Annotated in this window: 33 protein-coding genes and 1 tRNA gene; 11 read left to right on the top strand and 23 right to left on the bottom strand. The window is 61.2% G+C overall.

All coding sequences use genetic code 11. The features are described 5' to 3' along the window. Window positions 1-909, top strand: a 909-nt coding sequence (locus K8U03_14655; GenBank protein MCE9606134.1) for a lysine N(6)-hydroxylase/L-ornithine N(5)-oxygenase family protein, incomplete at its 5' end; no start/stop codon positions are given. Window positions 910-1,013: 104 nt separating this feature from the next. Here K8U03_14655 and K8U03_14650 read toward each other — a convergent pair. Genes K8U03_14650 through K8U03_14640 form a run of 3 tightly spaced genes read right to left on the bottom strand, consistent with a single transcriptional unit; the run spans window position 1,014 to window position 3,995 of the window. Further along, window positions 1,014-1,841, bottom strand: a complete 828-nt coding sequence (locus K8U03_14650; GenBank protein ID MCE9606133.1) for an AAA family ATPase — start codon at window positions 1,839-1,841, stop codon at window positions 1,014-1,016. Between the two features lie 49 nt (window positions 1,842-1,890). After that, complete coding sequence (locus tag K8U03_14645; protein MCE9606132.1) at window positions 1,891-2,982, bottom strand: hypothetical protein; 1,092 nt, start codon at window positions 2,980-2,982, stop codon at window positions 1,891-1,893. Further along, window positions 2,982-3,995 (bottom strand): hypothetical protein, encoded by a 1,014-nt coding sequence (locus tag K8U03_14640; protein ID MCE9606131.1) that lies wholly within the window; start codon window positions 3,993-3,995, stop codon window positions 2,982-2,984. The genes K8U03_14645 and K8U03_14640 overlap by 1 nt, the downstream gene beginning before the upstream one ends. Before the next feature lie 253 nt (window positions 3,996-4,248). On the opposite strand from K8U03_14640, the gene metH reads away from it, so the two are divergent. Together metH and K8U03_14630 are read left to right on the top strand one after the other, a co-directional pair. After that, entirely contained in the window at window positions 4,249-7,971 is a 3,723-nt protein-coding gene (gene metH / locus K8U03_14635) for a methionine synthase (GenBank protein MCE9606130.1), read from the top strand. Window positions 7,972-8,052: 81 nt separating this feature from the next. Then, on the top strand, window positions 8,053-8,286 hold the full coding sequence (locus tag K8U03_14630) for an addiction module protein (GenBank protein ID MCE9606129.1): 234 nt from the start codon (window positions 8,053-8,055) through the stop codon (window positions 8,284-8,286). A gap of 95 nt (window positions 8,287-8,381) precedes the next feature. Here K8U03_14630 and K8U03_14625 read toward each other — a convergent pair whose 3' ends face one another. Then, window positions 8,382-8,738 (bottom strand): aspartate 1-decarboxylase, encoded by a 357-nt coding sequence (locus tag K8U03_14625; protein MCE9606128.1) that lies wholly within the window; start codon window positions 8,736-8,738, stop codon window positions 8,382-8,384. 355 nt (window positions 8,739-9,093) lie between these two features. Here K8U03_14625 and K8U03_14620 point away from each other — a divergent pair, with 355 nt between their 5' ends. The 3 genes from K8U03_14620 (at window position 9,094) to K8U03_14610 (ending at window position 13,378) form a co-directional block, all read left to right on the top strand. Further along, the gene (locus K8U03_14620) at window positions 9,094-10,503 is read left to right on the top strand and encodes a redoxin domain-containing protein (GenBank protein ID MCE9606127.1); all 1,410 of its coding nucleotides are present in this window, start codon (window positions 9,094-9,096) and stop codon (window positions 10,501-10,503) included. A 92-nt stretch (window positions 10,504-10,595) separates the two neighbouring features. Beyond that, window positions 10,596-11,975: a cytochrome c gene (locus K8U03_14615; protein ID MCE9606126.1), complete on the top strand. Its 1,380-nt coding sequence runs from the start codon at window positions 10,596-10,598 to the stop codon at window positions 11,973-11,975. 44 nt (window positions 11,976-12,019) lie between these two features. Further along, entirely contained in the window at window positions 12,020-13,378 is a 1,359-nt protein-coding gene (locus K8U03_14610) for an MFS transporter (GenBank protein MCE9606125.1), read from the top strand. Between the two features lie 111 nt (window positions 13,379-13,489). Here K8U03_14610 and K8U03_14605 read toward each other — a convergent pair whose 3' ends face one another. The 4 genes from K8U03_14605 to K8U03_14590 all read right to left on the bottom strand — a co-directional run bounded on the left by K8U03_14605 (window position 13,490) and on the right by K8U03_14590 (window position 16,842). Then, window positions 13,490-14,032 (bottom strand): hypothetical protein, encoded by a 543-nt coding sequence (locus tag K8U03_14605; GenBank protein ID MCE9606124.1) that lies wholly within the window; start codon window positions 14,030-14,032, stop codon window positions 13,490-13,492. Between the two features lie 45 nt (window positions 14,033-14,077). Then, complete coding sequence (locus K8U03_14600) at window positions 14,078-15,613, bottom strand: FAD-dependent oxidoreductase (protein ID MCE9606123.1); 1,536 nt, start codon at window positions 15,611-15,613, stop codon at window positions 14,078-14,080. A gap of 55 nt (window positions 15,614-15,668) precedes the next feature. Continuing rightward, window positions 15,669-15,878 (bottom strand): hypothetical protein, encoded by a 210-nt coding sequence (locus K8U03_14595; GenBank protein ID MCE9606122.1) that lies wholly within the window; start codon window positions 15,876-15,878, stop codon window positions 15,669-15,671. Window positions 15,879-16,023: 145 nt separating this feature from the next. Then, complete coding sequence (locus tag K8U03_14590) at window positions 16,024-16,842, bottom strand: PRC-barrel domain-containing protein (GenBank protein ID MCE9606121.1); 819 nt, start codon at window positions 16,840-16,842, stop codon at window positions 16,024-16,026. Between the two features lie 506 nt (window positions 16,843-17,348). On the opposite strand from K8U03_14590, the gene K8U03_14585 reads away from it, so the two are divergent. After that, window positions 17,349-18,443, top strand: a complete 1,095-nt coding sequence (locus K8U03_14585) for a DNA topoisomerase IB (GenBank protein MCE9606120.1) — start codon at window positions 17,349-17,351, stop codon at window positions 18,441-18,443. A gap of 99 nt (window positions 18,444-18,542) precedes the next feature. On the opposite strand, the gene K8U03_14580 is transcribed toward K8U03_14585, so the two are convergent. Then, the gene (locus K8U03_14580) at window positions 18,543-18,887 is read right to left on the bottom strand and encodes a metalloregulator ArsR/SmtB family transcription factor (GenBank protein MCE9606119.1); all 345 of its coding nucleotides are present in this window, start codon (window positions 18,885-18,887) and stop codon (window positions 18,543-18,545) included. Window positions 18,888-19,067: 180 nt separating this feature from the next. After that, complete coding sequence (locus tag K8U03_14575) at window positions 19,068-20,126, bottom strand: hypothetical protein (GenBank protein MCE9606118.1); 1,059 nt, start codon at window positions 20,124-20,126, stop codon at window positions 19,068-19,070. A gap of 250 nt (window positions 20,127-20,376) precedes the next feature. Here K8U03_14575 and K8U03_14570 point away from each other — a divergent pair, with 250 nt between their 5' ends. Further along, complete coding sequence (locus K8U03_14570; protein MCE9606117.1) at window positions 20,377-21,078, top strand: winged helix-turn-helix domain-containing protein; 702 nt, start codon at window positions 20,377-20,379, stop codon at window positions 21,076-21,078. Between the two features lie 25 nt (window positions 21,079-21,103). On the opposite strand, the gene K8U03_14565 is transcribed toward K8U03_14570, so the two are convergent. Then, window positions 21,104-24,247, bottom strand: coding sequence for a c-type cytochrome (locus K8U03_14565; protein ID MCE9606116.1), 3,144 nt, complete (start codon window positions 24,245-24,247; stop codon window positions 21,104-21,106). A gap of 291 nt (window positions 24,248-24,538) precedes the next feature. Between K8U03_14565 and K8U03_14560 the strand changes: the two genes are divergently transcribed. Further along, complete coding sequence (locus tag K8U03_14560) at window positions 24,539-26,059, top strand: PAS domain S-box protein (protein MCE9606115.1); 1,521 nt, start codon at window positions 24,539-24,541, stop codon at window positions 26,057-26,059. Window positions 26,060-26,087: 28 nt separating this feature from the next. Here K8U03_14560 and K8U03_14555 read toward each other — a convergent pair whose 3' ends face one another. The 6 genes from K8U03_14555 to K8U03_14530 all read right to left on the bottom strand — a co-directional run bounded on the left by K8U03_14555 (window position 26,088) and on the right by K8U03_14530 (window position 33,644). Beyond that, entirely contained in the window at window positions 26,088-26,537 is a 450-nt protein-coding gene (locus tag K8U03_14555; GenBank protein MCE9606114.1) for a type II toxin-antitoxin system VapC family toxin, read from the bottom strand. Continuing rightward, window positions 26,534-26,713 (bottom strand): hypothetical protein, encoded by a 180-nt coding sequence (locus K8U03_14550; GenBank protein MCE9606113.1) that lies wholly within the window; start codon window positions 26,711-26,713, stop codon window positions 26,534-26,536. The genes K8U03_14555 and K8U03_14550 overlap by 4 nt, the downstream gene beginning before the upstream one ends. A gap of 123 nt (window positions 26,714-26,836) precedes the next feature. Next, window positions 26,837-27,064 carry a CPXCG motif-containing cysteine-rich protein gene (locus K8U03_14545; protein MCE9606112.1) on the bottom strand — a complete coding sequence of 76 codons (228 nt, stop codon included), beginning with the start codon at window positions 27,062-27,064 and terminating at the stop codon, window positions 26,837-26,839. Window positions 27,065-27,068: 4 nt separating this feature from the next. Beyond that, entirely contained in the window at window positions 27,069-29,108 is a 2,040-nt protein-coding gene (gene tkt, locus K8U03_14540; protein MCE9606111.1) for a transketolase, read from the bottom strand. A 472-nt stretch (window positions 29,109-29,580) separates the two neighbouring features. Continuing rightward, window positions 29,581-31,941, bottom strand: a complete 2,361-nt coding sequence (locus K8U03_14535; protein MCE9606110.1) for a HEAT repeat domain-containing protein — start codon at window positions 31,939-31,941, stop codon at window positions 29,581-29,583. Window positions 31,942-32,192: 251 nt separating this feature from the next. Continuing rightward, entirely contained in the window at window positions 32,193-33,644 is a 1,452-nt protein-coding gene (locus K8U03_14530; protein ID MCE9606109.1) for a hypothetical protein, read from the bottom strand. 409 nt (window positions 33,645-34,053) lie between these two features. Between K8U03_14530 and K8U03_14525 the strand changes: the two genes are divergently transcribed. Next, a complete protein-coding gene (locus tag K8U03_14525; protein ID MCE9606108.1) occupies window positions 34,054-35,235 on the top strand; it encodes an acyl-CoA dehydrogenase family protein in 1,182 nt (393 codons plus the stop codon). 68 nt (window positions 35,236-35,303) lie between these two features. On the opposite strand, the gene K8U03_14520 is transcribed toward K8U03_14525, so the two are convergent. From K8U03_14520 to K8U03_14510, 3 genes are all read right to left on the bottom strand, one after another. Continuing rightward, window positions 35,304-35,756 (bottom strand): SRPBCC family protein, encoded by a 453-nt coding sequence (locus K8U03_14520; protein MCE9606107.1) that lies wholly within the window; start codon window positions 35,754-35,756, stop codon window positions 35,304-35,306. A 116-nt stretch (window positions 35,757-35,872) separates the two neighbouring features. Continuing rightward, a complete protein-coding gene (locus K8U03_14515) occupies window positions 35,873-37,138 on the bottom strand; it encodes a tetratricopeptide repeat protein (GenBank protein MCE9606106.1) in 1,266 nt (421 codons plus the stop codon). After that, the gene (locus K8U03_14510) at window positions 37,135-38,484 is read right to left on the bottom strand and encodes an ATP-binding protein (protein ID MCE9606105.1); all 1,350 of its coding nucleotides are present in this window, start codon (window positions 38,482-38,484) and stop codon (window positions 37,135-37,137) included. The genes K8U03_14515 and K8U03_14510 overlap by 4 nt, the downstream gene beginning before the upstream one ends. Before the next feature lie 365 nt (window positions 38,485-38,849). Between K8U03_14510 and K8U03_14505 the strand changes: the two genes are divergently transcribed. Beyond that, window positions 38,850-38,932, top strand: a tRNA-Ser gene (locus K8U03_14505). 13 nt (window positions 38,933-38,945) lie between these two features. Here the strand turns inward: K8U03_14505 and K8U03_14500 are convergent. From K8U03_14500 to K8U03_14490, 3 genes are all read right to left on the bottom strand, one after another. Continuing rightward, a complete protein-coding gene (locus K8U03_14500) occupies window positions 38,946-39,362 on the bottom strand; it encodes a hypothetical protein (protein ID MCE9606104.1) in 417 nt (138 codons plus the stop codon). A 391-nt stretch (window positions 39,363-39,753) separates the two neighbouring features. Beyond that, window positions 39,754-40,854, bottom strand: a complete 1,101-nt coding sequence (locus tag K8U03_14495; protein ID MCE9606103.1) for a hypothetical protein — start codon at window positions 40,852-40,854, stop codon at window positions 39,754-39,756. Next, window positions 40,802-42,106 carry a hypothetical protein gene (locus K8U03_14490; protein MCE9606102.1) on the bottom strand — a complete coding sequence of 435 codons (1,305 nt, stop codon included), beginning with the start codon at window positions 42,104-42,106 and terminating at the stop codon, window positions 40,802-40,804. The genes K8U03_14495 and K8U03_14490 overlap by 53 nt, the downstream gene beginning before the upstream one ends. Between the last annotated feature and the right edge of the window lie 139 nt (window positions 42,107-42,245).

The raw sequence follows: 42,245 nt of genomic DNA, 5'->3' as shown, positions 1-42,245 counted from the left end.
GAAGGCTTGTTGAAGGGCGACTTCTACGAAGACGAGCGGCGGATCGATGTTCCGTTTCGTTTGCTTGTGCGCGATGCCGACGGCACGGAGCGGATCGAGTATGCCGATGTCGTGTTCGACTGCTCCGGCACGAGCACCCTTCCCAACCCACTCGGCAACGCCGGCATTCCCGCGCGCGGCGAAGCAGACGCTTCGGAATACATCGAATACCGTGTGCCCGACGTCTTAGGCGAAGATCGCGAGACCTATGCGGGCCTGCATACGCTGGTCGTCGGCGGAGGATATTCCGCTGCAACGACCGTCGTCGATCTGGCGTCGCTCGTCTCCGAAGATTCGGACACGCGCACGACCTGGGTGACGCGCCGTGAGTATTCCCCCGCGCAACTCGGCCCGATCGCGCAATCGGCCGACGATGCACTCCCCGAGCCGGATGCCTTGGCGCAACGCGCGAACCTGCTCGCGCTCGAATCGAAAGACGCCTTCCAGCACTTCCCGGCTACCTATATCGAAGCGGTCGAATGGGACGAAGCGGCGCAAAATTTCTCGGTCGAGCTCAGCGGCCGGCATGCCGGCTTCTACACGTTCGATCGGGTTGTCGCGAATGTCGGCTTCGCGCCCGACATGGAACTCTACTCGCAGCTGCAAGTCGTCCATTGCCCGACGACCGATGCTCCCGCGCCGCTGGCGCAGTTGCTCCGTCGGCAAACGGCGACCGGCGTGAAAGCAACGACGGCCGAACTTGCACAAGCATTGCTGAATCCGGAGCCCGATTTTTACGTGCTCGGCAGCAAGAGCTACGGTCGCCGGAGCGATTTCTTACTCGCCGCCGGCCACGATCAGATCCGCGCTCTTTTCACGATCATCGGCGACCGCGAGACGCTCGATCTCTATAAGACGCACCCGGTGTGAAACGGTGGCGCACGGCACGCAGGTCCGCGAAACCGCAAGCGATGTACGGTGTCGTCCGAGATGTTCGCTCTTCTGGTTTCTAGCTTCTGGTTTTTGCTTTTCTGTCAGTCTGCTCCGACGTTTACCAGTTCCGACGCGACGGCGTGGATTCTTTCCGGCGCGATCGTCGTCTCGCCGTCGGCGAAAGCCGTGAGCAAGGCGAGGTCGGCGATCCGATTGACGTCGCGCGGCGTTCCTTGCGTGATCGCGTGGAGTGCTTCGAGTGCTTCGATCTCGAAGATCCGCTCGTCGCCGGCGCCGGCCGTTTGTAAGCGGTGTTGCACGTAAGCATGGGTTTCATCGGAGCCGAGCGGGCGCAGCAGACATTTCACCGCGAACCGCTGTTCCCATTGCGGCAGCCGCTCGAAGATGGGCATCAGCGCCGGCTTGCCGATGAAGATCATCGTCGCGACCGGGGAACCGTCGAATTCGATATTAGAGAGCAACCGCAACGCTTCGAACGTCTGCGTGCTTTCGATCAGATGCGCTTCATCGATGATGATCACGGCATGCTTGCCGGTTCGCGCGTTGGCCGTCAGGAGTTGTTGCAAGGCCCACACCGCTTCATCGATCGACGGCACCTGCGCTCCGCCGTTGTGCTCGGCTTGGAGCTCGCGCGCCAGATAGGCGAGCAGATTCGCGGCGGGCATTTGCGGGAACGTGAGATGGACGAGCGGCGCGCATTCGAGCGGCAGGCGTTCGGCAAGTAAACGCCCGATGAGCGTCTTGCCGGTGCCCGACTCGCCGATGACGAGCGCGGCCGCATGTTTGCTTTCGACCGCGAAGCGCAATTTCAGCAGCGTTCCTTGATGCGCGTCGCTCGGGTAATAGAACCGCGAGTCGCAGCCGCTGCCGAAGGGGCGCCGCTCCAAGGACCAATGATTTTCGTACATCGCCGCCTCTGTGCTGCTGGCCCCTGACCTCCGACCCCTGACCCCTTCCTCAATACCCTTGCAGCTCCGTGAAGTTTTCCGCGATGTCGCAATGATGGACTCCCAGCACCGCGAGCCGACGACAAACGGCTTGCACATCTTTCGGGCTCGTCGTGCGACGATCGCGGACGACGATCGCATCGTCGAGCTTGCAGCCGGTCAGCGCGGCAGCCAAGTCGATCGTGTCTTGATCGTCGGGGAGCGGCCCGACGTCGAGAATCACGGCATCGTAGTTTTGTTTCAGTTGTTCGATGATTCCGGCAAACGTCTTGTTGCCGGCCAGCGCACGAGGATTGGAAAATCCGCTTCGCATCGGCAGCAGCGTGACACGATCGGCGAGCGATTCGATGAGCGCGTCGGTCAGAGAGAGCCGCTCGGCGTAAACGTCGTCCCAACCGAGCTCGGGCCGGATCCCCAATAGCTCGGCCAGTTGTGGTTGCCGCAGATCGGCATCGACGACGACCGCGCGCAAGTTGCGGTTCGCCAGCAAGCGAGCCAGCGCTAAGACGAGCGTCGAGCGCCCTTCGCTCCGGCCGATACCGGTGACGACCAACGTCTGCCGGCCGGCCCCGATGCGCTCTTCCAACTCGGCGGTGAATTGAGCGAACTCGTTTCCCGTCGCGGCGATCAGCACCTCGACGTTGCGCGGCCAATGAAAGCGCTCGGTCTCGAACGCCGGGCAAAACGGAACCGCGATCTCTTCGACGACGGCGGATTCACGTCGGCCCGATTCATACGGGTTGCCTTCCAGCGTGCTCGTCGTCTCTTGGGCGAGAGTCGCTTCGGCATAAGCATCCGAGTCGTAGCCGGCGCGGCGCTCGATCGGTGCCTGTGCCGGTGCCGATGGTTGCGGCGAAGTCGTCGCGCGGAAATGCGGTGCCGCGGTCGAGCCGTGTGCGGAGTCGACGTAGTGTCGCGAGCGGGCGCTTCGCGCAGGGGAAGCAGTTGCCGCGGCGGTCGCGAGTTCGGGTGCAGCAGTCGCTACGGAAGGATGCGACGACGGCCGCGGCGCGGCGTCGACTGCCGCTCCGGTCGGCTGCGCTGCCGGCGTGCTTCGTCCTGCTTGATAGGCCCGAATGAAGGCTTGATCCAACGTGCTCATTACTTAGCTCCGCCGTTCGGTTTTCGTTGGATGGTTCCCATGAGCTTGGCCTTGCCGCCGCTGGTTTGTACGACGTTGGTCGTGCCGCTGGTCGAAGCGTTTCCTACTTCGGGCCGCGCCACGGCGTTCACTTCGGAGCCGAGCGACGAAGTGTTGTTCGCCGAAGTCGAGTTCGGAGTCGCATTCGAAGTTGCGTTCGTCGGGCCGCGGAAGATGGGAGCGGCCGTCGGTGTCGAAACCGTTTCATTGCGAACCGGAGCGGCCGACGGCGGCGGCAACTGCGCGGAAGGGGCTTGCCACGGCGGCACATCCTTCGCATCGGCACCGGCCAGCGATTGCGGCGCGGGCAACAACGACGGACCGATGAACGGCTGACCGTTGCTGTGCTGCGCGTTCAGCGGCGTGCGGATCGGGCCGTGGCGATGGTCGGCATGTTGTTCGTGAGGGGTCGTCGTCGGAACGACGCTCTGCGATTGAGCGATGTTCATGTTGCCGGTCGGAGCCGGAGTCGGCGCAGGGGTGCTTTTGTCGGTCGTCGTCGCTCCGCCGCCGAGCATCGCCAGTACAGCCGCAAGCTGCATCGCGACGGCCACGACCGCCCCGAGCAAGACTTTGGGTTGTTGCAACAAGACGACGAGTTGCCCCACCGATCCGGCGTTCAGCTTTCCGGCAGCCAGAGGGGGCAGCCATTTATTGAGAGGCACGCGCAGCAAGTTCAGCAGCGGGCTCGCCGCAGGAGCCTCTTCGCTATCGTGCGATTTTTTCGCATCGCGCGAGCGACCCGAGCGGCCGGACGTCGGCTCGACGCCGTGCGCGGCATCGATGCGGCGGCGCGAAGTCGGTCGGGCCGGGCCCAAGGCAACCGTTTGCAGCGCATCGAGATCGGGCAAATGCAGCACGACCCGCGGCGTCGGCATCTCTTGAGAGCCGCGCGACGTAATCAATTGACGTCGCACGACCCGAACCGGAGGCTCGCGTCCGACGTCGTTAGAGTACGAGTTTAAGGGAGCCATATAAGAGTCGTCCTTGACTCGCCCAAGAGCAACCGCGCAAGCAGGCGGTGGAAACACTCCGAGTTACCTCAGCACTATCGGGTCGGGAATGTAGCGATCTTGAGGAAGAGTTCGATTTTAGAGGCAAGGGAAATAAGCGAACGGCTGCCGATTGTCGAGGCTGCATGCGCGGCGGCAAACCTTGCTCCCTCTTGTCGCTAACGGGGTGCTTCGCCATACTTACAAGCTTGGCGACTGAAGTTGTTACTAGGCAATGGTTTTGGTCCGGAGCGATAGCGTGGCAGGTGCATCTCATCCGCAGTCGGAAGCGATTCTTCGCGAGCTTTTGAAGTCGAAAGTTCTCGTGCTCGACGGCGCGATGGGAACCATGGTGCATGCCCTGAAATTCGAGGAAGTCGACTATCGGGGGGGGCAGTTCGACAACACCCCGAAGGATCTCAAGAACTTCATCGATATCCTCTGCATCACTCAGCCGGACGCGATTCGGAACATCCACAGCCAGTATCTCGAAGCCGGCGCCGATATCATCGAGACGAACACGTTCGGAGCGACGAACGTCGCAATGGCCGACTTCGGGCTCGAGCACCGAGTGCGCGATTTGAACCTTGCCGGCGCTCTGCTGGCGCGCGAGGCGGTCGACGAATGGAACCGCCGGACGCCCGACAAGCCGCGGTTCGTCGCCGGCTCGATGGGGCCGACGAATCGGCAGCTTTCGATCTCGGGCAACGTCAACGATCCCGGCCATCGCTCGACCACGTTCGATGAGATGGTCGCGGCGTATTACGAACAGACCGCGGCGCTCGTCGAAGGCGGGGTCGATATTCTCTTGCCCGAGACGGCGTTCGATACGCTCGTGCTCAAGGCGGCGCTGTTCGCGATCGAGAAATACTTCGACGACCACAATGTCCGCCTTCCGGTCATGGCTTCGGTCACGATCTTTCAAGGAGGCCGCACCCTTTCGGGTCAAACGGTCGAAGCGTTTTGGACATCGCTCTCGCATGCCGATCTGCTGAGCGTCGGGTTCAACTGCGCGCTCGGGCCGTCGCACATGCGCCCCTACGTCGAAGAGTTGCAGAAGATCGCGCCGGTGTATTTCAGTTGCTATCCGAATGCCGGCTTGCCGAACGCCTTCGGCGGCTTCGACGAGACGCCCGGCATGATGGCCGAGACGCTCGGTGCTTACGCCGAAGACGGCTGGCTGAATATCGTCGGTGGTTGCTGCGGCACGACTCCACCGCACATCAAGGCGATCGCCGATGCCGTGAAAGGTAAGCCCGCTCGCAAGCCGGCGCAGCGCGACACGCTGCTGCGGCTCAGCGGTTTGGAGCCTTTGGTGATTCGACCGGAAACCAATTTTCTCAACATCGGCGAACGTACGAACGTTACCGGCTCGAAGAAGTTCGCCAAGCTCGTGCTCGACGGCAAGCACGAAGAATCGATCGGCGTGGCGCGCGAGCAGGTCGAGGCAGGCGCGAACGTGATTGATGTGAACATGGACGAAGGGATGCTCAACGGCGAAGAAGCGATGACCCGCTTCTTGAACCTCGTTTCGAGCGAGCCCGAGGTATGCCGCGTGCCGACGATGGTCGACAGCTCAAAATGGACCGTGATCGAAGCCGGCTTGAAATGCACGCACGGGACAGGAATCGTCAATTCGATCAGCCTGAAAGACGGCGAAGAGTTGTTTCTTGCGCGGGCCAAGCTGCTGCGCCGCTACGGGGCGGCGGTCGTCGTCATGGCGTTCGACGAGCAGGGCCAAGCCGTCACGATCGACGAGAAGGTGCGGATCTGCAAACGGGCCTACGACCTGCTGACCGAGAAGATCGGCTTCCCTCCGCAAGATATCATCTTCGATCCGAATATCCTCACCGTCGCGACGGGCATGGAGGAACACAACCGCTACGCGATCAACTTCAACGAAGCGACCCGGAAGATCAAGCAAGTCTGTCCGCATGCGAAGATCTCCGGCGGCGTGAGCAACATTTCGTTTTCGTTTCGCGGCAACGAGCCGGTGCGGCAAGCGATGCACTCCGCGTTTCTCTATCATGCCGTGCGGGCCGGCATGGACATGGGGATCGTCAACGCGGGGCAGTTGCCGTCGTACGACGACATTCCGAAGGAGTTGCTCGAGCGCGTCGAAGACGTGCTGTTCGATCGTCGTCCGGACGCGACGGAGCGCTTGATTCAGCTGGCCGAGTCGGTGAAGAACCAAGGCCAGAAGAACCCGGTCGCGGAACTCGCGTGGCGTCAAGGAACCGTCGAAGAGCGGCTCTCGCACGCGCTCATGCGCGGGATCGTCGAATATATCGAGGCCGACACGCAGGAGGCTCGCGACACGTATCCCTCGTGTCTTTCGATCATCGAGGGGCCGCTGATGGACGGCATGAAGACCGTCGGCGACTTGTTCGGTGCGGGAAAGATGTTTCTCCCGCAGGTCGTGAAGAGCGCGCGGGTGATGAAGAAGTCGGTCGCGTATTTGCTGCCGTTTATGGAAGAAGAAAAGAAGAAGAGCGGCGCGGTGGATAAGCCGCGCGGCAAGATCTTGCTGGCGACGGTCAAGGGAGACGTCCACGACATCGGCAAGAACATCGTCGGTGTCGTGTTGGCTTGCAATAACTACCAGATCATCGATCTCGGCGTGATGGTGCCGTGCGACAAGATCTTGGAGACGGCGCGCACCGAAGGAGTGAACGTCATCGGGCTAAGCGGGTTGATCACGCCGAGTCTCGACGAGATGGTCTACGTCGCCAAGGAAATGCAGCGACAAGAGATCGACGTGCCGCTCTTGATCGGCGGGGCGACGACCAGCGCCAAGCATACGGCGGTGAAAATCGCGCCGCAGTACGCCAGGTCGACGGTCCACGTTCTCGACGCTTCGCGCAGCGTCGGCATCGTCGAGAAGCTGTTGAATCCGAAATCGACCGCCGACTTCGACGTCGCCAACCGCCAGAGCCAAGCGGAGATGGTCAAAGCGTATCAAGAACGGCAGCAAGTCCATCTGGTCGACTACAAAGAGGCGTGTGCGAATAAGTTCGCGACCGATTGGGCGACCATCGACGTCGCCCGGCCGGAGTTCGTCGGGCGGCGCGTGTTGCGCGATTTCCCGTTGGAAGAATTGGTGCCGTACATCGATTGGTCGCCGTTCTTCATGACCTGGGAGCTCATCGGCAAGTATCCGCGCATCTTTCAAGATCCTGAAGTGGGGGAAACGGCGCAGAAACTCTACGACGATGCGCGCGCGCTATTGAAGAAGATCGTCGACGAGAAGCTGCTCCGTGCGCATGCCGTGTACGGATTTTGGCCCGCTGCGTCGGCGGGAGACGACATTATCGTCTACACGGACGAGTCGCGCAGCGTCGAGGCTTGCCGCTTCTTCACGTTGCGGCAACAGTGGGAACGGAAAGGGCAAAAAGCGTTTCACGCCTTGGCCGATTTCATTGCGCCGGTCGAAGCCGGCCGAGCCGACCACCTCGGCGCTTTCGCCGTGACGACCGGCGACGGTTGCGATGCGCTCGTCGCGAAGTTCGATGCCGACCACGACGACTATAACTCGATCATGACCAAGGCGCTGGCCGACCGCTTTGCCGAAGCTTTCGCCGAATATCTGCATGTGCGTGCCCGGCGCGAGTGGGGATACGGTCGCGACGAAAAGCTTTCGCAGGAAGAGCTCGTCGACGAACAGTATCGCGGCATCCGACCGGCGCCGGGTTATCCTGCGTGTCCCGACCATACGGAGAAGCGAACGCTGTTCGATCTGCTGCAAGCCGAAGAGGCGACCGGCATCATGCTCACGGAGTCGTATGCCATGCATCCGGCGGCGGCTGTAAGCGGACTCTACTTCGCGCATCCGGACTCGAAGTACTTCGCCGTCGATCGAATCACGCGCGACCAAGCCGAGGCATACGCAAAGCGAAAAGGAATTCCGGTCGCGGAAGTCGAACGCTGGCTGGCGCCGAACTTGGGATATGATCCGTAAGAACGACGGGCCGTAGTTTTAGTAGGCAACCTCCTCTTATTTCGATTACGATATAGTTGTCGAAAAATAGGGAGTACGCCGATGTCGCCCGACGTTCAATCGATCCTACAGCAAGCGTTGTCTCTTCCTCCGCAAGAGCAATGGGCCTTAATCGATGCGCTGCAAACCGCGGCCGTCGAGAGCGGTGGGCGACCGTATGATGAATCCTGGGACGAAGTCGTGCGGCAGCGTTCCGCGGACTTCGATGCGGGTCAGGCTCAGACTTACACTTGGGAAGAAGTCCAAGCCGAGCTACGGCGACGAGAGCAAGCGTGAAGCCGGTAGTTTTTCTCGCGGGCTCGTTGAACGAGCTGAGCGAAGCACGCCGCTGAAAACGGCGAGATCACTGACGCTCGTCGATCGACATCTTTCTACTTCTTTTCCGTCTGACGATTCTTCTCATCCACGAAAATCACGCTCGGCTTATGCCGGCGGGCTTCTTCGTCCGTGAGGTCGACGAACGTCGCGACGATGATGATGTCGCCCGGCTTGATGAGATGGGCCCCTGCCCCGTTGACGCACATCATGCCCGAGTTTCGTTCGCCGGCGATGGCGTAGGTCGTGAGCCGCACGCCGTTCGTTACGTCCCAGACGTGGACCGCTTCGTTCGGCAAAATGTCGGCGGCCTCCAAGAGGGCCGAGTCGATCGTCAGGCTTCCCTCATAATTGAGATCGGCGCCCGTGACCACGGCGCGATGGATCTTGCTTTTAAACATCCGACGAAACATGGCGGCGGCATCTCGTACGAAGAAACGCGAAACTCACGTCGAAATGCACGCCGGCGTGCTTCGACTTCGCAAGATTATATCCTCCGAGGGGCGGCGAAGGACAGACCATCGCCGGCCTCTTCGCCGAGCGACGAACCGCTTTCGACTCGTTCTCGCCACCAACTGTCCGCCTCGTTTCCCACTCGTGGGCACGGCACGCGAGCGGCGTTCGTCTTGTCGCTCCGTCCCGTCCTCGGTAGTCTAACTCCGGTGGTTTCGACGTGCAGGATCGCCGTGCGCCTCCCCGACGATGTGCGGCAACGCATGCGGTGATGCGTGCGACAATGTGTTTATTCGATTTTTAGGAAACTTCGCCATGAATCGCTTCCTCGTTCTTGTTTCGATCGCGGCCCTTTGGTTGACCGGCGTCGGCTGCAACCAGGAAAGCAGCACGAAAGCCGAAGCTCAAAAGGCCGAAGTTCAAAAGGTAGAGGAGAAGAAGACGGCAGAGAATAAAGTCGTAGAAAATAAGGTCGAGCCGAAGAAGGCCGAAGAACCGAAGTCGGACGAGAAGAAAACGGAAGATAAGAAAACCGACGAGAAGAAGCCCGAGCCGAGTTCGGCAAAGGTCGCTCCCGAGGCCGAGAAAGTCCTGACCGCTTGGTACGCGGCCATCGCCGCGACGAAGACGTTGCAGTGCGATACCCAAGCGGCCTTCACCGTGACGCAAAACGGCATGCCCGTGCAAGCCGATTCCGAAAGTTATTCGTTTGCCGCCGAGCGGCCGAACAAACTGGCGCTGAAGTCGAAGAAAGCCGACGGCTCGACTCTCATCAGCAATGGCGAGAAGCTCTACCGGCTCGACGCGAAGAAAGGGATGTACACGCTGGGTGCCGCACCCGCTTCGTTCTCCGAACTCGACAAATCCTTGGTCTTGGTCAGCTTCAATCAACAGCAAGGGCTATCTATCGTCGGCGATGCATTGGCCGGGACCGCGCTCGAGAAGATTCTCGCCAACTACGGCGGGATCGAATACGTCGGTGCGGAAGAGGTCGAAGGGGCGAAGCGGCATCATCTGCGGGTCGTCGACGACGGCGTGCATACCGATTGGTGGTTCTCGACCGACCCGGCCCCGCACTTGCTCTCGGTCGTGCCGAACGTTTCGGAGATCGCCGCGAAAAACGGACGCAAGCTCCCGCCGGGTATCGAGCTGAGCCTCAAGGTGTCGTTCGACCATTGGGCGTACGGCGCAGCGGCCTCGGCCGATACGTTTAAGATCGATCCGCCGTCGGATGCCACGCTCGTCGACGATCTTGAAGCTCCCGCCGCGATGACGCTGGTCGGCAAGCCGGCCCCGGCGTTCGAAGGGAAGAACCTGAAAGGCGAGACGGTAAAGCTCGCCGACTTGGCTGGCAAGATCGTCGTCGTCGATTTCTGGGCCACTTGGTGCCCGCCGTGCGTCGCCGGACTTCCGAAGCTCGCCGAGATGACGGCCAAGCACAAGGCCGATGGTGTCGTATTCGTCGCGGTCAACCTGCAAGAAGAAGAATCGATCGTGAAGGAGTTCCTGGCGCTGAAGAAGCTCGACCTCAACGTCGTGCTCGACACCGACAATAAGATCATGCAGAAATACAAAGTCGAGCCGGTTCCGCAAACCGTCTTCATCGATCGCAAGGGAGTCGTGCAGGTCGTGCATATCGGCATCGGCGACATCGAAGAAATCCCGAAACAGCTCGAAGAGTTGATCGCGGGCAAGGATCTCGCAACCGCCGGGAAAAAGAAGTAGTCGAGCCGTTCATGTTCGACCGTGGAAGATCCGCTGCGCGAAGATGTTCCGACTCCGTTCGTGGGCGTTGCCGCCGGTTCGCGGCCTTCGTTTTGATTTCGATCGCGGCGGTAGCTGCGTCACGTGCGGCGGCTGCCGACGGCGGGGCTACGGAAGCAAAGCCCGCAGCGCAGGCCGAAACGCCGGCGGAGCGAGGGTTTCGTTTACTCACGACGAAGCCGTATCTCACGCAAGACTTCGATCAAGCTGTGTTCGATGCGCTGTATACCGTCTGGGAGCGCGAAGCTCGCTTGCGCGCCGAGAGCGCCTCGCCCGAAGAACGCCGCAAGCTGACGCTCGAGCGTTACGGGCTCACCGAACATCCCGCCGGATCGCAGCGTACGGCGTTGCAATATACGCCGAGCCCCGGCGATGGTTGGACGATGAATTGTCTCGCGTGCCACACCGGTAAGGTGGCGGGCAAGGTCGTCTACGGCGCACCCAACTCGCTCTACGATCTGCAAACGCTCACCGAAGACGTGCGCGCCGTGAAGTATGCGCAAGGCAAACGCTTCACGCACATGGACAACGGCTCGCTGCTGTATCCGCTCGGCGGCAGCATCGGCACGACCAACGCGGTGATGTTCGGTCAGATCTTGCTTTCGTATCGCGATCCCGACCTGACCTTTCATCGCGATCGGACGCTCCCTAAGCTGACGCACCACGATCTCGACGCGATTCCGTGGTGGCATTACAAACGAAAATCGCGACTCTATGTCGACGGCTTCGCGCCGCGCAGCCCGCGAGCTCTCATGCAGTTCTTGTTGATCCCGCGCAACGGGCCCGACAAGTTCACGGAATGGGAAGCCGACTATCGCGACATCGAAGCTTGGATTCTTTCGCTGGAAGCGCCGAAGTATCCCTTTCCGATCGATGCGCAACTCGCGTCGACCGGCAAGATGATCTTCAATAACCACTGCGCGACTTGCCACGGCCGCTACGACGACAAGAGTCCCGTAGCCGGCTGGCCGGAGAAGATCATTCCGATCGATGAAGTAGGAACCGACCGGGTGCGGCTCGAAGCGCTCACGGTAGACGGTCGCAAGATGTACGGCGCGTCGTGGTTCGCGCGAGGAACGCCGCTGGAGATCATCGCCGATCCCGGCGGCTATATCGCTCCGCCGCTCGACGGCGTCTGGGCCTCGGCTCCTTATTTGCACAACGGCTCCGTGCCGACGCTCCGGGATCTCATGCACCCTGCGACGCGGCCCACGGTTTGGAAGCGGAGCGACGACGGATACGACCGGGAGAAAGTAGGGCTCGAAGTCACGCGGATGGAAGAGTTGCCGAAGAAAGATCAAAGCGATCATCGCCTAGTGCGGCGTTATTTCGATACGCGACTGCGGGGCAAGAGCGCCGCGGGACATACGTTTCCCGAGGCCTTGAGCGAGCCTGAGAAGCAAGCCGTGCTCGAGTATCTCAAGACTTTATAATTCTTTCGCAAGTGCGGCTCAGTTTGCGGCAGTCGAACTTCGTCATGGCAAAGCAAGGGGCACTTCGTGCGTTATCGCATCGCAATTTTAGGCTCTTCTTCGCCGGCCAAGGAATTTCGCTGACCGGCACTTGGATGCAGCAAGTCGCGATGGCGTGGGTCGTGTTCACGCTCACGCGCAATCAAGCGACCGACTTGCAGGACGCCTCGGCTTATTGGCTCGGGCTGGTCGGGTTCGCAGGACAGATCCCGGCATTTTTCCTTGCGCCGGTTGCCGGCGTGTTGGCCGACCATGTGAATCGCCACCGGCTGATTATGCTTACGCAAACGCTGGCGATGGCTCAAGCGTTTCTCCTCACCGGGCTGATGTTCAGCGGCGAGATCACCGTCGCTTGGATTCTCGTTCTCTCCGTCATGCTCGGGCTCATCAACGCCTTCGATATGCCGGCGCGGCAAGCGTTCCTTTCGGAGATGATTGACGATAAGGAACATCTGTCGAACGCCATCTCGCTGAATTCGTCGATGTTCAACGGAGCCCGACTGGTCGGCCCTGCTCTGGCTGCGGTGCTGCTCGACGCCGTCGGGCCGGCGATCTGTTTCTTGCTCAACGCGCTGAGCTATATCGCCGTGTTGTTTGCACTGCGTGCGATGCGTGTCGTCCCGCGACAACGACCGACGAACGTGGTCGGCGTCTCGCGGAAACTTTACGACGGGTTTCTTTACGTCGCGCGCTTCGCGCCGATTCGGGCCATCTTGTTGCTCGTCGCGCTCGTCAGCATGGCCGGAACATCTTATAGCGTGCTGCTGCCGCTGATCGCCGTGCAAACGCTCGGCGGCGCCGAAGGAACGTTCGGCATGCTCACGATCGCTTCGGGCCTCGGAGCGCTGTGCGGCGCCGTGTTTCTCGCTACGCGAACGACCGTCGTCGGGCTCGGACGCTGGATCGCCGTTGCACCGTTGTTGCTAGCCGCCGGGCTTGCGGTGTTGGCCTTTTCGAGCGTGCTGTGGCAATCGCTGGCGGCGCTCGTCGTCGTCGGTTTCGGGATGATGGTGCAAATGGGAGCGTCGAACATTCTCGTGCAAACACTCGTCGATGAAGACAAGCGAGGACGCGTGATGAGCTTCTACACGATGGCGTTCGTCGGCCTCGCGCCGATCGGCAGCCTAGCGGCAGGAACGATCGCGAGCCGCTACGGACTCTCGACGGCGCTCTTCATCGCAGCGATCAGTTGCGGCACTGGGGCGCTCGTCTTCGGCTCGCAGTTGCGGCGGCTGCGCGAGATCGTGCGGCCGCATTATATTCGGCTCGGAATCTTGCCGGAGATCGGCTCGGCCGTGCATCCGACAGTGACTCCGATCGTGCCCCCGACGTCGCCCGCCGTCGATCCGAAGAAACGAAGTTGAAGCGTTCGGCAACGCAAACCGGACGTCTCGTTTTCAATGAGCCGCCTTCGAAGTGCCGGCCGGCGATTGCGATGCGGGACAAGACCCATGATCGCGAAGCCGTCGCCGAGATTAGCCTTCGGGCAACGCCAACGGCTCGGCGCCGGCATCGTGGAGAATCTTTTCCGCTTTCGCGAGCGACGAGGCCGCATCGGCTTCGTGCGACTCCACAGCGACGAGAATCTTGTTATCGGTCAGCGCTTGCGAGTAGAGTTCGGCGGCCGACTTCTCGATGCCGCGCGTCATCATCGCCGCGACCAACCCGCCGACAATTCCACCGCTCCAGAACGCGAGTCCCCCGGTTGCAAGTAGCGCCGGGTTCCCGAAACCGGCACCGACCGCCGCCAAGGCGAATCCGCCGATCGCACCGATGGTTCCCCCGGCAGCCACGGCCAGCGGCGTATGCGAGCCGGCCGGTTCTTCGGTAGTGATGCCGTCGTAGTGGGCGCGTATCGTTTCATCGGAGCAGACGATGCTGAGGTTATCGCGCGAGAAGCCCGCTTGCAGGAGCCGAGCCACGGCTTCGTCGGCATGTGGGACATCGGAAAACACGCCGACACGCACCGGGCGTTCTTGTTTCTCCGCGATCGTTTCGGATGTCGTGATCGTTGCCATGCTGGAATCCTTCTCCGTTGAACGGCGAGCGGTGCTCGTCGTGAGTTAGTGTTTGTCCGCGGATGTCGCGTGAATTTCTTGTTTCGCAAGGGGCGTTTCGGCAGGGCCGGCGATGATGCCGCCGTCGCAACGAAAGCGCGAGCCGTGGCAGGGGCAGTCCCAGGTTTTTTCCGCGCCGTTCCAATGCACAAGGCAGCCGAGATGCGTGCAGCTTGCCGAGACGGCCGAAAGCTCTCCCTGGTCGTCGCGAGAAACGGCAACGGGGTGCCCTTCGATACGGACGATCTTTCCTTCGCCGGGCCGCACATCCTCGATCGAGCTTGCGTCGGCCCCGCGAATGCGATCGCGGATCAGATAGTACGGATAGTCGGAGTTTTCTTTGAGGTAGTCCCAGGTGCCGCCGCGGAGGCCGGTTCGATGCGGGTCGAAGAGCTCGCTCCAAGGATTCGTACGGCCGAGCACGGAGTCGCGGATCATCATGGCCGAGAGCGTGCCGAGGGTCATGCCGTTGCCGCCGAAGCCGGTCGCAATGTACTGCCCCTTCGCAAACTCGCCGATGTACGGCATCGCATCGCTGGTTTCGATCACTTGGCCCGACCAGCGGTGCGTTACCTCGGCTCGCGGCAAGATCGAGCGCAGCAATTGTTCGAGCTTGCGATACTGATCGGCGGTCTCGCGCACTTGTCCGGTCTTATGGTCTTCGCCGCCGAAGATGACGTAGTCGTGATCGTCGCGCCGATCGACGCGTAGGTAATAGTAGGGATCCGAAATGTCCCAAAACATCGCTTCGGGGAGGCTATCGAGCGGGAGCCGAGCGCCGATCGCGTAGCTGCTATAGAGGGCGAGCTTGGTTTGCAAAAAGCTCGCTTGCATCAGTCCGGCGATTCCCATCAGCGGGACATGCGTCGCGACGACTACCTTGCCGCAATGCACCTGACGCTCGCCGCACTTCAGCCGCAACGGCTCGTCTTTGATTTCCGTCACTTCCGCGCGCTCGAAGACATAGCTGCCGTCGCCGGCGATTCGCGCGACGAGGCCGGCGAGATACTTCAACGGATGAAACTTCGCTTGGTTCGCGAACCGAACTCCGGCGCTGTTCGCAAGCGGAACGACATCCACGAAGGTCGCATGGAAGCCGAATTCCTCAGCCAGCGCGGCGTCTTCGGAAAGCGAGGTCTTGTGCGACGTGTTGGCGAGCTGCCAAGGTTCGTGCAAATAAGCGGGAGCCCAACCGAAATCGCAGGCGATCGCTTCCGCTTCGACGAGATCGTCGATCTGGAGCAGCGCCGCTTCGCCCGCTTCCCAGAAGGCGCGGGCATGATCACGGCCGAGCGAGCTTACGAGATCTGGCAATCGCTCATCGGTGACATAGGTCAGATGTGCGGTCGTATGTCCGGTTTCCGCTTGGGCGATCGTACCCTTCTCGAGCAGCGCCACGGTCAGGCCGGCTTGCTTCAAGAGATAGGCGGTCGTGATTCCGGTAATACCTCCGCCGACGATCGCAACATCGATAGTGACGTCTTCCGACATTTCGGAAAACTTCGGTAGTTTTCGATCTTCAGCCCAAAATGAATTCGGCATCGGCGGGATCCTTGATTGAAATTTCGCTTTAGGGAAGAGCCGCCGTTGGAGTTCATTAGCCGTTCGTGAGGCGTTGATCTAAGCGATGGTCGAGCACGCCGTCGACGAGCCAGATTTGGCGCAGGTAAGCCGATTTCAAACGACGATGTTGTTCGTTGGAGTCCCATTCGTTGCGGATTTCGCTCGTCAATTGAGCGATCGCAGCGGGAGTCGGGAGATCGGCTTCTTGAAGATGACGGGGATGATTCTTTACGGCGACGACCATGACTACTACTCCTGCAAAATAAAAAAAGACTGAGCTTAAAAGTTCAACGAGTCCGTTCTGCTGCGATCTTCGTGATTCAAACGTTCTCGCGCCGGCCGATGGATCCGAAGTATTCCTCGGCCGGCGGAGAACTTGTTTTCCAAAGCTATTGCTTCGGAGTCCGGTTACCGTATGCGGCGTCGATGTCGCGGGCCCAGTTCGGGTCGGCGAAGTTCGGCCAGCTGTTCTTGTCGAAGCTCGGGGCTTTTTCGAGTGTCGCCTTGTCGATGTTCAAGACGAGGTGGTACGAGTTCCCGTCTTTCGCCGAATCCAAAGCTTGGAACGGCACGGCGAACAACTTCTCGCCGACTCCGAGGAACCCACCGAACGACACGGCGACGTAGCCGATCTGCCCCTTGCTGATATCGAAGACGACGTCTTTCACTTCGCCCAGGTTTTCACCTTGCGAGTTCTTGACGTTCATGCCGACCAGCGCGGAAGCACGGGCCGTGGCACGCGGAGCCGGTTGAGCTTCGGTGCCGACCGCCGCAGGATAGAACTTATCCACATCGGCAGACCACTTGGCATCGCCGACGTTCGGCCAATGGGCGGTATCGAAGCCCGGGGCATCCTTCAACGATTCCTTATCGGCGTTCATCCGAATATGGTGCTTGTTGTTTACCGTATCGAGCTCGGGCTTCAAAGCATGCCACGGTACGGCGAACATCTTGTCGCCGACTCCGAGGAAACCACCGAACGAAACGGCGGCATAGGTGATTCGGCCGCTGTCGGTGTCGTAGACGATGTCTTCGATCTCGCCGAGTTTTTCGTTCTTCTGATTGTCGACATTTAGATCTTTCAAATCGCCGAAGCGGTAGATGACGGGACCGCTTGGAGCGGCTTTGTCTTCGGCGGAAACGAGGTTCGGCCCGACGAGGCCGAGGGCCAATAATGCGGCCAGCATCGATAAGCGAGTCATGTTCATAAGTGAATCTCCTGAGAATGAAACTGCCGGATTCGGCGAAACGAGAAATGGGCGTGCGACCGAGATCGCGATGACTTCCGATTAAGCAAGAAGTGTGCCGTTACGATCGCTACGCTTTTCCCTCTCGCGCCACCATACGGTTTTCGCCCTCGTTCGAGAGCGTCGCAAATGCCGTTAATGAGCGCGAAACCGACGTAAAAGAGAGACGCATCAAAAATCAGTAACCTTCGAAAGTGCCGGCCTAAACAGGCCCTACTGCTGAGGCTTGGCAGCAGACCGTCCAACCTGCTTTGCCGCCAACCGGTCGCCAGCTATCGCACTTGCCGGCCGATCGGCCACCAGGGCTCCGTCGCTCCTACGACATATGTTGATCGTGTTGCGAGACGTTCCATACTTCGTCGAAGCACGTCTTGCCGTGCGGCATAAGACTTGCCTTAGCTTTGTGCGGTTTCGACGGTTCGTTTGTTTCCGTGTCGGAGCCACCCACGAATTGAGAAAGATGAATCATGTCGAAGGGACATCGACGAGCACTCGATCCGGCGGTCGCAGCCGCCCACGATGCGTCGTTGCGCTATGCGAGCGATGACAAGCAAGGCATCACGCGCCACAGGGCCGGCAATGGCTTTCGCTATCTCGGCCCCACCGGCCGAACGCTCCGCAACGCGGAGACTCTCGCGCGGATTCGGGCTCTAGTTATCCCTCCGGCGTGGAAAGACGTGTGGATTTGTCCTTGGCCCAACGGCCATCTGCAAGCGACCGGGCGCGATGCCCGGGGGAGAAAGCAATATCGCTACCATGAGCGCTGGCGGACGTTTCGCGACGAAGAAAAATACGGACGAATGCTCCTCTTCGCTGCAACGCTGCCGCGCATTCGCCGCCGCGTGGCGCATGATCTTGCGCGGCGCGGCATTCCGCGCGAGCGCGTCTTGGCGACCATCGTGCGCTTGCTCGAAACAAGCCGCATCCGGGTCGGCAACGAAGAATATGCCCAAGAGAACGATTCCTACGGGCTCACGACGTTTCGCGATCGGCACGCCTCGGTTCGCGGTGACCGGATCCAATTCGAGTTTCGCGGCAAGAGCGGCGTAATGCATTCGATCGAGGTCGAAGATCGGCGACTCGCGAAAATCGTGAAGCGCTGCCGCGACTTACCCGGCTACGAGCTTTTCCAGTATCTCGATGAGCAGGTAGAGCGGCGCTCGATCGACTCAAGCGATGTGAACGATTACCTGCGCGAGATTTCCGGGCAAGACTTCACGGCGAAAGACTTCCGAACATGGAGCGGCTCGTTGCTCGCAGCCGCGGCCTTGACACGGCAGGCAACGCCTCCCTCCAAGACCGGTGTTCGTCGCGCTCTGGCGGCCGCGGTGAAGGAAGTTGCGGAGAGTTTGGGAAACACGCCGAGCGTTTGCCGCAAATGTTACATTCATCCGGCCGTAATCGAAGCGTATGAAGACGGCTCGCTCTTGCCTCTTCTGCGTCCGAAGTCGAAGGCGAAAAATGGAGCTTCGCGCGCCGGTTTGCGCCAAGACGAGAAGCGGCTGATCCATCTCCTGCAACTCTCGCTTCGTCCTGCGAAGAATAGATCGCAAGCCGGCTAAAGCGAAGACCGTATCGTGGGAACGATTGAAGGAGAGGAGAGCCGAGCAACACGAACGGGAAGTGCAGTATTCCCAATCGAAGTAGCCTGCGGCTGCGCTCTATTTCGGCAACTCGATCTGCACGGGGCGCTCGACCGGCAGCCCGAGCCGGCAACAGCCGAGATCAAGAAAGCTTTCGCTATCGGTCTCGTTGCGAACGACGAACACTTCGGGATGCAGCGAATATTCGACGAAGCGTCCTTGCTTAGTCGCCAGGACGAGGCCGGAATGCCTTAAGACGCCGAGATGGTGCGAAACCTTAACAACCGAATCCTTCAACTCTTCGGCCAACGCACCGACATGCTTAGGGCCCGACAAGAGCTTGGCGACGATTCGCAACCGCTCCGGGTCGGCGAGCGCCTTCAAGCGATCGGCGCACCACTGAAACTCTTCCGGCTCTTTCATCGTGTTCGGCGACCGTTGGCGAGAGGCTAATGGGAGCGTCGAGAATCGTCAGGACGATATTCAATTACGCAGCTTCACGATTGTAATTAAATTCCCCTCGTTTGACGACCTCGATTCACCCCGTTCTCGGCACGCAGCGGGTATTGTTTCCGCGAAATAAAGCAAGTCTTCGCGAGAAAATCAACGTCTCGCCCGACGACCGACGCTCCCCTCGGCGACGTGCAGCGGCAGTACGATCGCCGGCTCGCCGGCCGAGTTTTCTTCCGTCGCGAGAGACTCTCGGGGTTGCAGCGTTTGAAGCTCGCGAAGAATGGCGCCGTTGAGCACCGTCTCCATCGCCGCCAAGGCTCGCGCCACGACCGCGCCGTCGACGACACGATGGTCGTATACCAGTCGGACGTCGATGTCGCCGTTGGGTTGCATCACGCCGTAGCTGACTAAATAAGTAAGCGGGCAGAGAGGATGGAGCGATTCGGCCCCGAGCCCGGAGTAGACGCTGACGCCGAAGGTGCCGAAGTGGCGTGTCCGAAACTTGCCGACGCCGTTGAGAGCGAACCACCACATGCAATAACGGAGTGGCCACCACAGCCGCGCGACGAGCAAGCCCGTCCGCGCGATCAGCGAATTTCTGCGCGACGACCGCGAGAACATCTTCAAATGCCGATCCAGCGCGTGCAAGCTACGCTCGTCGGGCCGGTGCAGTTTGGCGAACGCCACGCACGACTCGCTTCCCTGTTGCTGTTCGACGGCCACCGAAGCGACGCTGACGTTCGATTGATACAAGAGGGGCCAAGGGCACTGGATATACGCACGCCGAAGTTCCGGACGCTCCGCCGCCGTCAGGGCGAATGCCTTCGTAAAGATCGCGCACCAGCCCGGCCGGCGCTTCGCGGCCTCGCGCGCATCGCGCACGGCGGCAAGGTTGATGCGTCGCTGGACGGGAATCGTCGGCAACTTGCGGGCGAAGTGCAGCAGATCGCAGATCAGAATCCGTTGCGGGCTCAGCGCCACCCACGACCCGCGGATCGCCGTGACCCTTTTCCAGAATCGGGCCCAACGGGTCATCCGTTTCGGGGCCACGGCCTGCGGCGTCTCGACAACCTCACCGTTTCTCGGCTGCATAAACTCAGGGCGAGCGGTAAAGAGGGATGGAGGAGGACGAGGGGGCAGTGGGTGGATGGGCACCCATTGCATTTGCGGTGCCGCAGCGAGTCGCAGTTTCGTAGCGACTACTATCATCCGTATTCCGACGAATTACGCTAGCTGCCGTTATATTTCACGGGAAATTTCCGTGATATGCAACGGCTTTTCCGCTCCGGGAGATACCGATCGACCGCGATCGCTCTCGCAAAGCCTTAAAACGGCCGAATTGCTCCCACTTGAAGACACGCTGCAAGTTCGGCATGCCAATCGCAAGACGACTTCATCGAACGGAAGGGATGTCGCTCATTTTGGTTCGTCGCTTTGTTTCGAGTGAAAGGAAACAGTCGTGAGCTCGGTCACTACGGATTCATTACCGTCGCATAGCGCGGCAAGTTTTCGATTGAAGCGAGCCGAAGATTTTCCGCCTGTTCCTTGTGCCGTACCGTTCTCGAACCATCGCGCGACCCAACCGGCGACCGATCACGGTTCGTTACCGATCGTCGAACAACCGATCATCATCCTCGTCAACACCGCACCCAACACCGACGCAGCGCTGACGGCTGCCATGGAGCGCGGGTCCGTATCGATGCCGGCGATCGGCTGGAGCCGCACGATACCCGAGGCCGCGCTTCCCGCAGTCCGCGAAATTTATACGCTACTGCGCAATCAATGCGGCTTCGGCGGCTCTTTCACGGCGCTGGCCGTCGAGAAGCGACATGCCGAAGACTCGCGGGATGCGCGCGGGCTGACGAGCTTGGAGTTTCGCGAGCTTTCCATCGATCCGGCTCGGCGCGAAGTGTGGGTCGAAGGTTCGCTCATCGGACTCACCAAGAGCGAGTTCGATTTGCTCTACGTCTTGGCGCAGCGGCCGGGTGTCGTGTTCTCGCGGCGCCAGATCGTGCTCGCATATAAAGGGGCCGACTATCCGGTCGACGACCGTTCGATCGACGTGCAGATGTTCAATCTGCGCCGAAAGATTCGCTCGGCCGGTTCCGTGCTGCAAACCATTCGCGGCGTCGGTTATCGCTTTGCCGGTCAATCTGCGTAAAAGCCGGCCGATCACTTAGCGCCGGTTATTTAGCGCCGGCGGCTTTGTTCCCGGGCGTTCCTTCGATCGCGGAGGTCGATGTCGTTGTCGGCGCAGCGCCGGCTTCCGGCGGCAGCGGAGCTTGGACTTCGCTCATCAGATAAGCCAGGAGGTTGCGAATCTGCACCGCACTCAAAGGCTGCAGCGCTCCTTCCGGCATGAGCGACTGTTTCGACAAAGCCCGCTCGTCGATATCGCTCTTGAGCAACGTCAGCTTCGCTTGCGCCGATTGCACGACTAGAGTTTCTTCGTTCTCGCTCGTCACGATGCCGCTCACGACACGGCCGTCGTTGAGCGTGAACATCGTCATCAAGAAGTCTTTATTCACGACGGCGCTCGGATCGACGATGTTTTCCAGTAGATAATCGAGATTCTTCCGATTCGCGCCGGTGAGGTCGGGCCCGATCTGCCCGCCGGAGCCGAACAGCCGGTGGCAAGAAGCGCAGCTCTTCACGAACAACGCGCGGCCTGCGCTCACCTCGGCCGAAGCGAGAGTGACGGGCGTGAGTTCGGTTTTCAGTTTCGCAATGAGTTGACGTTTGTCGTCGGGTGAGTCGCGCAACTCGCCCCAAACGTCGGAGAGTTGCTTCGACAGTTTGGGGTCGTTGAAGCCTCGAATTTGTCGGGCCTGGAACGGGCTTAGCTCATTGCGCGGGATCGTGCCCGAGGCGACTTGCTCTAAGAGATACCCGGCGAAACTCGGCCGCGACACCAAGGCCTCGACGACCGCCGAACGCTCCGAGACATGGAACGACCGATAGTTCGCGGCGAGTTGCTTGCCGATCGTCGGGTCGTCGAAGCGGGTGAGCCCGGCCAAAGCCGTCGTGTTAAGAAAACGAACTTTCAAGAGCGACTCGCAGACTTGGCGCAAGTCGTCGGGCTTGGCCTCGATCAACGATTCCAATGCCGCACGACGTTGCTCGATGCCGGCCTTGCCGTCGAGCGCCAGTCGCCGAACTTCGTCGAGCGCGCGGCCGTCGCCGAAGACCACGCCGATCGTCCGGAGCGCTTCCTGCACGTCGGCTGGAGCCGCGGTCATCGCCGAGGCGTAGGCGTTCCAATCCGCGGGTGCTTTCGCTTTGCGATGCCCGGCGAGCCCTTGCAGAACTCCGCGAACGACGTCGTATCGCACTTCCGCCGGCTTCTCTTTCGTCGCCGCGAGCAAGGCTGCGATCGCCGCCGGATTCTTCGCGAGAACTTCCGTCGAGCGTCGCGCGATCCATTGACGCACGCGCGGAATCTTCCCTTCCGCAGCCGTGGTCGCAAGCTTCTCCGGCGAAGCTTCGGCGATCGGAATCAAGCCGTACCAAACGAGCGGCGGTAGGTTCGCGTCGTCGGCATCCTCGGCGTGCGACAACAACGCATCGGCAAGGGCAACCCGCTGCTCGACCGGCAATCGCTGCAGCGCCGAAGCGCAGGCCAAGCGGACGAGCCCCGACTTGTCTTCCTTCGCAAGGCGCACGATCGCGGCGTAAGCGGTCGGCTCCAGCGGCTTAGTGCTGCGCACCTTCGCGGTCGGCGTGTCGAGCGGCAGTTTGTCGACCAACAATCGGACAGACCAGGTGCGCATGTGTTCGTCGGAATGCTTGAGCAGGTCGAGGTTGACCGCACCGTCTGTAGGCAGGAGGAATTCACCGAGCCAAAGTCCGCGCAGGCTTTGCGAAGTAAAAGCGTCGTCGAAGATCTGAGTCACCGACTTCCGATCGCGCGCCGCACGGTTGGCGAATTCTCGGGTCGCTTGCCTCGCCAGCCACTCGTTCGGCGAATCTTTGGCGATCGACCATAGTGCCGCTCCGTCGAGCTTCTTCAAATCCGGCGCCGGCACCGGCTTCGGGTTTCCATACGTCACCTTAAAGATTCGCCCTGAGTTGCGATGGACCCCGGTGTTCTCATGGCATTCGCCGGTGTCGTTCCAATCGATGAGATACACGCCGCCGTCGGGACCGTACGTTACTTCGACACCGCGGAACCAAGCATCGCTCGCGAATAGCATGTCGGGCTCATGCTTGCCGACGTAGCCCGAGCCGTGGCGCTCCAAACGTTCGACATTCATTCGCCGACCATGTTGGTTGAGCGTGAAGAGCTCGCCCCGATACTTCTCGGGCCATTGCAGGCCGCCGTAGATCGTCATGCCGACGTGTGCGTGGCCGCCGCCGAGTTGATCGTGAACGCCCCCCTGCTTGCGCGAATCGGTCCAATCTTTGCCGATGTCCCAATGCCAATGGTCGGCGTGCATCTCCATCGGTTCGTAAACGAGCGAACTCCCGTGGATCGTGTGTGGCCGGCGAAAATGCGCGCCGGGAATCATGTGCCAGAGATGGCCGTTCACGGTATTGATAAAAAACGTCTCGCCATGCTTGTCCCAATCGTGTCCCCAGGGGTTCGTCGTCCCGTGGCAGAGGGCGTCGAACTGCTTCGTTTGCGGATGGTAGCGCCACATCCCGCCGCGAATCGGTACGGCATACTCATCCGGAGCGTCGGCACGTCGTATGATTCCCGGCGCGCTTGCGCCGACGCGGCCGTACAGCCAACCATCGGGCCCCCAGCGCAGGCCGTTGGCGAAGTTGTGAAAGTTCTCCGGCGGTACCGTGAACCCTTCAAGCACGGGAACCGGCGGGCCGTCCGGTTTGTCGTCGCCATCGGCATCGGGAACGAAGAGCAACTGCGGCGGACACATGAGCCATACGCCCCCGAGACCGACTTCGATACTCGTCAGATGTTCGACGTTGTCGAGAAACACGCGGCGCTCATCGGGCTTTCCGTTGCCGTCGGCATCCGGGAGAATCAGAATCCGGTCGCGCAGGTCGGCGGCGAAGCGTTTCGGACGTTCCGCGTACGTGAAATTCTCTGCGACCCAAAGCCGGCCGCGTGTGTCCCAAGCCGTGGCGATCGGGTTCATCACTTCGGGCTCGGCCGCGAAGACGTCGACGCGAAACCCCTCGGGCACGCGAAACTTCTTCGCAGCCTCGGCGGGGTCCATGTGCGGGGCCGAGAGATCGGTTTCGCTGTCGTAAGGTTTTGGGAATTCGTCGGCGATGGTAAGAGCCGGCGGTGCGCAGGCGAACGCGCAGAGCAAGAGGGACAATGCGGCAACCCCATGCAGCGGGGCGACGGTTCGACGGCGAGGCATCGGGAAACTCCTTACGGACAGGCGCAGAAGAACCGTTATCGTCGTCGCCGAGCGTTCGTTTCGCAAGAGTCGCTCCCGAGGCGTTCGAAGAACGTCGCGTGCTGCCCGAAGGTGGCGGCACGTAGCCTATTTACTGCCAAGCAACTGTCCGTCGGTCGGGGTGCGAAACACGAAAGCGAAAGGAATTCCCCGCAAATCATCGGCGATCGGGGCTGCGCCTCTTGCTCCGTACCCCATTCATCTATAATCGAAAATCGATTTGTCGAGCTACTCTTTTCGCTTCGAGGCAACATGGGTACGAGGCCGGGCAACGCCGAGCAATGGTCGGATCAAGAACGCTGGCAGATCCTCATGGACACGGTCCAGGATTTCGCCATTTTCATGCTCGACGAGACCGGCAAGATCATCACTTGGAATCTCGGTGCCGAGCGCATCTTGGGTTACAAGGAAGAAGAGATCCTCGGCCACAACTTTTGCCAAATCTTCACGCCGAACGATTCCGCTTCCGAGCAGCCGGAGTTCGAGCTCGCGACCGCCAAGGAGAAAGGCCGGGCCGAAGACGAGCGCTGGCATGTGCGCAAAGATGGTTCCCGCTTCTGGGCGAGCGGCGTAGTCACTCCGCTCTGGGACGACGCCGGCAAGCTCCGCGGCTTCGCGAAAGTGCTCCGCGACATCACTGAGCGCAAGCGAACCGAAGAACGGATGGCCGAACAGAACCAACGCAAAGATGAATTTCTCGCGATGCTCGCGCACGAGTTGCGCAACCCGCTCGCGGCGATCGCGAATGCCGTGCAGTTGATCAAGCTCGAGCACGGCGGCAACCCTCCCGAGACCGTGCAGATCATCGAGCGCCAAGTCGACGGGCTCGAACGGATGGTGAGCGATCTCTCCGACGCCTCGCGCATGAGCGCCGGCAAGATCCAACTCCGCATCGGCCGCGTACGGTTGCAGGACGTCGTCGAGCGAGCCGCTGAAACGATTGCGCCGAAGTTCGAAGAACGGCGTCACGCGTTCTCCATCGCCATGTCGACGGCCGCGATTTGGCTCGAGGCCGACGGGAGTCGACTGGAACAAGTCTTTTGCAATTTGCTGAACAACGCCGTTAAGTACACGGAACCGGGAGGGAAGATTACGCTGGCCGTCGAGCGCCAAGGAAACGAAGCGATCGTGAGCATTCGCGATACGGGGACCGGTATCATGTCGGAAATGCTGCCGCGCATTTTCGATCTCTTCATCCAGGCCGACAACTCGTTGGAGCGCGCGCAAGGTGGGCTCGGCATCGGGCTCACGTTGGTCAAGCGACTCGTCGAGATGCACGGCGGCAAGGTCGAAGCCCGCAGCGAAGGGGTCGGGCACGGTAGCGAGTTCATCGTACGCTTGCCGGTCGTCGCCGAAACGGCGGTCGTGCTTCCGCCGGCACCTCAGGCAGCCGTTCCGGAGCCGCGCAAAGGCTTGCAGCTGTTACTGGCCGAAGATAACGTCGACACCGCGCTCACGCTCGGCATGTTGTTGCGCAAGCTCGGGCATGCGGTCGAAATCGTTCACGACGGCCCGGCGGCTTTGCGAGCCGTCGACGTGCGGAAGCCCGACGCCCTATTGCTCGACATCGGCCTGCCGGGGCTCGATGGATATCAAGTGGCGCAGCGCCTCAGGCAACATCCCGAGAACGCGGCGACCCGGCTCATCGCGATGACCGGCTACGGGCAAGAAGAAGATCTGGAAATGTCGCGCCGCTCGGGCTTCGATCACCACTTGGTGAAGCCGGTGAGCCTCGCCACGCTAAAAGAGTTGCTGGCGAAGTTGTCGCAGTAGCGATCGATTGCGCAGATGTGACGCACTCCTATCTCGGGATGCGCCGTGGGTCCGTGCCCGAAAGCGGAAAGTCATCGATGAACACGACGTCGAACGGGAGTTTTGCCATCCGTTCGTCGGCAGTCACGACTTGCACTCGTTCCGCTTCTCCCAACGCGAGATAGAGCGCATCATAGATGCCGGTTCGCGTTTCCTGAGAAATCCGGAACGCTCGCGGCAGCAAAGTTTGCGACGACATTAGCACCGGAGCGCTTGTCGTCAGATCGGCCAAATAGTCGTCCGCCTCGTCTGCGGAGAACTTGCCCTGCCGGTACCCTTTCGAGAGCACGTGAGCGATCTCGATGGAGAAAATATCCGGAGCGATCAATTCGATCGACCGGTGGATTTCATATTCTTCGCGGAGCAGCAATGCTCGTTCGACGTGGGGCTCGTCGAGCACCCACTTCAGAGCCACCGAAGCATCGAGCACGTACTTCATTCTTCGCGAGCAGCGCGTAATAGTTCGAGAGAGATCTCGTAGTCGAACTTTCGACGACGCGCCGCCGACCGCTCGCGAATCCGTTTCACCAATTCAGGATCCGGCTTCTTACCTTCGGCAACAGCGTCGAAAACGGCTTTCAGGTCGGGCTTATCACGATCTGGAACTGTACTCATACGCTTATTCTCGGATTCGATGACCGCACGATCTAAGAGATATTTCGGTTACCCAAGTCCTGCAAGATGAGTTTCAGTGGTAGCAGCATCGTGCTATCGCAACATGATGCCGTGATGCAAGGACTATTCCGCTTCGCCCCACACGCGCACTTCCCCGTCGTCGTGGAACTCGACGTGAATGACGTTCGGGCGGCAGCAGACCGGGCAGTCTTCGACATACTCCTGGCTCTCGCCGGCCGAGATGTCGACCGGCACCACGATCTCCTCGCCGCAAGCGTCGCAAACGTAGCTCGCCTCTTCGGCGACCGACGGCTGATGCAACTTCCGCTTGCGGCGTTTCTTCGCGGCCATCGCCTTAGCCGCCGATCAGCTGGAGTGCTTCCTCGACGACATGCTCCGGCGTGATGGCGAACTGCTTATACAGTTGCGGGGCCGGAGCGCTGGCGCCGAAGCTGCTCATGCCGACGAATTTGCCCTTCTCGCCGAGGTAACGATTCCAGCCCATCTCGACTCCTGCTTCGCAAGCCACGCGGGCCGTCACGTCGGACGGCAAGACGCTCTCGCGATACACCGCGTCTTGCTCGTCGAAGATCTCCCACGACGGAATGCTGACGACGCGGGCCTTGATCCCCTTGGCCGTCAACGTTTCGTAAGCTGCGACGACGAATTGCAATTCGCTACCGGTCGCCATGAGAATCACTTGCGGCTTCGCGTCGCCGCCGGCGAGCACATAGCCGCCGCGGGCCGCACCGGAAGCGGCTGCGTACTTCGCCCGATCCAAGGTCGGCAGGTTCTGCCGCGAGAGGACGAGCGCGACCGGCTTATCTTTCAACTTCATCGCCGAGCGATAGGCTTCGGCGACTTCGTTGGCGTCTCCCGGCCGGATCACGACCATGCCCGGCATCGCGCGCAGCGAAGCCAGATGCTCGACCGCTTGATGCGTCGGGCCGTCTTCGCCGAGGCCGATCGAGTCGTGCGTAAGGATGTAAAGCACCGGCTGTTTCATGATCGCGCTGAGCCGCATCGACGGGCGCATGTAGTCGGTGAAGACGAAGAACGTCGCCCCATAGGCCCGAACCCCGGAGAGGGACATGCCGTTGAGCGCCGCGGCCATGCCGTGTTCGCGAATGCCCCAATGGAAGTTGCGGCCGCCGTAACTTTCGGGCTCGAACTCGCCGGAACCTTCCGCGTTGAGGAACGTGAGAGTCGAAGGAGCCAAGTCGGCCGAGCCGCCGATCAACCAGGGAATCCTCGCGGCGACGGCATTGAGCACCTTACCCGACGACGCACGGCTCGCCATTCCCTTGGCATCGGCCGGGAAGGTCGGCAGGGCCGCTTCCCAGTCGGCCGGAAGCTCGTGTTGATGCATCTTCGTGAGCTCATCGGCTTCTTTCGGAAACTCTTTCGCGTATTTCTTGAACTTGCTCTTCCAAGCTTTGTGCAGCTTCGCGCCTCGCGCGCCGACTCCTTCGCGGAAGTGTTCGTACACTTCCGGCGGCACGGCGAAATCGGGCTGCGTCCATTCGTAGAACGCTTTGGTGAGCTTGATTTCGTCGGCACCGAGAGGTTCACCGTGGGCCTTGTGCGAGCCGGCCTTATTCGGCGAACCGTAGCCGATGCGGCTCTTCACGATGATCAGCGTCGGGCCGGTCTTCGTCTGGTTGAAACGCTTGAGCGTCTTCTGGATTGCGGCGACTTCGTTGGCGTCCTCCACATGCAGCACGTTCCAACCGTAGCCCTTGAAGCGCAGGCCGACGTTCTCGGTGAAGGCGAGGCTCGTGTCCCCTTCGATCGTGATCTTGTTGTCGTCGTACAACCAGACGAGGTTCGAGAGCTTAAGGTGTCCGGCGATCGAAGCCGCTTCGCTGGCGACCCCTTCCATTAAGTCGCCGTCGCTGCAGATGACGTACGTTTTGCCGTTGAATAGCTCGAAGCCGGGCTTGTTGTAGCGCGCGGCGAGCCACTTCTGCGCAATCGCCATGCCGACGCTGTTGCCGCAACCTTGCCCGAGCGGCCCGGTCGTCGTTTCGACACCGCCCGTCTCGCCGAACTCCGGATGGCCCGGGCAACGGCTATGCAATTGACGGAACTTCTTGATGTGCTCGATCGGCACGGCTGGCTCGTCGATCACATCGCCGTAGTGGTCGCACTGCTTCACTTCGGCGAGATGCAATAAGCTGTAGAGCAGCATCGAGGCGTGTCCGCACGAGAGCACGAAGCGATCGCGCGCGGCCCACGTCGGATCGGCCGGGTCGTAGCGGAGGAACTGTTGCCAGACGGTGTAAGCAACCGGAGCGAGCGCCATCGGCGTGCCCGGGTGGCCGCTATTGGCGGCCTGAACGGCGTCCATCGAAAGGGTGCGGATCGTGTTGATCGCCAGGTGCTCGATCCCCATGGCGGCGGCGACTTCGTGCGGCACCGCGGAGTTGGGCGCGACGGTCGGCGAGGTTTCGTCGGAGGTGACGGCGGACGACGTTTCTTCAATCGACATGATGGATCCTATAGTTTCCCGTAAGTAGGCTGCTCTTATTCATCAACCGCGCGTTCATCAACCCGCACGACATACCACTAACCCTTCGGCTCTCCCCTGCCCCGCCGGCAATCGGCGGGATGTCGGCCGCGATGGGCAACGTGTTCGCTAGGGGGCGAAATCGTGCTCGAGGTGCGCCGTCGGCGAGGCTGCCGGCGCTCCGGCCCGCCGTCGCTACGGCCACGAACCTGTCGAGTTTAGGGGAGCGGTCGAGGGTCGTCAAATGGGTGTTACCGTGAACCCGCAGCCTTTCACGGAAACCTTACAAAGCCTAAGCCTGTAAGAGGTTGCCGCTCGCGGCAATTGCCAAGCGGCCCCGCTCGACCTTACCGAAAGGTCAGCGAATGACCGTCCCCCCTTTTTCGAGCGGCCCAGGCTCGCGGGCCCGTTGCTGCTCGTACCAAGCGCGCCAACGGATCGCTCGTTCCGAGAGAGCCGGCAGCGGTTCGTCGGGGCGTCGCGTAACGTCGGTGCCTACGAGTGCGACCAAGGCGTCGACCGTCGTTTTGCGAACGCCGAGCGAGCCGTCTTCGAGTAGCGAGATGAGCGTCGGCAGAAAGACTCGGTCGCCGGATTCGCCCATGAACGATGCCGAACGCCGGCGCAGCTCCGGGTCGGCATCGTGTGCCAGTCGCTCGAAGGCCGCTGCGCCGCCGGTCGTGTGGTTGACGTACAACGTGCGAGCACTCTCGAAGCGTAGGTTGGTATCGCGCGAAGTCAGCAGCCGCTCGACCGGCGCGGGATCGACGACGAGCCCGGGATGCCCCAACGCCTTCACGGCCGAGAGGACGACGCCGACATGCGGATCGGAGAGCGCGGCGAGCAGCGGCGCGGCATAGCGGGCGTCGGGGTGTTTGCCGAAATGTTCGCACGCCATCCGGCGCACCTCGGGTGAAAGATGCGACATGCCGGCCAGCGCGAGTTCGCTCGATTGCCCGCTCACGTCGGCAGCAACGGCTGCGAACAGACCGCGCGACACCAAGCCGTCGGGCTCTTGCCGGCCGAGCTGCGCGATGCGCGCGACGATCAGCGGCCGGAGCGGATTCTCTTCGGCTAAGGCTGCGAGGCGATCCGCCGCTTGTCGTCGGTCGTTGATTTCGGGCGTTGCCAGCGCATCGACGGCCGCGAACGCCGGACCCTTCGTAGGCAGCACCTGGCGATAGACGGCGTCCGGAATCAACACTTCGCGCTCGAGCAGCAGCCGCTCCAGCGCATCGACCAAGTCGGTGCCGAATGTTTCCAACGTCGCTAAGGCCCTCGACGAAGAGCCGCCGGAAGCGGAGCCCGCCGCGCGGTTGAGTTCTTCCACCGCACGTTGCAATTGGTCGAGCCGTTGCGGCGTGAGCGCCAATGCCATCGACGGAGCCGGGCCTTGAGAGGCGGTGAGGAGCGCGGCGTGATTCGTGACGCCGAACTCGACGTCCCAAGCGTCTTCTAATTCGAGGACGAACGCCTCGCGCCGGTCGGCCGGCAGATCCGGCGTAAAGCCTTGAGCGCGCGGCCAGCGCCTCGCGAGTTGTTCGCCGGCGAGTCGACGAGTTTCATACGTCGGCTCGCGCATCGCCGAGAGCAAGACGGGCCCGGCGAGCGTCGACGGCCACGGCTCCATGGCGCCGACCGCGGCCTTGCGAACTTCGCCGCTATCGTCGGCCAAGTAGCGACGGGCCAGCGCCATTCCTTGAGCGTCCGGATGTTTCGTCAGACAGTGAGCGACGCTGCGCCGCACGCGCCACGCCTTATCGCCGGCAGCTCCGAATACTTTGTCGTAGGCGCCGAGATCGTTCAGCGCGAAGACCGCTTCGGCGCGGAGCACTTCCCCTTCGTGCAGCAACACGCGTTCGAGCGCCAGCACGGCGTCGGGACCGCCGTGGTGCCCGAGGCCGACGACCGCCGCGAGGCGTACGTCGGAATCGAAGTCTTGGATCGCGTTGCGCGCGAACTCGAGCGCGCGGGGATGACGCTTGGCGAGCAGCATGCCGATCGCCGCGGCGCGAACTTGCGGATTGGGATCGGCGCGCAAGTCGACGACGCCGGGCGACAACTCGGCCTGCGAGGTTCGCGACCACGCGGCGAGCGCTTCTTGCCGCGCGCCCAGGCTTGGCGCGCGAACCGCTTCGTCGAACCGCGGATCGGTCGCGGCATCGACATGCCGCCCCAGCGCGCGGATCAACGCGGCATGCAGCTCCGGCGAGTAGTTCGCGATGTTCGACGGATCGCAACGGCCGAAGCGATCGAGAAGGTTGCGCAGCGTCGGCACCGGAGAAGGCTTCGTGAGCCAGCCGAGCGTCTCGGCCGCGGCCTCGCGCTGCGGCAGCTTCAGTTCGATTTTCTCGACCGTTTCGACGAGCGGCTTTAGCGCTCGGCCGTCGCCCCATCGCCCCAGGCCGATCGCGGAGTTGGCACGGACCACGGCTTCGGGATGCTCGAGCGTCGGCAGCAGGTTCAGCCGTGCGGGGCCGGGTTGGTTGAAGATCGGCTCGAGCACGGGATTCACGTAGCGCGGCAACGTGGGATCTTGCAGCCGCCGCGGATCGGGGGCCGCGAGCACCCATTCGCTCTTTCCCAACAGCTCCGCATCGGCGGGAGTCGTTCCCATTTCGGCCTGGGCGACTTCCGGCTTCGGGCCGAAGCGATCGGCGACGATCTCGACCGGCCTCTGCAACCAGCCGCAACCGGAGAGCGAACAGAGAGCAAGCACGCTCCCTGCCCAGAGCGAGAATAAACAGTGCGGGAATAAAACCGCGCGGGAGCTTTCGACTCGGCGATTGCGCGGCGCATCGCAAGCGGGCGAATGCCATGGTCGCGAAGACGATAATCTCGAAAGCATTGGCACCGGCGCAACTCCTTTTGCACGCGTGCGACACGACGAACCGACTCGAGCGAATCTGCGGCACCATCCTAGTACCGTGCTTGCCCACCACTGATCATGACAGAGCTTCCGACCAACTTCTACCGCGGCGTGACCGAAGTCGTTCGGCCACCGGGCGGTTGATTGAGATCCACGGCATTCGGCGGCGGCGCGGCCAACTTGTTTTGTCCGGCCCACGTCGACAACTTCGTATGCTGCGCTACGAGATCGTTCACGAGTTTCTCTGGGGTCGCATTCGATCGTCCCAGCGCCGTGACCATCGGGTTGACATAGGTGTTGAGAAGCGTCGTCGCTTGCGTTTTGGTTTCGCCGGTGGCGATCTTCAACAAGCCGCGCGCTTCGTTGCGGCCGCCGAGACCGGTCGCGATGCAGTTCAAGTAGTAGGCGACCGCGTCGGCGAAGGCCTTCTTGTTCTCTTCGGTCGGCGTTTGCAACACGTCTTCCGGTTTCGTGAGATCGGCGATCGCTTCCGGGTTCTCGCGCGGCGAGCCGGCTTTCGTGATCGCCAGCGTCAGGTTGGTCAGCGCCTTCACGACATCTTCCGGCTTCGCCCCGGCGGCAATCGTGTTCGGGTCCATGTGCCCGATCGCCAAGGCGGCATCGCGGCGCAAGAACAGCGGTTGCTTTTCATCCGCCAAAATCGCTTGCAGAGCTTTCACGAATTCCGGTCGATTGACGTCGCTCCCTTTCGTCGACAGGCCCATCACGATCTGCATCGAGAGCTTTCGGAGCCAATGCAGGCCGTTTTGCGAGATTCCGGCAGGTAAGGCCGTGGCGGTGAGGTATTTCAGCGCCTCGGCCGCAATGGCCGGACGATTGGCGCCGCCGAGTTGCAGTTCCGTGTGGCGTGCCAAGCCGATGAACGCTCCCACACGCAACACTTCGGGCAGTTGCGTGCTTTGCGAAGCGCCGATCAGAATCGGTTCCGCGGCATCGAGCGGTGCGGCGGCCCGTTGCGTGACGCCGTCCGGCTCGATGCGATCGAGCTGCCCGAGCAGCAGCATCGCGTTGTAGCGGACGCCCAGAGAATACTCTTTGTCGGCAATCATCGCCGGAAGGTTCGCCAGCAACGTAGCGTTGATGCGGTCGTGTAGATCCGGGAGAGGTGCAGTGCCCGAGAGCTTTAATAGCTCGCGCGATTTGAGGAGCATGCGCCGCTGTTCGGGAGTGTCCTTGGCGTCTTTGGGCGGCCAGGTTAATTCGGAGATGCGATAGATCGTCCAAGTATCGACGTTATCGGTTTCTTGCTGACTCGCCGCTTTCCCTTGATTCAAGATCGGGATGACAAGCGCACGCAATTGCGTGGCAAGCTTGGGATTCTCCATCAACTTCGTCACGTCGGCGGGGGTCGAGCCGTCGGCCTTCACCCCTTGCGTCATGATCTTCGGTGCTGCGTCGACGGCCGCTTCTTGCGCTGCGGCGACTTCAACGAACGGACCCGAGACCGAAACGACCACGAGCGCAAAACCTACCGCCATCGCAAGGCAATGTTCGCGAGCAAAGGAAAAACAGCGGCGCGGCGATACCGGCATGAGGACGATCCTGAACAGATAGATGTGGGGCATGCACGAACGATCGGGCCGCGGCGATGAAGTGCACGGCGCGATCACCAACCAAACATACTTCGCGACGCGCTAGCGCGACGACGAGCGAAGTTCTCGAAACGAGCGGACGTTTCCTGACGCTATCCCGACTAACTCTAATGCTACTAACGATTTACATTTTAGACTAGCAGGCGATTCCGGGCCATGTCAAGTTTCTTGTCTGCGCTTCCGCTAGCTACGTGTTTGAAGAGGCGAAATTACCGTGGCGGGTCGGATGTCGGATTCGCGTTTCGGACGCGCAACCGAAGTGCCGGCAACGACTTCCCCGAATTCGTAACGGACTTGTAGCGTGCCTGCGAGCGATGAGGCGTACAATTAAGGTAGATGGAGAAACCTTATGCCGCACGCCTCGCAAAGCCAAGTCCTGGCCGATGTCGACTCTTTCTGCCGTGAGCTTCGACCGGCCGAAGAACTCTGTTACGTCGAGCATCGTTTTAACGCTCAAACCGTTCCGCTGGCCCATCGCTTTCAGATTCTCGGCATTCCGGTGCCGACGAAGTACGGCGGTCGGGGTGCCGATGCGCCGACCTATGCAAAGTGTCTTGCTCGGCTCGGACGCGAAGGGACCGGCGTCCGAACGTTCTTCTCCGGGCATACTTCGATCGGCCAGTATCCGATCATGAAGTTCGGCAACGAGGAGCAGAAGCAGCGCTACCTCCCTGCCTCGGTGCAAGGAAAATGTATTCTTGCGTTCGGGCTGACGGAGCCCGACGCCGGCTCGAACCCTTTGGAACTGACGACGACGTATCGTCGCGACGGCGACCGATTCCTTCTAAACGGCGTGAAGTATTTGATCTCGAACGGCGCGATCGCCGATGCGGTCGTGGCGTTCGCCTATCCGGCCGATAAGGAAGGGCGCGAGCGGCGCATGAGCGCCTTCATCGTCGACACGGCCGGCGAGACCTTCGAGCGCGAAGACATGCCGGCCAAGCTCGGCATGTTCACGGCGAACACCGGCATGTTTCAGATGAACGACCATCCGGTGCAGGTCGGCAACTTGCTCGGAGAAGAAGGAGAAGGCTTTCGCGTGGCGATGGGAACGCTGATCTCCGGACGCTTGAGCGTTGCCGCGGGATGCGTCGGCGTGATCGAAGATTGCTTGGACGAATCGCTGCGCTGGTGCCATGAGCGCAGCCAACACGGCAAGCCGATCGGCAAGCATCAACTCGTGCAAGCGCACGTCGCGCACATCGAAATGGCGCGGGCGGCGAGCGATGCTCTCGTCGAGCGCGCGGCGCTGGCGAAACAAGCGAGCGACGAAAACCCCAACGACAAAGCATTACACTCCGAAGCGGACCTACGCGTGGCCGAAGCGAAGTTCTTCGCTTCCAATGCCGCGTGGGATGCGGCCGATCGGGCCGTGCAAATCTTCGGCGGCCGAGGGTGGAGCGAGTTGTATCGCGTCGGCAGACACCTGCAAGACGTTCGCGTCTGCCGCATCTATGAAGGAACCGACGAGATCATGCAACTCAAAATCGCCGCAGCCCTGCTGGGCAAAGAGTTCGCCGCATTTTCCTAAAGTAGTAGACACGTTCCACGTTCCGTAACCATCGTGCGCCGACGCTTGTATAAACCTCGGCAACGCCTTCAAACCTCGCCGAGTTTCTCGTGCATCTGTCGCCAGCCGTGGCGGATCACTTGATCCGCCGCCGCTTTGACGAGGCCCGGGCTCACCGTCGCGACGAGCCCTTTCATTTCCGGCACTTCGGCTCGCCAAACGATCTTCGTCCCCGTGCCGTCGGCATCGATCTGCATCTGCGAAACGACTTTCATCGCGACGCCGATTCCTTGTGCGTCGATCTTGAGCGTCGCCGCGCTCGGCGGCGCGAGATCGTCGAGCGTGATCCGCAGCTTCATCGTGCCCCGTAAGAACGAGAAGCCGGGCCGAACCGTGCATTGCAACGTTCGCTCGTCGACACGTTCGGCCGACACCAAGTCCGGGATGCTGGCCGCAAGGCCGTCGAGATCGGTCAGGAGCGCGTAAACTTTCGTCGGTGGGGCGACGAAGCGTTCTTCACCGCCGAATTGCAGCGTTGCCATGATGCGCGTGCCTTGCTGGGATGCGTCGAACGGAAAGGCCCGATGTATTCTACGCAGGCCGCCGCTATCCGGCCGAGGCGACCGGTACGATTTCGGCGGCTCGGCGAAGTGCGGCGTTAGCGTCGAACTCGGGCTCCGGCGATCAATTGTCCGCCCCAGATCGAGCCGATGAAGATCATCCAGAATACGGACGCGAGTTGCTCGGCCGTATCGAACTCGGCCGTATAGATCGCGGCCGGCCACATGATGGTCAGGATCCCGAGCGCGGCGACGACGCAGATCATCGTCGTTCTCGGCCAGCCTTCGGCACAGCGAAACACGAGGAACAACGGCATCGTCGAGAGTGCGATCCACAGCGATGGCAGCCGGAGAATTACCCACCAGTCCGGAATGAAGGAAAGCCCGAAGCAGAGGATCGCGGCAAGGAAGTAGCCGCCGATCCAATTCGTCTCGCGAATCTCTTCGGTCGATAGCGCGAGCCGACCGAAGGGATGCAGCCGCAGCAAAAGATTGAACACCGGCCGAGCGAGCCAAGTGAAAATCGCGAAGACGATATACGCGATAATGATGACGTAGAGCACCGGCGCAAGCGCCGGATTATTGTCGGCAAGATTACCGAGAAATTTCTGACCGAAGTAACCGCCGATCACGATGGCCCACTGCGTTTGCGACGGCAGCTTCAACATCCAGAGCATGTAGCGCAGAAACAACGCATAGATCGGATTGCGTGCCTTCAACGCTTCGACGATGCCGACGCGCGCATATTCCATCGTCGGATCGAGTCGGAGCGCTTCGCGAAAATGCAGCATCGCTTCTTGGGGCTTGCGTGCTTCGAGCAACGCCCAGCCTTTGTTCGCATGGCTGAACGCATCTTCGGGATCGCGCGCCAAGGCGGCATCGATCGTTTGTCCCGCTTCGCTTCGTCGGCCGAGCTTCACGAGCGCCATCGCGCGGAAGTTGTTGCAAGCGACATGCTCCGAGTTGCAGCGCAGGCCCGTCTCGGCGGCCGTGAGAGCTTCGTTCCAACGACCGGCCTCGAAATAGAGCAAGGCGCGAAAGGCGTAATAGTCGGCATTCTCGGGATCGAGCCGAATCGCTTCGTCGGCCGAGCGCGCGGCCCGATCCGGATATTGCCGCTCACGCCAAACTTGAGCGAGCGCGAAGTGAACGTCGGCGGCATCGGGCGCGAGCCCCACGGCGGTCTCGGCTTCGCGCGTCGCTTCGTCGTATTCTTTGCGTTCCAACAAGCAGCGCGCGAGCAAGGCGTGGGCCTGCGGATCGCCGGCGTCTTCGGCGAGCGCAGCGCGAAACTCGCGCTCGGCCTCGGCCGTGCGGCCCAGGTTCAGCAGATGCATCCCGCGCAGTAGTCGAGCCGTCGTCATATTTTCAGATACTTGAGGATGTCGTCGTAAAGGCCCCCTTCGTTCGAATACAGGGCGTAATTGCGGGCCGTGGCGAACCACTCTTTCGTCGAGACGCGCACTTCGCTCGCGGCCGCTGCGAGGTCTTTCGTCGTCAGCGGTTTGATGGTGCCGCTCGCAAGGGCCTCGCGCAACTTGCGCTCGATCGCGATATCGAGCACCGCCTTGAGATCGGCACCGGAGAACCCCTCGGTCTTTTTGGCGAGGTGTTCGTGGTCGATCGTTTCGGTCGGTTTGCCTGTGCAAAGAATGCGTAGCACTTCGGCCCGGGCTTTCGCATCGGGCGGGGGAACGAACAAGATTCGATCGAAGCGCCCCGGCCGGCGAAACGCCGTGTCGAGATGCCAGGGCGCGTTGGTCGCCGCCAGGATCAGGACTCCTTCGTTCGACGATTGCACGCCGTCGAGCTCGGAAAGAAATTGATTGATCAAATGCCGTCCGGCCGCTTGTCGCATGTCGGTGCGGCTTGCGCCGAGAGCGTCGACTTCGTCGAAGAACAACACGCAGGGGCGATTGCGCCGAGCGTGCTCGAAGAGTTCGTGCAGCTTATGCTCGCTCGAGCCGATCCACATATCCAAGACGTCGTTGATGCCGACGGCGAGAAAGTTGGCCTTCACTTCGCCGGCCGTGGCGCGTGCGAGGTGCGTCTTGCCGCAGCCCGGAGGTCCGTACATCAGGATGCCGCCGCCGACCGCTTTGCCGTAGGCTTTGAACATCTCCGGATGCGCGAGCGGCAAGATGATCTTCAGGCGAATCTCTTCTTTCAGCTTGTCCATGCCGCCGACGTCGGCGAAATCGATCTTCGGTCGTTCGAGCGGCGCATCGGCTTCGGCATCTCCGCCGTCGTCGTCCCACGATTGCCGCACGCGCCCTTCGACGACTTCGCTTTCCTTCGGATCGGCGTCGATTCCTAACTGCGAAGCGAGTCCGACATCGGCCGCTGCAGGATCTTCGTCGATGGCCTGGCGGTATTGATGCACGGCTCGTTGCACTTCGCCGGCACGCAGCAACAATCGGGCGTGAAGGATCAGCACGGCGGCGGCCGGTGACGGAGCTTTCAACAAGTCTTCTACGACGACCAGCGATTGCGTGTTCTTGCTCTGATGATAAAAGACTTCGGCCAGCCCGAGCTTAAGCGCAGGATCGTTCGGGCTCCGCTGCAAGCCTTGCTTGTATTCGGCCTCGGCTTCGTCCCCCCGACCCAGGCTCAGGAGCGTGGCCGCGAGATGCCGGCGCAGCGGCACGTTGTCGGGCGACAGACGAAGCGCCTCGCGCAACGGACCGACCGGATCGGAACCGAACGACATGGGCGGGGCTCCCGAGATCTATGAGCGAAGTGAGCGGAACGAACGAACCTTCTTGCAGCAACTTTACGATGGGCGCGGAAAACGATCGATCGAAACCGCCGACCGGCAAGATAACCCGACGCGATCGCGGGGAGATCTTAGTCGGAAAAGGAGCTTGGGCGAGAGGCGAATTCGCTGTTCTAAAGGTCGCCGGCGGAAGAGACAAGCCACGGAAGCCGGAGGCGTGGGCCTGTGAAACGCTTCCGCCGCTGCTGCTTGAGCGCCGAGAAAGCCGAATATTACGAGGAAAACAAGAGGTTCGCGGTCGCGGCGAACCTCGCTTGTCTTCATCCCCCGAGGTTTGTAACATTGTGAGTTCTGGTTCCGGAGGATAAGCGAACTGGCCAGCGGTCTGACTCGAAATCAGATGCCCAGCAATGGGTTGTGGGTTCGAATCCCATGTCCTCCGCTTGAGTAAGTGCTTAAATCAAAAGGGGTTCGACCTTAGGGATCGGCGGCGATTGAGGGGCGACCAATGCCCAGTGCCCCTCGTACTCGGCCCCTTCGGCGATCCAGCGGCGGAGAATTTCTTTTTCCCGCGCGGTCAGGCTTTTGTTCGATGTCGGCGGTGGCATGAGCTCATCGGCGGCGGAACTAATGCGTTCGATGATTCGGCTATCGTCGGGCTTACCCGGAACAAAGGCCTTGGCTGCAATTGCGTCGTCTCGCAGATCAAGTCGCAGATCGGCTTGGCGATGCGCCGCGTCCGGGCCGTGGCAGTAAAAACAATTCTCCGACAAAATCGGACGCACTTCATGATTGAACGAAACGCGGTCGTCGGCGACGGCCGCGGCACAGGTCAGTAGACAAACGGTTAAGGACGCGAGGAGCTGTTTCATCAATACGGTCTCGAGAGCGAATCGCATGGCTGGTGCGTTGGAATAATCTAATTCTTTTCGGAGCCGTTACATCGACCGTCTCCCGGATCTTGGCGGCGAAAGCTTACGAAAGCCACTCCGGCAATCAGACAGCACGTCACATGCCTCTTGGCTGATGCATTCATCTGATTGATTCCTTCGTCGTTAGATCTGACTTCTTCTCATGCTGCTCGCGGCAGTGTTCCTCATCCCACAGCCGGACATCCTCGCCCGAATTTTCGGCTTGCCTCATGAGGACGCCGGCGATGTCCCGCCATCGGCCGAATGCTTTCTCCGACTCCAGTCGGGAATCCCATTTGCCGTCCTCTAGTCGGAATACGACATTTTCATTGGAATCTCGTTGCCGTGGCTTTTAGTCTGCTAGTTCATGAATCGTGTTGTGGATGACTCCCGGCACGGGCACTCCGTCGGCGGATCCAAACTCGTACTTAATTTCCATGCACCAGGTGGGGCGAATGCCCGGCACGTCGAGGAGCACCGTCTTGCGGTCCGGCGAGAGCGTGGCGCTGCGAACGTCGAGCGGTTTTTCGTCGAAGTGCTTGGAGCCGTATTGGGCCGTTCGTTTGAGAGACCAAGTTTTGATCCGCACCTTGCCGGCCGCGACGGTCTTGGGATCGAGCGGTTCGGTGAAGTTGAGGCTGATGCCCGACTTCGTCGCCTGCAACCCGATGGGTAAGTGAATCGGCCGGCCCGTCGCCCGCAGTCGATACAGTCCTCCTGGCTGCGTCGCGCTGCCGGCCCAAGCGAACATGCCGCACAAATAGAGTTGTCCCTCGGTCGGATGAAATCGACCGCGCATCACGCCGGTGGGAAACGGCGGCATCGGCAACGCGATCATCCCGCCTTGCATTTTGCCGCGAACCCGCTCGTGAGGAACGAGAAACACTTTGCCGTTGCCATACGAGAGATTCAGCAGCGACCCTTGGAGCGGCCCCCAGCGATTATTTTCGACCCACAGCAGCTCGGCCGGTGAGCGGTCGAAGGCGTTGGTGATCCAGCAGAGCGGCGGCTCCATCGCCGCGTCGGAAGAGTCGGTCACGTCGGTATAGCCGAACATGTTGCCGTAGAACTTCGGCTTGCCCGACGGTGCGAGCGTAACCCAGTTGATGCGATTCTTCGGGTTCCAAAATCCCTCTTGATCGGTGACTACGAACGAACCGTCCGGGTTGAGGCAGACGCCGTTCGCAGCGCGAAATCCGTTCGCCAAGATGTCCGTTTGCGAACCATCGCGGCTGACTCGCAATAACGTGCCGTGATGCGGCACGACGGCCGGCAACGCATGTCGTCCCGACTTGGCATAATAGAAATTTCCGGCGGCGTCCGTCTGTAGTCCCATGGCGAATTCGTGGAAATGCTCGGTGACTTGGTGATCGTTGTTCAAGCACTCGTAAAAATCGGTTTCACCGTCGCCGTTGAGATCGTGCAGCACGGCGAGTTGATCGCGACAGATCACGTGAATCTTCGACCGACCAGACGTCGCCGTCCCAGGTGCAGACGGCGATGCGGCCGTCGGGGAAAAAGTCGAGGCCGGTGAACCGCATTTGCGCCAACCAGGGATTCGCCGTCGGTGCGGTCAACACGTCGACAGCGAACGGGCCGACGTCGGAGCCGATCGCGGCTTGGGCTTGCAGCTTCTGCGGCCAGTGCGGCGGGCCCCCTTGCGTCAGCGGTTGCAAATCCAAATCCGACTCGGGAACGACGTCGAGCCATTCGCTCGGCTGCGACTTCGCGACCGCAGCCGGATTTTCTTTTGCGACGGCGGTCGTCCAGACCGTGAAGCGAAGCGGCTCCTTTCCGACTGGAATACGGAGCCGCAATCGTCCCTCTTCGGCGATCCACGTTGCCGACGTGCTCGCGGGGGAAAAGCCGGCTCGTAGCGGTTGGAATGATGAACTCTTCGACGGCTCTAACTTCAACGGCGCAAACAGCACCACGGTGTCCTGTGTGTCGGCGATCTCCGAGAGCTGCGCATCGGCCGTCGGATGCTCGGCGATCTGGAGCACCAGATCGCGGTCGCGCGGCCCGATGTTGAGCGTGCGCAGAAAGATCGGGCCATGCGACGATTCGTCGGCGCTAAGCACCCGCGGCAGCTCAAGCACGCCGGTCGAACCTATGCTATAGGACAGCACGACTTGTTGCCCGTGATGGTACAGCCCGCGAAACTTGGCCCAGTCGCGCGGTAGCGGGCCATAGCGTCGACCATCGCGTCCCTCGACCCGACGGTCGTCACGAAACGAGCCGGTCGCATCTCCCCATCCTGGCCCGAAGGAGTTGGCCAGCGCGATCGGTCCGACGAGACGCGGATGTCTGTTGTGCTCACCGTTCAACTGAATGCCGCGCCAATCGATGAAGTTGCTTTCCTGACCGGCGGCGCTCCAAGCCGCGGCGACGCGCAGCGTGTCTGCGTCGTACAGCATCCAATGTCGACCGCGCGAAATGCCGCCGGAGCCGGGATCGAGTCGCACGGCGATTCCCTTATATGCCAAGTTCGGGGCCGCACCCGGCACTTCGTAGGTGTGCGTTAGATTGGGACCGTAGTCCATCGCGCTCCACGGCTCGATCTTGCTCGGCTCGGGTCCGCGCGTGTTGCCGACGGGAAGTCGTGCAAGGTAAGCGTCGTCGATCGGCACAAACTGCGACGGATTGTGCGGCTTGAGATAGGTTTCGCGAAGGTAGTGAATGACGTCGTACTTTTGCGACGGCACTGACCTGCCCCCACGCGTGATACCAAGTGTTGCGTTAGTTTCTTCAAGAATCAAGCTTGGTCTTTTCGCGGAGCGCAGCGTAGCGAAAAGACCAAGCTTGAACGGCCTCGGGTGCCGGGGGTCGATAGCCCAACGAGCT

Source organism: Planctomycetia bacterium, assembly GCA_021413845.1.
GTDB lineage: Bacteria > Planctomycetota > Planctomycetia > Pirellulales > PNKZ01 > PNKZ01.
The sequence above is the reverse complement of the archived record's forward strand: the minus strand, read 5'-3'. Positions and strand labels throughout refer to the sequence as shown.

Excerpts from the sequence above, each read along its gene's own strand:
- K8U03_14560 (MCE9606115.1), top strand. The coding sequence starts at position 24,539 with ATGGGTACGAGGCCGGGCAACGCCGAGCAATGGTCGGATCAAGAACGC.
- K8U03_14565 (MCE9606116.1), bottom strand. The coding sequence starts at position 24,247 with ATGCCTCGCCGTCGAACCGTCGCCCCGCTGCATGGGGTTGCCGCATTG.
- K8U03_14650 (MCE9606133.1), bottom strand. The coding sequence starts at position 1,841 with ATGTACGAAAATCATTGGTCCTTGGAGCGGCGCCCCTTCGGCAGCGGC.
- K8U03_14590 (MCE9606121.1), bottom strand. The coding sequence starts at position 16,842 with ATGAACATGACTCGCTTATCGATGCTGGCCGCATTATTGGCCCTCGGC.
- K8U03_14555 (MCE9606114.1), bottom strand. The coding sequence starts at position 26,537 with ATGAAGTACGTGCTCGATGCTTCGGTGGCTCTGAAGTGGGTGCTCGAC.
- K8U03_14530 (MCE9606109.1), bottom strand. The coding sequence starts at position 33,644 with ATGCCGGTATCGCCGCGCCGCTGTTTTTCCTTTGCTCGCGAACATTGC.
- K8U03_14525 (MCE9606108.1), top strand. The coding sequence starts at position 34,054 with ATGCCGCACGCCTCGCAAAGCCAAGTCCTGGCCGATGTCGACTCTTTC.
- K8U03_14515 (MCE9606106.1), bottom strand. The coding sequence starts at position 37,138 with ATGACGACGGCTCGACTACTGCGCGGGATGCATCTGCTGAACCTGGGC.
- K8U03_14610 (MCE9606125.1), top strand. The coding sequence starts at position 12,020 with ATGGCAAAGCAAGGGGCACTTCGTGCGTTATCGCATCGCAATTTTAGG.
- K8U03_14620 (MCE9606127.1), top strand. The coding sequence starts at position 9,094 with ATGAATCGCTTCCTCGTTCTTGTTTCGATCGCGGCCCTTTGGTTGACC.
- K8U03_14575 (MCE9606118.1), bottom strand. The coding sequence starts at position 20,126 with ATGATAGTAGTCGCTACGAAACTGCGACTCGCTGCGGCACCGCAAATG.
- tkt (MCE9606111.1), bottom strand. The coding sequence starts at position 29,108 with ATGGGGATCGAGCACCTGGCGATCAACACGATCCGCACCCTTTCGATG.
- K8U03_14585 (MCE9606120.1), top strand. The coding sequence starts at position 17,349 with ATGTCGAAGGGACATCGACGAGCACTCGATCCGGCGGTCGCAGCCGCC.
- K8U03_14645 (MCE9606132.1), bottom strand. The coding sequence starts at position 2,982 with ATGAGCACGTTGGATCAAGCCTTCATTCGGGCCTATCAAGCAGGACGA.
- K8U03_14580 (MCE9606119.1), bottom strand. The coding sequence starts at position 18,887 with ATGAAAGAGCCGGAAGAGTTTCAGTGGTGCGCCGATCGCTTGAAGGCG.
- K8U03_14550 (MCE9606113.1), bottom strand. The coding sequence starts at position 26,713 with ATGAGTACAGTTCCAGATCGTGATAAGCCCGACCTGAAAGCCGTTTTC.
- K8U03_14545 (MCE9606112.1), bottom strand. The coding sequence starts at position 27,064 with ATGGCCGCGAAGAAACGCCGCAAGCGGAAGTTGCATCAGCCGTCGGTC.
- K8U03_14630 (MCE9606129.1), top strand. The coding sequence starts at position 8,053 with ATGTCGCCCGACGTTCAATCGATCCTACAGCAAGCGTTGTCTCTTCCT.
- K8U03_14595 (MCE9606122.1), bottom strand. The coding sequence starts at position 15,878 with ATGGTCGTCGCCGTAAAGAATCATCCCCGTCATCTTCAAGAAGCCGAT.
- metH (MCE9606130.1), top strand. The coding sequence starts at position 4,249 with ATGGTTTTGGTCCGGAGCGATAGCGTGGCAGGTGCATCTCATCCGCAG.
- K8U03_14600 (MCE9606123.1), bottom strand. The coding sequence starts at position 15,613 with ATGCCGAATTCATTTTGGGCTGAAGATCGAAAACTACCGAAGTTTTCC.
- K8U03_14520 (MCE9606107.1), bottom strand. The coding sequence starts at position 35,756 with ATGGCAACGCTGCAATTCGGCGGTGAAGAACGCTTCGTCGCCCCACCG.
- K8U03_14500 (MCE9606104.1), bottom strand. The coding sequence starts at position 39,362 with ATGAAACAGCTCCTCGCGTCCTTAACCGTTTGTCTACTGACCTGTGCC.
- K8U03_14510 (MCE9606105.1), bottom strand. The coding sequence starts at position 38,484 with ATGTCGTTCGGTTCCGATCCGGTCGGTCCGTTGCGCGAGGCGCTTCGT.
- K8U03_14640 (MCE9606131.1), bottom strand. The coding sequence starts at position 3,995 with ATGGCTCCCTTAAACTCGTACTCTAACGACGTCGGACGCGAGCCTCCG.
- K8U03_14625 (MCE9606128.1), bottom strand. The coding sequence starts at position 8,738 with ATGTTTCGTCGGATGTTTAAAAGCAAGATCCATCGCGCCGTGGTCACG.
- K8U03_14605 (MCE9606124.1), bottom strand. The coding sequence starts at position 14,032 with ATGGCAACGATCACGACATCCGAAACGATCGCGGAGAAACAAGAACGC.